The organism is Pseudomonas sp. G(2018), assembly GCF_005502415.1.
Classification (GTDB): Bacteria; Pseudomonadota; Gammaproteobacteria; order Pseudomonadales; family Pseudomonadaceae; genus Aquipseudomonas.
The window spans coordinates 57,672-113,588 of sequence record NZ_SCOO01000015.1 but is presented as its reverse complement, the minus strand read 5'-3'; the positions used below and the strand labels follow the sequence as shown (position 1 = coordinate 113,588).

Annotated in this window: 57 protein-coding genes and 1 pseudogene (2 of these 58 running past the window's edge); 28 read left to right on the top strand and 30 right to left on the bottom strand. The window is 59.3% G+C overall.

What is annotated here, in order from left to right; genetic code table 11:
- Positions 1–15, bottom strand: partial view of a fumarylacetoacetase gene (gene fahA, locus FFS64_RS16490; protein ID WP_137806257.1) — the start only. The gene continues 1,290 nt to the left of window position 1, outside the view; the window shows 15 of its 1,305 coding nt (coding positions 1–15); the start codon lies at positions 13–15; its stop codon lies off the left edge, out of view.
- 3 nt (positions 16–18) lie between these two features.
- Entirely contained in the window at positions 19–1,323 is a 1,305-nt protein-coding gene (gene hmgA, locus FFS64_RS16485) for a homogentisate 1,2-dioxygenase (protein WP_137806256.1), read from the bottom strand.
- Between the two features lie 179 nt (positions 1,324–1,502).
- On the opposite strand from hmgA, the gene FFS64_RS16480 reads away from it, so the two are divergent.
- Positions 1,503–2,324 (top strand): IclR family transcriptional regulator, encoded by an 822-nt coding sequence (locus FFS64_RS16480; RefSeq protein WP_137806255.1) that lies wholly within the window; start codon positions 1,503–1,505, stop codon positions 2,322–2,324.
- 10 nt (positions 2,325–2,334) lie between these two features.
- Here the strand turns inward: FFS64_RS16480 and FFS64_RS16475 are convergent, their stop codons facing one another.
- The 3 genes from FFS64_RS16475 to FFS64_RS16465 form a co-directional block, all read right to left on the bottom strand.
- Positions 2,335–4,884: a LuxR C-terminal-related transcriptional regulator gene (locus FFS64_RS16475; RefSeq protein WP_137806254.1), complete on the bottom strand. Its 2,550-nt coding sequence runs from the start codon at positions 4,882–4,884 to the stop codon at positions 2,335–2,337.
- A gap of 140 nt (positions 4,885–5,024) precedes the next feature.
- A complete protein-coding gene (locus FFS64_RS16470) occupies positions 5,025–6,395 on the bottom strand; it encodes a DUF1329 domain-containing protein (protein ID WP_137806253.1) in 1,371 nt (456 codons plus the stop codon).
- A 23-nt stretch (positions 6,396–6,418) separates the two neighbouring features.
- Positions 6,419–8,212, bottom strand: a complete 1,794-nt coding sequence (locus tag FFS64_RS16465) for a DUF1302 domain-containing protein (RefSeq protein ID WP_137806252.1) — start codon at positions 8,210–8,212, stop codon at positions 6,419–6,421.
- A 711-nt stretch (positions 8,213–8,923) separates the two neighbouring features.
- Between FFS64_RS16465 and FFS64_RS16460 the strand changes: the two genes are divergently transcribed.
- Entirely contained in the window at positions 8,924–11,032 is a 2,109-nt protein-coding gene (locus FFS64_RS16460; RefSeq protein ID WP_137806251.1) for an S-type pyocin domain-containing protein, read from the top strand.
- The gene (locus tag FFS64_RS16455; RefSeq protein ID WP_137806250.1) at positions 11,029–11,286 is read left to right on the top strand and encodes an immunity protein; all 258 of its coding nucleotides are present in this window, start codon (positions 11,029–11,031) and stop codon (positions 11,284–11,286) included. Before FFS64_RS16460 ends, FFS64_RS16455 begins: the two co-directional genes overlap by 4 nt.
- A gap of 49 nt (positions 11,287–11,335) precedes the next feature.
- Here the strand turns inward: FFS64_RS16455 and FFS64_RS16450 are convergent, their stop codons facing one another.
- From FFS64_RS16450 to FFS64_RS16435, 4 genes are all read right to left on the bottom strand, one after another.
- Positions 11,336–12,247: an SDR family oxidoreductase gene (locus tag FFS64_RS16450; RefSeq protein WP_137806249.1), complete on the bottom strand. Its 912-nt coding sequence runs from the start codon at positions 12,245–12,247 to the stop codon at positions 11,336–11,338.
- A gap of 210 nt (positions 12,248–12,457) precedes the next feature.
- Entirely contained in the window at positions 12,458–13,357 is a 900-nt protein-coding gene (locus FFS64_RS16445) for an alpha/beta fold hydrolase (RefSeq protein WP_137806248.1), read from the bottom strand.
- A complete protein-coding gene (locus tag FFS64_RS16440; RefSeq protein WP_137806247.1) occupies positions 13,357–14,139 on the bottom strand; it encodes a class II aldolase/adducin family protein in 783 nt (260 codons plus the stop codon). Before FFS64_RS16440 ends, FFS64_RS16445 begins: the two co-directional genes overlap by 1 nt.
- Positions 14,140–14,372: 233 nt before the next feature.
- Entirely contained in the window at positions 14,373–14,828 is a 456-nt protein-coding gene (locus FFS64_RS16435; protein WP_137806246.1) for a flavodoxin, read from the bottom strand.
- 130 nt (positions 14,829–14,958) lie between these two features.
- On the opposite strand from FFS64_RS16435, the gene FFS64_RS16430 reads away from it, so the two are divergent.
- The gene (locus tag FFS64_RS16430) at positions 14,959–15,435 is read left to right on the top strand and encodes a PAS domain-containing protein (RefSeq protein WP_137806245.1); all 477 of its coding nucleotides are present in this window, start codon (positions 14,959–14,961) and stop codon (positions 15,433–15,435) included.
- A gap of 54 nt (positions 15,436–15,489) precedes the next feature.
- Positions 15,490–16,095: a hypothetical protein gene (locus FFS64_RS16425; RefSeq protein ID WP_137806244.1), complete on the top strand. Its 606-nt coding sequence runs from the start codon at positions 15,490–15,492 to the stop codon at positions 16,093–16,095.
- 2 nt (positions 16,096–16,097) lie between these two features.
- Here the strand turns inward: FFS64_RS16425 and FFS64_RS16420 are convergent, their stop codons facing one another.
- Positions 16,098–17,057, bottom strand: coding sequence for a MerR family transcriptional regulator (locus FFS64_RS16420; RefSeq protein WP_137806243.1), 960 nt, complete (start codon positions 17,055–17,057; stop codon positions 16,098–16,100).
- A 219-nt stretch (positions 17,058–17,276) separates the two neighbouring features.
- Here FFS64_RS16420 and FFS64_RS16415 point away from each other — a divergent pair, with 219 nt between their 5' ends.
- The 5 genes from FFS64_RS16415 (at position 17,277) to FFS64_RS16390 (ending at position 20,909) form a co-directional block, all read left to right on the top strand.
- Positions 17,277–17,846, top strand: a complete 570-nt coding sequence (locus FFS64_RS16415; RefSeq protein WP_137806242.1) for an antibiotic biosynthesis monooxygenase — start codon at positions 17,277–17,279, stop codon at positions 17,844–17,846.
- Positions 17,847–17,953: 107 nt separating this feature from the next.
- Entirely contained in the window at positions 17,954–18,652 is a 699-nt protein-coding gene (gene folM / locus FFS64_RS16410) for a dihydromonapterin reductase (protein ID WP_137806241.1), read from the top strand.
- Between the two features lie 109 nt (positions 18,653–18,761).
- A complete protein-coding gene (locus FFS64_RS16405) occupies positions 18,762–19,058 on the top strand; it encodes a DUF1244 domain-containing protein (protein ID WP_095193875.1) in 297 nt (98 codons plus the stop codon).
- Positions 19,051–19,389, top strand: a complete 339-nt coding sequence (locus FFS64_RS16400) for a HopJ type III effector protein (RefSeq protein WP_137806240.1) — start codon at positions 19,051–19,053, stop codon at positions 19,387–19,389. The genes FFS64_RS16405 and FFS64_RS16400 overlap by 8 nt, the downstream gene beginning before the upstream one ends.
- Positions 19,390–19,652: 263 nt before the next feature.
- Entirely contained in the window at positions 19,653–20,909 is a 1,257-nt protein-coding gene (locus FFS64_RS16390; protein WP_137806238.1) for an aspartate aminotransferase family protein, read from the top strand.
- Positions 20,910–20,985: 76 nt separating this feature from the next.
- Here FFS64_RS16390 and trxB read toward each other — a convergent pair whose 3' ends face one another.
- A complete protein-coding gene (trxB, locus tag FFS64_RS16385; RefSeq protein ID WP_137806237.1) occupies positions 20,986–21,942 on the bottom strand; it encodes a thioredoxin-disulfide reductase in 957 nt (318 codons plus the stop codon).
- A 314-nt stretch (positions 21,943–22,256) separates the two neighbouring features.
- Here trxB and cysZ point away from each other — a divergent pair, with 314 nt between their 5' ends.
- Together cysZ and FFS64_RS16370 are read left to right on the top strand one after the other, a co-directional pair.
- Positions 22,257–23,009, top strand: coding sequence for a sulfate transporter CysZ (gene cysZ / locus FFS64_RS16375; protein WP_095193881.1), 753 nt, complete (start codon positions 22,257–22,259; stop codon positions 23,007–23,009).
- A gap of 40 nt (positions 23,010–23,049) precedes the next feature.
- Positions 23,050–24,249, top strand: a complete 1,200-nt coding sequence (locus FFS64_RS16370; RefSeq protein ID WP_137806236.1) for a glycosyltransferase family 1 protein — start codon at positions 23,050–23,052, stop codon at positions 24,247–24,249.
- A gap of 113 nt (positions 24,250–24,362) precedes the next feature.
- Here the strand turns inward: FFS64_RS16370 and FFS64_RS16365 are convergent, their stop codons facing one another.
- The 3 genes from FFS64_RS16365 to FFS64_RS16355 all read right to left on the bottom strand — a co-directional run bounded on the left by FFS64_RS16365 (position 24,363) and on the right by FFS64_RS16355 (position 26,774).
- Entirely contained in the window at positions 24,363–25,466 is a 1,104-nt protein-coding gene (locus FFS64_RS16365) for an NADH:flavin oxidoreductase (RefSeq protein WP_137806235.1), read from the bottom strand.
- Between the two features lie 216 nt (positions 25,467–25,682).
- Positions 25,683–26,165, bottom strand: coding sequence for a glutathione peroxidase (locus FFS64_RS16360; RefSeq protein WP_095193884.1), 483 nt, complete (start codon positions 26,163–26,165; stop codon positions 25,683–25,685).
- Between the two features lie 123 nt (positions 26,166–26,288).
- On the bottom strand, positions 26,289–26,774 hold the full coding sequence (locus FFS64_RS16355; protein ID WP_095193885.1) for a peptidylprolyl isomerase: 486 nt from the start codon (positions 26,772–26,774) through the stop codon (positions 26,289–26,291).
- Here FFS64_RS16355 and FFS64_RS16350 point away from each other — a divergent pair.
- The 3 genes from FFS64_RS16350 to FFS64_RS16340 are packed head-to-tail and all read left to right on the top strand — an operon-like array spanning position 26,743 to position 30,132.
- Positions 26,743–27,069, top strand: a complete 327-nt coding sequence (locus tag FFS64_RS16350) for a DUF3565 domain-containing protein (RefSeq protein ID WP_137806234.1) — start codon at positions 26,743–26,745, stop codon at positions 27,067–27,069. The two genes, FFS64_RS16355 and FFS64_RS16350, sit on opposite strands and share 32 nt — an antisense overlap.
- 60 nt (positions 27,070–27,129) lie before the next feature.
- Complete coding sequence (pta, locus tag FFS64_RS16345) at positions 27,130–29,229, top strand: phosphate acetyltransferase (RefSeq protein ID WP_137806233.1); 2,100 nt, start codon at positions 27,130–27,132, stop codon at positions 29,227–29,229.
- On the top strand, positions 29,230–30,132 hold the full coding sequence (locus FFS64_RS16340; RefSeq protein ID WP_137806232.1) for an acyltransferase: 903 nt from the start codon (positions 29,230–29,232) through the stop codon (positions 30,130–30,132). It begins immediately after the preceding gene.
- 208 nt (positions 30,133–30,340) lie between these two features.
- Here the strand turns inward: FFS64_RS16340 and cysN are convergent, their stop codons facing one another.
- The 4 genes from cysN to FFS64_RS16315 form a co-directional block, all read right to left on the bottom strand.
- Positions 30,341–32,239 carry a sulfate adenylyltransferase subunit CysN gene (cysN, locus tag FFS64_RS16335; RefSeq protein ID WP_095193888.1) on the bottom strand — a complete coding sequence of 633 codons (1,899 nt, stop codon included), beginning with the start codon at positions 32,237–32,239 and terminating at the stop codon, positions 30,341–30,343.
- Between the two features lie 53 nt (positions 32,240–32,292).
- The gene (locus tag FFS64_RS16330) at positions 32,293–32,634 is read right to left on the bottom strand and encodes a four helix bundle protein (protein ID WP_137806266.1); all 342 of its coding nucleotides are present in this window, start codon (positions 32,632–32,634) and stop codon (positions 32,293–32,295) included.
- Between the two features lie 58 nt (positions 32,635–32,692).
- On the bottom strand, positions 32,693–33,610 hold the full coding sequence (gene cysD / locus FFS64_RS16325) for a sulfate adenylyltransferase subunit CysD (protein ID WP_095193889.1): 918 nt from the start codon (positions 33,608–33,610) through the stop codon (positions 32,693–32,695).
- 253 nt (positions 33,611–33,863) lie between these two features.
- The gene (locus FFS64_RS16315) at positions 33,864–34,622 is read right to left on the bottom strand and encodes a Nif3-like dinuclear metal center hexameric protein (protein WP_137806231.1); all 759 of its coding nucleotides are present in this window, start codon (positions 34,620–34,622) and stop codon (positions 33,864–33,866) included.
- A gap of 102 nt (positions 34,623–34,724) precedes the next feature.
- Here FFS64_RS16315 and algW point away from each other — a divergent pair, with 102 nt between their 5' ends.
- From algW to FFS64_RS16300, 3 genes are all read left to right on the top strand, one after another.
- Positions 34,725–35,885, top strand: a complete 1,161-nt coding sequence (gene algW, locus FFS64_RS16310) for a Do family serine endopeptidase AlgW (protein ID WP_137806230.1) — start codon at positions 34,725–34,727, stop codon at positions 35,883–35,885.
- 87 nt (positions 35,886–35,972) lie between these two features.
- Complete coding sequence (locus FFS64_RS16305; RefSeq protein WP_137806229.1) at positions 35,973–38,078, top strand: TonB-dependent siderophore receptor; 2,106 nt, start codon at positions 35,973–35,975, stop codon at positions 38,076–38,078.
- A 12-nt stretch (positions 38,079–38,090) separates the two neighbouring features.
- Positions 38,091–38,810 carry a DUF4198 domain-containing protein gene (locus FFS64_RS16300; protein WP_137806228.1) on the top strand — a complete coding sequence of 240 codons (720 nt, stop codon included), beginning with the start codon at positions 38,091–38,093 and terminating at the stop codon, positions 38,808–38,810.
- A gap of 55 nt (positions 38,811–38,865) precedes the next feature.
- Here FFS64_RS16300 and hisC read toward each other — a convergent pair whose 3' ends face one another.
- The 10 genes from hisC to FFS64_RS16250 all read right to left on the bottom strand — a co-directional run bounded on the left by hisC (position 38,866) and on the right by FFS64_RS16250 (position 46,821).
- Positions 38,866–39,918 (bottom strand): histidinol-phosphate transaminase, encoded by a 1,053-nt coding sequence (hisC, locus tag FFS64_RS16295; RefSeq protein ID WP_137806227.1) that lies wholly within the window; start codon positions 39,916–39,918, stop codon positions 38,866–38,868.
- A 2-nt stretch (positions 39,919–39,920) separates the two neighbouring features.
- A complete protein-coding gene (gene hisD, locus FFS64_RS16290) occupies positions 39,921–41,246 on the bottom strand; it encodes a histidinol dehydrogenase (protein ID WP_137806226.1) in 1,326 nt (441 codons plus the stop codon).
- Between the two features lie 125 nt (positions 41,247–41,371).
- The gene (gene hisG / locus FFS64_RS16285; protein ID WP_095193897.1) at positions 41,372–42,007 is read right to left on the bottom strand and encodes an ATP phosphoribosyltransferase; all 636 of its coding nucleotides are present in this window, start codon (positions 42,005–42,007) and stop codon (positions 41,372–41,374) included.
- Positions 42,008–42,135: 128 nt separating this feature from the next.
- Entirely contained in the window at positions 42,136–43,401 is a 1,266-nt protein-coding gene (gene murA / locus FFS64_RS16280; RefSeq protein WP_137806225.1) for a UDP-N-acetylglucosamine 1-carboxyvinyltransferase, read from the bottom strand.
- A gap of 22 nt (positions 43,402–43,423) precedes the next feature.
- On the bottom strand, positions 43,424–43,663 hold the full coding sequence (locus tag FFS64_RS16275; protein ID WP_095193899.1) for a BolA family protein: 240 nt from the start codon (positions 43,661–43,663) through the stop codon (positions 43,424–43,426).
- 114 nt (positions 43,664–43,777) lie between these two features.
- Complete coding sequence (locus FFS64_RS16270; protein WP_137806224.1) at positions 43,778–44,083, bottom strand: lipid asymmetry maintenance protein MlaB; 306 nt, start codon at positions 44,081–44,083, stop codon at positions 43,778–43,780.
- On the bottom strand, positions 44,080–44,733 hold the full coding sequence (locus FFS64_RS16265) for a phospholipid-binding protein MlaC (RefSeq protein WP_137806223.1): 654 nt from the start codon (positions 44,731–44,733) through the stop codon (positions 44,080–44,082). The genes FFS64_RS16270 and FFS64_RS16265 overlap by 4 nt, the downstream gene beginning before the upstream one ends.
- Before the next feature lie 11 nt (positions 44,734–44,744).
- On the bottom strand, positions 44,745–45,212 hold the full coding sequence (mlaD, locus tag FFS64_RS16260; protein WP_008054374.1) for an outer membrane lipid asymmetry maintenance protein MlaD: 468 nt from the start codon (positions 45,210–45,212) through the stop codon (positions 44,745–44,747).
- Positions 45,212–46,009: a lipid asymmetry maintenance ABC transporter permease subunit MlaE gene (mlaE, locus tag FFS64_RS16255; RefSeq protein WP_137806222.1), complete on the bottom strand. Its 798-nt coding sequence runs from the start codon at positions 46,007–46,009 to the stop codon at positions 45,212–45,214. The genes mlaD and mlaE overlap by 1 nt, the downstream gene beginning before the upstream one ends.
- Entirely contained in the window at positions 46,009–46,821 is an 813-nt protein-coding gene (locus tag FFS64_RS16250; protein ID WP_137806221.1) for an ATP-binding cassette domain-containing protein, read from the bottom strand. The genes mlaE and FFS64_RS16250 overlap by 1 nt, the downstream gene beginning before the upstream one ends.
- Positions 46,822–47,095: 274 nt before the next feature.
- On the opposite strand from FFS64_RS16250, the gene FFS64_RS16245 reads away from it, so the two are divergent.
- The 10 genes from FFS64_RS16245 (at position 47,096) to FFS64_RS16200 (ending at position 54,123) form a co-directional block, all read left to right on the top strand.
- A complete protein-coding gene (locus FFS64_RS16245; RefSeq protein ID WP_137806220.1) occupies positions 47,096–48,070 on the top strand; it encodes a KpsF/GutQ family sugar-phosphate isomerase in 975 nt (324 codons plus the stop codon).
- Positions 48,070–48,594: an HAD family hydrolase gene (locus FFS64_RS16240; protein WP_137806219.1), complete on the top strand. Its 525-nt coding sequence runs from the start codon at positions 48,070–48,072 to the stop codon at positions 48,592–48,594. The genes FFS64_RS16245 and FFS64_RS16240 overlap by 1 nt, the downstream gene beginning before the upstream one ends.
- Before the next feature lie 7 nt (positions 48,595–48,601).
- On the top strand, positions 48,602–49,174 hold the full coding sequence (gene lptC / locus FFS64_RS16235; RefSeq protein ID WP_137806218.1) for an LPS export ABC transporter periplasmic protein LptC: 573 nt from the start codon (positions 48,602–48,604) through the stop codon (positions 49,172–49,174).
- Positions 49,161–49,709 (top strand): lipopolysaccharide transport periplasmic protein LptA, encoded by a 549-nt coding sequence (lptA, locus tag FFS64_RS16230; RefSeq protein ID WP_137806217.1) that lies wholly within the window; start codon positions 49,161–49,163, stop codon positions 49,707–49,709. The genes lptC and lptA overlap by 14 nt, the downstream gene beginning before the upstream one ends.
- On the top strand, positions 49,709–50,434 hold the full coding sequence (lptB, locus tag FFS64_RS16225; RefSeq protein ID WP_095193908.1) for an LPS export ABC transporter ATP-binding protein: 726 nt from the start codon (positions 49,709–49,711) through the stop codon (positions 50,432–50,434). Before lptA ends, lptB begins: the two co-directional genes overlap by 1 nt.
- 184 nt (positions 50,435–50,618) lie before the next feature.
- Positions 50,619–52,112, top strand: coding sequence for an RNA polymerase factor sigma-54 (locus tag FFS64_RS16220; protein ID WP_032829337.1), 1,494 nt, complete (start codon positions 50,619–50,621; stop codon positions 52,110–52,112).
- 74 nt (positions 52,113–52,186) lie between these two features.
- Positions 52,187–52,495, top strand: coding sequence for a ribosome hibernation-promoting factor, HPF/YfiA family (hpf, locus tag FFS64_RS16215; protein ID WP_007941242.1), 309 nt, complete (start codon positions 52,187–52,189; stop codon positions 52,493–52,495).
- A 12-nt stretch (positions 52,496–52,507) separates the two neighbouring features.
- Entirely contained in the window at positions 52,508–52,972 is a 465-nt protein-coding gene (gene ptsN / locus FFS64_RS16210; protein ID WP_095193909.1) for a PTS IIA-like nitrogen regulatory protein PtsN, read from the top strand.
- Positions 52,973–52,974: 2 nt separating this feature from the next.
- Entirely contained in the window at positions 52,975–53,832 is an 858-nt protein-coding gene (rapZ, locus tag FFS64_RS16205) for an RNase adapter RapZ (RefSeq protein WP_137806216.1), read from the top strand.
- Between the two features lie 15 nt (positions 53,833–53,847).
- Positions 53,848–54,123, top strand: a complete 276-nt coding sequence (locus FFS64_RS16200; RefSeq protein ID WP_137806215.1) for an HPr family phosphocarrier protein — start codon at positions 53,848–53,850, stop codon at positions 54,121–54,123.
- A gap of 71 nt (positions 54,124–54,194) precedes the next feature.
- Here FFS64_RS16200 and FFS64_RS16195 read toward each other — a convergent pair.
- Both FFS64_RS16195 and pmbA read right to left on the bottom strand, forming a co-directional pair.
- Positions 54,195–54,536 (bottom strand): annotated as a pseudogene (locus FFS64_RS16195) (ZIP family metal transporter); the annotation flags it as partial.
- 46 nt (positions 54,537–54,582) lie between these two features.
- Positions 54,583–55,917, bottom strand: the 3' portion of a protein-coding gene (pmbA, locus tag FFS64_RS16190) for a metalloprotease PmbA (RefSeq protein ID WP_137806214.1). Its footprint extends 12 nt past the window's final position; the window shows 1,335 of its 1,347 coding nt (coding positions 13–1,347); its start codon lies off the right edge, out of view; the stop codon is at positions 54,583–54,585.

Here is a 55,917-nt window from a genome sequence, read left to right as displayed (position 1 = left end):
GGAAGTCTGCGTCATGGGTTATCTCCGGGTTGGGTCGAAAGTGGCGGGCAACGTGGCCCAGCAAGCGTCGTAGTTGGTTTGCAGTTGCGGGCAATCGAGGGCGAATCGGCTCGGGCGCAGCACCTGGCTGGTCTCGAACATGAAGGCCATGGTGTTGTCGATTTTCGCCGGTTTGAGGTCCGCGTTGATCGCCTTGGTGCAGGTTTCGCCGTCAGGCCCGTGCGCACTCATGCAGCTGTGCAGCGACGCGCCGCCGGGGACGAAGCCTTCGGCCTTGGCGTCGTACTCGCCCTGGATCAGGCCCATGAATTCGTTCATCAGGTTGCGGTGGAACCACGGCGGACGGAAGGTGTTCTCGGCAACCATCCAGCGTGGCGGGAAGATCACGAAATCGAGGTTGGCCAGACCGTGGACGCTGGTCGGCGAAGTCAACACGGTGAAGATCGACGGGTCCGGGTGATCGAAACTGACGGTGCCGATGGTGTTGAAACGGCGCAGGTCGTATTTGTATGGCACGTTGTTGCCATGCCAGGCGACCACGTTCAGCGGCGAATGATCGAGCTCGGTGCCCCACAACTGGCCGAGGAACTTCTGCACCAGGGTGGTTGGTTGCGTGAGGTGTTCGTAATGGGCAACCGGGGTGAGGAAGTCCCGTGGGTTGGCCAGGCCGTTGCTGCCGATCGGCCCAAGATCTGGCAGGCGCAAGGGCGCACCATGGTTCTCGGCGATGTAGCCGCGGGCTTGCGGGTCAAGCAACTCGACGCGGAATTTCAAACCCCGTGGCAGTACGGCGATTTCCAGCGGCTCCAGTTCCAGCACGCCGAGTTCGGTGGCAATCCGCAGTCGCCCCAGTTGCGGCACCAGCAGCATTTCGCCGTCGGCGTTGAAGAACACTCGCTCCATGGACCGATTGGCGCGGTACTGCAAGATGCTGATCCCGGCCGGTTTATCCGCGCCGGAGTTGGCGGCCATGCTCACCAGGCCATCAATGAAATCGGTCGGCTCGGCGGGAATATCCAGGGCATTCCAGCGTAGGCGATTGGGGGTTACTTCACCCAGTGGCCCGCCAGCCAGTTGCCGATCGAGTTTGACGAATGCCGGATGATTGGCCGACGGCTGGATACGGTACATCCAGGTCCGTCGCGCTTCGCTGCGGGCCATGGTGAACGCGGTGCCGGAAAACAGTTCGGTGTAGAGGCCGTAAGGGGCTTTCTGTGGCGAGTTCTGGCCGACCGGCAACGCACCGGGCAACGCTTCGCTGCTGAATTCGTTGCCGAAGCCTGACTGATAAGCCAGTGCTGGCGTCGATGAATCGAGGTTCATGGAGCCTCCTGAACAGGGAGTGGGTCGTGGCCTGACGCTCTGCGGAAGAGGTCTGGGCACGCCAAAGTTGTTTTTATCGTAATCCAATTACGAATAACGTAATTTGATTGGTATTGACCGTCAAGCTATAAAGACGCCCATTCATCCCCGGAACTCATCCCTTGAAAGACGGCGCCACCATGCAAAAGCCCGCCAGCGACAGCAACGGCAAACAGAAAGTCCGCTCCGCCGAGGTGGGTACCGACATTCTCAAGGCATTGGCCGAGTTGTCGCCCTCGACATCACTCTCGCGCCTGGCCGAACACGTGCAAATGCCAGCAAGCAAGGTCCACCGCTATTTGCAGGCACTGATCGCCAGCGGCTTCGCCGAACAGAATCCAGCGACCAACCATTACGGGCTGGGTCGTGAAGCCTTGCGTGTCGGGTTGGCGGCACTCAACAGTATGGACGTGCTGAAAGTGGCCGCCCTGCCCTTGGCCGAACTGCGCGACGACTTGAACGAAACCTGTTTTCTGGCGGTGTGGGGCAATCAGGGCGCGACCGTGGTGCACATCGAGCCGGCGGTGCGAGCGGTGACGGTAGTGACCCAATTGGGCTCGGTGTTGCCTTTGCTCAGTTCTTCCACAGGTCTGGTGTTTGGCGCCTATCTGCCCAAAAGGGAAACCATCGAGCTGCGTGAGCAGGAACTGCAAGCCCAGACCGCCCACGCCTTGGCAGACGATCAGGCCTATGCCGCCATGTGCGAGCAGATCCGCGCACGCGGCCTGCACCATGTGCATGGTTTGCTGATGCCCGGTGTCGATGCCTTGTCGGCGCCGGTGTTCAACGCGATGGGCAATGTGGTGGCGGTATTGACGGTGGTTGGCCCGACATCCCTGTTTCAGGCCGACGAAGATGGTCCGGCAGCGCAACGTTTGCTGGCAGCGGCGCGCGCGGTGAGTTGGCGCATGGGGCATGAGCCGACCACCGGCAATTCTCAGGTTCCACGCAATCTCCTGTAGGGGGAATGCGTCAACCTTGCGCAATCAAGCCCAGCTTCTTCGCCGTGGCCACGGCTTGAGTCCGGCGCTCCACGCCCAGCTTGCTGTGAATGCGCCGTGCATGGGTTTTCACCGTGTGCAATGAGATAAACAACTGCTCGGCGATCTGTTGATTGGAGTTGCCTTGGGCGATCAGGCTGAGCACCTCCAGCTCTCGCCCGCTCAACGGATTGGCATCCAGGGTCGCCACCGGCTCGTCGTCCGCGCCCAGGCGACTGAGCAATGCCGGCTGACGCAACCGCAGTTCGCTCAAGGCCTGCTGCAAATGGCAGCGCCTGACCAATTCCAGCCCCGCCTGCAACGCCGACTTCGCCTTATCAGGCTCGCCGATCAGGTCCGCCACTTCGCAGATTGCAAACTGCAATTCCGTTTCCAGCGCCAGCATCCCATGCTGTTGCGCGTGGTCGAGCAAAGCCTTGAGCTGCTCCAGTGGTTGTGTAGCCTGGTGCAGATGGGTTTCGGCGAGTACCAGCAAGTACTCGACCCGCGCAATCAGCCCCACCGTGGCCGGGGGCGCCTGTCGTGCATCGGCCCCACGGTAGTGGCGCGCCACGCGGGTCAAGGTTTCATGGGCCAATTGCGGTCGACCTTGCTGCAACCAGAAGTGACTGCTGATTTGCAATAGAACACCGCGATACACCGTGTCGGGAATCTGCCGCTGCTGCATCAAGCGCTCGGCCTCGCGCAAGCGGTCAAAGGCGTGGGCGTAATTCCGCTGATTGGCCGCCACCTGGGCCTGCCCGAGAAAACCATACAACGCGCGTTTGTCCTGGCTGTGCAGGCAGTCCTGAAGACCGCTGTTGAAGAACTCGGCGGCCATTTCGTCCTGCCCCTGGCAGAGCGCCAGACGCCCGCGACGCAAGGCGATTCGCCCCAGCAGCGGCGTTGGACGGTCAGCCTGTCGACACAACATTTCATGTACATCGGCCAGCAGGCTCTCGGCGCGTCGGGGAGCGCCGCGCAGTTCCAGCAACTGCGCGTGATCGAGTTCGAGCAACCCTTCGAACAGCAACGAACCTTGCGCCCGCGCCAGGCACAGCGCCTCCCGGTTCAGGGCCTGCGCGGCATCGAGTTCACCATTGAGCAGCGCCTGTTGAGTCAACCCGGACAGGCACAACAAGCGGGCCGGCCAGGCGTCCGTTGCCAACTCGGCCAGCGCATCGGCAAAGTGCCCGCGAGCCGCCGTCATGCGCCCCTGCAAATGCAGCAACCAGCCTTGTTGTGCCTGCCAGCGTGCCAACAGTTGCCGCTGCAGGGCGGCCGTCGGTTGCGGTGCGAAGCGCCCCATTTGTTCGATGCACAGCGCCGCCTGGTCGAAACGTCCGGCAAACAACAGTGCCGCCGTGATCAGACCGACCAATTGCGGCGACCCGAGGGTCAACTCCTGCCCCTGGTGCTCATGCAGATTCAGCAGCAGGCGCACATTCTCGCAACGGAACAAATGCTCGAAGCTGAAATGCTGCAACAAACTGACCGCGGCTTCGAACTCCTCGGCCAACAACGCCTGCTCGAATGCCCCCTGCCAATCCTCCTCGGCGCAGAACCACTGGCACGCACGCCGATGCCAGGAGCGACCGGCCGAACCCTGCTCGTCACGCATGGCCCGGGCCAGTGGCACGAAGACGCGCAACCAGTCGGCGGAGTCTTCCCAGGGCTCAATGAAACACCCCATGTCCTGCAAGGTCTGCAACCCCTTTGCGCCTTCACCCGCACCGAACAGATGCTCGCAAAGTCCGGCATTGAATCGCGGCAAATGGGCCAGCACCTGCCAGGCTTCAACCAGCTCCGGGGGCAGCGTGTTGAACAGTTCGTGTTGCAAGTAATCAAGCAGCGTCGCCGAGCGTTCCTGCTTGTCCTGCCCGGCGGCCCACTGACAGCCATCGAGGAGGGCAATGCGCACGCCGGCACACCAACCGCCACTGCGCTGGATGATTCTTCTGGCGACGCCGCTCGCCCGTGAAGGTTCTACATGGCCGAGCAATTGTTCGACGTCTTGCTCGGTAAACGCCAGCGCCTGCCCGTCGTACTCGTACAACTCATCATCGAGCAACAAGCGTGGCCAGTTGCAGGATGGCCGTCGACGCGAGCCCAGCCACCAACTCAATGACGGGCTTCTGACAGCCAGTAAACGGTCAAGCAGGCGATCGAGCTCAGGATTGGGGGCGCGGCAATAATCATCGATAAACAGCCAGGTCGGCGTTTGCAACCGGGCCAGGTGCTCCAGTAATGCAATCTCATCCGACGCAGCCAGTCCCAGCGCATGCGCCAGCCGCTGCCGGAAATCGGCAACACTCAACGACTCGCCCGCCAACGGCAACCAATACACCCGACAATGTCCCGACGCCCGCAACAGGCACTCTGTGAGCAGCGCACTCTTGCCGCTGCCCGCCGGTGCACAGAGCAATTTCACCCGTGCCGTGGAGGCCAGCAATGGCTCGACCAAGCGTTCGCGGGACAGGTGATGGGAACACAAGCGAGGCAGAAGTCCAGGACGGTCCAGACACGTCGTCATGGCAGTCATAGTGGTGCGCCTTTTTATAGTTGTGGCGCCACCCTAGCCCCCTCCCGAGCGCTTGTTGAAGAAGTATTCAGCAGGTTGATTTGCAGCCATAAAAAAGGTGACCACGAGGTCACCTTTTTGTGTAGGAGCCTGTAGGACGATTACCTCACCCCCGTGCTCCGCAGGGCTGCCGGCGTGTAGTCCCCGGCTTTGGCCGCGATGTTGAATTCGAAGCTGCGCTTCTCTTCGTTTTTCATCCCCAGCGCGATGTAGCGACCGGCAATCAGGTCATACAGTGCCTCGACCGTATAGGCCGGCACCTGATGATCGTAGTAGAACTGCGCATGCCCTTCGGCCACACGCCAGAGCTGGCCGCGACCGTCATAGTGATCGGCCAGCGCCACCTGCCAGGTGTCTTCGTCGAGGTACATGTGACGCTTGGCGTACACATGCCGCTCGTTGGGCTTGACCGTCGCGACGACCTCCCAGACCCGGTGCAATTCATAGCGGGTCAGGTCCTGGTTGATATGGCCGGCCTTGATCACATCGGTGTATTTCAGGTTCGGCGAATCGAGCTTGTAGCTGTTGTACGGGATGTACATTTCTTTCTTGCCGATCAGCTTCCAGTCGTAGCGGTCCGGCGCACCGGAGAACATGTCGAAGTTGTCGGTGGTGCGCAGGCCGTCGGACGAAGTGCCCACGCCGTCATAGGCCACTTGCGGTGCACGCCGCACTCGGCGCTGGCCGGCGTTGTAGATCCAGGCCTTGCGCGGTTCCGTGACCTGGTCGAGGGTCTCGTGAACCAGCAGCACGTTGCCCGCCAGCCGCGCCGGTGCCGTCACCTCCTGTTTGAAATAGTTGAGTACGTTGTCATCACTGCCCGGTTTCAGATCCCCCAGCAACGACGGCACGGCCACCTCGTCCTTGAAGCGGATGACGGTAAAATCGCCATTGGACTGCGGCGTTGCCTGGGTAATGGTGCGACGCAGATTGCCGCCGTGATAGCGGGTGACGTGGTTCCAGATCACTTCAACGCCGTTCTTCGGGATCGGAAAGGCGTAGTAGCGATTGCCGGTGAAATTGGCCAGACCGTTACCGTCGTTGGTGGGAATGACGTTCAACGCGCTACGCTTGGCCGATTCGTAGATTTCCGGCGGCAGCGCCGCGGTGCGGTGGCTCGGATACACCGGAATCTTGTAAGTCTCGGGGTAGCGCTTGAACATCGCGATCTGCCCGTCCGAGAGCTTGTCCTTGTACTTGTCCACCGTTGCCGCCGTGATGATGAACAGCGGTTTTTCATTGGCGAACGGATCAGCCAGGAAGCCCTTGCTGTCCACCGCGCCGGCGTTTTTCGGAATGCCGCCGGTCCACGGCGGGATCGAGCCGTCGGCGTTGCCGGCCTTCTCGGCACCCAGCGGTGTGAGGCTGGTGCCCAGTTTGTTCGCTTCTTCCGGTGACACCGCTGCCATCACGTTGACGGCCAGCAGACTCAGGGCCAGGACGGTGCCGAATTGCAGAATCATCTTGCGCATGGAAATCATCCTTCTCAGTCAGATCAGAAGTTCACGCCAAAGCTCAATGCCACGAAGTCGCGGTCTTCGAGCACGTTGTAGTCACCACCGAAGAAGTCGGTGTAACTGAGGCTTGCGGTGTAGGTGTTGCGGTAGTCCGCATCGACGCCGAGGCTGACGGCCTTGGCACCTTCGTTGAACAGCCCGTTGGGGCCGTACCCGGCGACATCGTGGGACCACGACAAGTTGGGCCGGAAGTTGATCCCGGCGATCACGTTGTTGTAATCGAGGATCGCCCGGGCGCGATAACCCCACGAAGTCGAGGTCACGAAACCATCGGTATCGCCGCCGAAACCATACTGGCCGTACACCGAGTCGCGGCCATAACGCAGCTTGCTCCGGGCCTCCAGGCCACCGACATGCATCACCGCCGCTTCGCCTACCAGTGTCAGGCGATCCGCGCCCGCGATCTGATCGACAAAGTGCGTCAGGGTGCTCTGGATCTGCGTCACTTCCTTGCGCCGATAGCCTTTGTTGTCGGCGCCAGGGGTGGTTGCGATCGGTGAAGCGGCGCCGCCGGCAATCGGGTTGAGCATCGCCAGGGTCAGGTCGTTGGTGTTGACCTGCACCGGTGCGTTGGGGCGATAGCTGATCTCGCCGGTCCACGCCGTGCCGGTGGGCAAGGTGGTGGAGAAACTCGCACCGTAGAGGCGAATGTCTTCCGGGTATTCGAGGTAGTACTGACCGCGCCCGAGCATCACGCTTTGCGCCAGGCCCGAGCCGCTGCCGGGCGCGATACGGTTGGCGGTCGCAACGATCCCCGGAATGCTCGCGAGCGTGGAGAGGCCTGCCGTCGTCGTTCCGACATTGGGTGTGCGGCTGTGATAATTCATGAAGTACAGACCGTACTCGGTGTCATCCCCCAACCAGCGCAGCGCCGTACCCCATTGCCCCGAATCCCGGGCATCGCGGTCCTGACCGCGAGGAACGACCACCCCTTCCCGGGTGACCTCGAAACCCTGGCCAAAGGCCGCGGCAATCGGTTGCAACGGCGCAATGGCCGGGCTGGCGACGGTGTAGCCCTTGTCGCATCCGTCCGCCACCACATCGACGCCGAAGAAGGTGCCGCAGTTGTCGACGACAGTCTGGTCCCACTCCAGTTGATAGAAGCCTTCGACCGTCAGCTTGTCCGTCAGACCCTGTGACGCGAACAGCATGTTGACCGGAATCAGACCTTCCTTGATCTCGGCACCGGGACGGCGAAACGCTGAAACGTCGACCGGGTTGATGCTGTTGATCGAGTTGCCGATGAAGGTACTTTCGCCCCAGCTGACCACCTGCTTGCCCGCACGCACCGTGCCCGGCAATTCGCCGATCGAGTAATTGTGATAGACAAACGCATCGAGAATCTGCCCGCCGGAGGACTTGGCGCCTTCCTTGCGATTGTGATCACTGATCGGCTTGAACGGCCGGTCTTCGTCCTTCAGCTCAAAGTCGTACCAGTACTTGCCACGGACAAATACACCGGTGTCGCCATACTTCAGTTCGAGGTCGTGAATGCCCTTGAAAATCTTCGAGAAGGTTTCGCCCTTTCCAAAGTTCTGACGCCCGTCGTCACCGGTCGAAGCCTGCCCGCTGCCACCGTTGACGGTGCCCACCAACGCATCGTCGGCATCACGCATGCCCCAACTTGCACCGACCGACAACGAAGAGTCGAACGTCCCCTCGATTTCCCCGATGTTGAAAGAAACAGCCTGCGCCTGGGCACAGCAACCCAAGGCAACCGCAGCGGCCAGCGCCTGCGGTGTGAAGATGGCGCGCATTGTTGTTTTTGTCATGCGTCTTCCCCGGTGAGTGACAGAAGGCCTCACCCTACTGCCGCCTGCCGGGGTCGATAAGCGCACCAAGGAGGTATTCGTGGTGTACCTCCAAAGGATGACTGGCTGCATGGGACGCGGTATTGCGCGGAGCATGGATCGGCTGGATGGGACGCCATCAGCCACACGCATACGCCAGGGGATGTCGATGCCGGGTAGAACATTCAACTGTTGCGCGCCCCGTAACAGTGCATGTCCGGAATCGCTATTTTTCCTTTGTCGGCAAAGACTTATTCTGATCAGGCTTTCACGGTAAACAGCCTGAAAGCGCGAAGCAAAAGCGTGTAATTCGTCTACGCTATTGCGACAGATCTCAGATGATTTGAAGGTTTCGAGTCATCGCCCCGCGTACACCGACGTTGATTTGTAGCTCCTGGATCCAACGTCTTGCTTTGGCCGCTGCGTTTGCAGCGGCCTTTTTTTATGGGCGGGGGTTTTGTGGCGCCAGTCTGTTTCACCTGATGTTTAAAAAAGGTCCTACAAGACATTTCATGTAACTGTATAAGAAATATCTTTTAATTCGCAGGGCAATCCCGTTCATATACCTGATCTCATGAAATTTCCGTCAACTTCTATAAATAACTACTCACAACAGCATCAGACCCAGCCTAAAGCTTCCTGAAGTAACCTTATTCGGCAGCACCGATTAATTACATTCACGGAAGAGAATCCATGTCAGAAAAACAAGGTCCCCCGCATCACATACCAGCAACTGATATCCGCGGAGAGCGCGGATACATTGAACTAGATACAACTTATGTCGGGAAACAACCAAAACCTGGACAGAATCCGAAAGGTGGTGGTTTTAGCATTCCGCCGACACGACCTGGCGGAATGGGCTCAGGCATAACAAACACAGAGGGGCTCAGACGCGAAACCCGGGACAACATCAAAGCGGCTGAGGCATTCGTAAAAAATGAATATGCGGCAAAATCACAGGATTTACCAAGATCAACCGAGGTTGATCTTGCCAATGTAAGAGCACAACACCCAGCACCCGTCGCTACAGCATCACAGGCTTATCAACATGAACTAAATGTCAGAAACGTATTAATTCAGCAAAAGACAGTTCAACTGCACAGCGAAACAGTACTTGCCAACAACTTCTATGGACATAGTCCACTCAATTCAACCATCGGTGATTATCTGGCCAGAGCTCAATCTCTGGATGGGACTGTCACTCCTCGAAGCCCCGCTTATTCAAAGTGGGTTGCCTCCTATAAGGCCGCGTACTCTGCGAAGCTGCTGACAGAGCAAATCCAGCTCTTGAATAATCAACAAGCAAACGTACAGAACCTGCTTGCCAATGCCCTAGCGCAAGAGCAGTGGGCAGCAGCCGAACAGGCGAGATTGGCAGCGGAACAGGAAGCACAACGCATTGCCGCCGAACAGACACGCATCAGGGCAAAAGCTGAAGCACGAGCAAATGCTCAAGAGCAGGCTCGGTTAGCAGCATTGGCAGAAGCAGAACGATTGGCCGCCGAACAGGCTCGACTTGAAGCCGAGGCTGAGGCTCAAAGACAATCCGAGCAAATTCGCCTGGAAAAGGAACGGCAAGCGGAGGAGCGAGCACTCCGTGAGGCGAAGGAGTCGCTGAACGCCGCCAAAGGCATTCGCCCGTTTCCCGTATCGGGCGCGGCGGCGGCAAGCGGCCCGGTTTTCACCGTTGCAGCTGGAACGCTGGCAGTCGATGCAGCGACAACCCTTGCAATCAGGACTGCCCTGCAATCGGCAGCCGTCGCGGCAACTACAGCGTTGGCAACAGCCGCCGGGACTGCGTCAGGCGTGGTGATCGTTGTTGGAGTTGCAGCGCTGGTTTACTACGCGTTACGGGAGAACAAAGAGCCGTACGCCTTGAGCGTTCCGCTCTCGGACCTCGCGTCATATGACGCCAACGAACTGCATGCTATCGCCCAGGCCAACGGGGAAATCGAACTGCCGGTCGCGATCGGCTCGCGGACTGTGGATAACACCACAGAGTTTGCCGTAGCTGCCACGAACGGCACCAAGCTACCGCGCAAAGTATCGGTGCGTCTGGCCACCTACGATCCCGTTCTGAATGCCTACAGAACCGAGAGTCCGCACGCCCAATCCCCTGGCATGACATGGACGCCAATTGTCAGACCGGGTAGTGCGTCAACAGCTCTTCCGGTGACCGAAGCGGACATTGTCCCCTACACCGGCGCTACCGCAACCGCTCTCGAAGGGAGGATCGATCCAAATCCGGAGCTGGATCTTTATAGCTTTGGTGGTTTCATTTATGTATTCCCGATCGAGTCGGGGATTCCACCTCAGTATGTAGTACTCAATAGTCCGTACGAAGGAGCAACCGTCGAAGGGGAACACAGCGGCCGCGATTTCACCCCTGAGCAAGCAGGTGGGCCAATTTTGGATATGAAATGGGAGCCTGCCATCGCTTCACAAGAAGGAGTCAATATCGTGAAACTGCACACATCGAAATTCCCCCAATCCGACGCCAATAAAGTGATGATTGATCGGCTGGACCGAATTCTCCGCGGAGAGTTAGAGATGACCGACACCGATAAACGCTTCTACACTCATGAGATCAGAGAGTTTGAAAGATTCAATGCTCTGGGTTATGGAGATACTGAAATGCCGGACCCAGACTCTCCTGTGTGGAATAACGTTCATACTGCAACATTGGAAGACTTCAAATTGAAAGATGATCCTTCCCTGCTTTACACGCCGGAGGCATTAGCAGCTGCAGCGGAACAAGATGAGCGCGACTATCAACAATTTCTGAAGGAGATGTGGAAATGAGCATTATTGAGCAGCTTGTAATCCATGAATCCCTGGACGATATCGTTACAGTCTTCGCATTGATCAAGGCACCGCCTCATTTAGACATGATGATAGGTCGCTACAAACCCGAAGCCATCCGGCACGGAGAACTTCAACTCGCCTATTCACGCCTGTTCGAAAAGGGTGTACTAGCAAAAGGAGAAAAAGGACTGTCAACTAAAGGTCCTAATTGGAAAGCTCCGAAATTCGTAACAGAAAACAAATACAGCTAAAAAAATAAAGCCCCCAGTCGCATCCGGCGACTTGGGGGCCTCATAGCCTTTACAACGAATACTTCTGCAAATTCCCCATCATTTCCTTCAGCGCCTCAATGTTGTCCTTCGGATGCGCCGCGCCCTCGAAATCACAGATCTGCTGCCAGTGCGCCGCCACGTCTTCCGGGGAGAAACCGACCCGTGGGTCGAAGCCCGCACCGAGGCTGCGTTCCCAGCGGACCTTGCCCATCCAGCCGCCACCAACTTCGAACAGGCCGGAAGTCTCCTGGCAGTTTTCGCTGGCCAGGTACACCACGAGTGGGCTGACCAGTTCCGGTTTGAGTTGTTCGAACACTTGCGGCGGGATCAGGCCTTCGGTCATGCGGGTGCCGCCGGTGGGGGCGATGGCGTTGACCAGGATGTTGTTCTTGCGGCCTTCGATGGCCAGGGTACGGGTCAGGCCGTAAAGGCCGAGTTTGGCCATGCCGTAGTTGGACTGGCCGAAGTTGCCGTAGATGCCCGACGTGGACGCGGTGAAGATCACCCGGCCGTAGCTTTGCTCGCGCATGTGTGGCCAGGCGGCGCGGGTCACTTTGTAGGCGCCTTCGACGTGAACACGGTAAACCAGGTCCCAGTCGGCATCGTCCATTTTGTGGAAGGTCTTGTCGCGCAGGATCCCGGCGTTGTTGACCACGACATCGACGCGACCGAATGCGTCGAGGGCATGCTGGACAAGCTTGCCGCCGTCGGTGACCGAGTCGTGGTTGGCCACGGCGGTGCCGCCGGCCTCGCGGATTTCCGCGACCACGCGATCTGCCGCCGAAGCGTTGGCGCCTTCGCCTTGCGTTGAGCCGCCGAGGTCGTTGACCAGCACTTTGGCGCCCTGTTTGGCGAACAACAGTGCATGCGCCCGTCCCAGGCCGCCACCTGCACCGGTGATGATCACGACTTTATCTTCGAAGCGCACAGACTCATTCATGGGGGACTCCAGCAGGCCAGGGACATTGCCTGGCAGTTTCAGGCACGGCGCTGCGGGTCACAATGAATAGGGTGGAGGCTGAATGGTGCGCGATAAGGCTGGGGGATGATGACTTCGGAAATTCAGTGTTTGTTAAAAGATCGCAGTCTTCGGTGGCACCTACAGTTCACCGCATCCTTCATGTAGGAGCTGCCTTAGGCTGCGATCTTTTCAGGAACAGGCCACCTTGAGCGGCGATATCAGTTGGTCGCGAAACGCCAGGTAGTGTTTAAGCACTTGGCACGGCGCTTCAATCTGCGGGTAATGCCCGATGTCGCTCAACAACACCGCGTCCGCGTCGGGGATCAGCTCCCGGTAACGCGCGACCATGTGCGCGCCGGAGATCGGGTCGACCTCGCCATCAATCACCCGCAGCGGCACTTCGCCGCGCTGCATCGCGCCGACCCAGCGCTCGCGCTGTACGCGTCGCTCGGGAATGTAGGCGATCAATTTATGCATGATGCGCGGGCCGTGATTGTTTTCGATCAGGCTCCAGAAATCATCCATCTCGCTTTCACTGGGGCGTGTGTGTGGACCGAAGATCTTGCGGAAACTCTTCACCAGACCATCACGACTGAACGCGCGGCCGATCATCCAGCCCAGGGGACTGAGCAGCAATTTTTGCATCAAGACCGGACGATGGGTTTCCGGAAACAACCCGCCATTGAGGAACACACAGCTTGCGATATTGATCAGCGACTCGTAATGCCGGGCGAGCAGCTCCTGGGCCACACTGTCGCCGTAGTCATGGGCCAGCAAGTGCACCGGTTGCCCGATATTCAGATGATCCAGCAGCGCCTGTTGCAGATCGGCCTGTTCCAGCAGGCTGTATTCGTGGTTCACCGGTTTGGCCGAGTCGCCGAAACCGAGCATGTCGCAGGCAATCACACGATAGCGCTGGGTCAGAGGCTGCCACAGGTAGTGCCAGTCCCAACTGGCGCTCGGGAAGCCATGAATGAGCAACAGCGGTTCACCCTGCCCGGCCGTCCAGTAACGGATGGTCTGGCCACGGAACACAAATGACTGGCCGCGCTTGCGCCAGATACACAGCGGGATCTCGGCGAGGGCCATTAGAGTTTATAACCCGGATCTTGTTTATCGAGTTTGCGCAGCAGCGCTGGCCAGGCCAGCGCGCCACCCATGCCTTGAGCACTTTTGGTAACGCCGGCGATCATCGCCTTGGCGCCCGCCAGAATCTGCGGGTCGATGGCGATCAGGTCCGCGCCGCCGGTCTGCGCCATGACCTGGATATCGCAGGCGCGCTGGAAGGTGAACATCATCAGGAAGGTGTCGGCGATGCTGCTACCGCAGGTCAGTAGGCCATGGTTGTGCAGCATCAGGAAATTGTTTTCGCCAAGGTCGGCTTGCAAGCGAGCCTTTTCCTCGTGGTTAAGCGCAACACCTTCGTAAGCGTGATACGCCAGGCTCGAAAGGACGAACAGCGACTGCTGGCTGATCGGCAACACGCCCTGTTTCTGTGCTGACACCGCAACACCGGACGCCGTGTGGGTGTGCAGTACGCAGACGACATCGTGACGGACTTCATGCACCGCACTGTGGATGGTGTACCCGGCCGGGTTGATCTCGTAGGGGCTGTCCATCAGTTTGTTGCCGGCCTGATCAACCTTGACCAGGCTCGACGCGGTGATTTCATGAAACATCAGCCCGAACGGGTTGATGAGAAAATCTTCAGTGCCCGGAACCTTGGCGGAAATGTGGGTAAAAATCAGATCGTCCCAGCCATGCTGGGCCACCAGGCGATAACAGGCCGCGAGGTCGACACGGGTCTGCCATTCGGCCGGGCTGACCAGGTCTTTGACACTCTGGGGTGATTGGAGGGGGGTTACGCTCACGGTCAGGAACCTCGGTTTTTATTATGGAGTGTTTCCAATGACTACCGAGTCTAGTCAGCGCTTCGGGTTCGTGTAGTTGCGTTGGCAGCCAGCTTGATGGCCGTAGGAGTCAGCGGGTCAGGAAGTTTGGATCCATGTCAAATGGCCGCCGCCAGAGAAGGTGCGGGGCGTGCATTGCGCAGCCCCGTCAGAACCATGACGAACCCCATGGAAGCGAGGTCTGGCGGGGTCGATCAGCCGCGCAAAGCGACCACCAATTCCGCCAGCCAGGGCTCGGCGTCCGCTTCCGGGGTCACGCTTTCACTGGCGTCCAGGCGCAGCATCGGCAGAACTTCACGGATGCCCAGTTCACCGAACAACTCCCGCATCAACTCGCCACCTCCGCAGAACGTATCGCCATAACTCGCATCGCCCAGACCGATCACTGCCCCCGGCAAACCACGCCATGCGGCAGGCAGCTGGTCACGAATGGCGAAATACAGTGGCTGCAGGTTATCCGGTAACTCACCCATGCCGGTGGTCGAGGTCACGGCCAGAAAGGCTTCGGGGCCAAAGGCCTGGACATCGGCCAGGCTTGCACGCGGGTTGTGCCAGGTTTCGAAACCGGCGGCTTTCAAAATGCCGGCGGCATGCCGGGCGACTTCTTCAGCCGTGCCGTACACCGAGCCGGAAATGATGGCGACTTTCATCAATCTGATCCTGAAGCTGAGTAAAAAACCGGGATATTAACAGCACGGCCTGGATTGTTCTTTTAGAATACCTAAGAGGTGTTCTCAATTGAGAACGCCCCCTGAAAACCAACAAGGAAGGGTTTCACCGATGATCAACGCAAAACTGCTGCAACTGGCGATCAACGCGTCCAACGACGGCATCGTGATTGCCGAAAAGGAAGGTGATCAGGACAAGATCCTGATTTACGTCAACCCGGCGTTCGAACGCCTGACCGGTTATACCAGCGAAGAAATCCTCTACCAGGATTGCCGTTTCCTGCAATCCGGCGACCGTGATCAGGATGCGCTACCGAAGATTCGTGGCGCGTTGAACAGCGAGGGATCGTGTCGGGAAATCTTGCGCAACTATCGCAAGGACGGCACACCGTTCTGGAATGAGCTGTCCCTTTCGACGGTGAAAAACCCGAACGACGGACAGGTTTATTTTATCGGTGTACAGAAAGACGTGACCGTACAGGTCAAGGCACAGCAGCGGGTAGCGCAGCTTGAAGCGCAATTGGCTGAAGTCCAGGCCGAGCTTGCCGCACTCAAAGCGACGAACGGTACAAACAAATCAGCGAATTAGTTGTCACTTACTACAATCACCAATGACTTTGTAAATATTTCTTTCGAGCTAGCCATGCAACGTGACGCGCTCCTGACCCAGGACGAGCTGGATTTCATCCAGACAATGCAACATAACCCGCAACTCAATGTGCGGGACGCGACGTCGAGCCTGCTCGTCAACGGTGGTTCGCAAATCCGTGACTTGCTCACGCGCCTTGCCGCCCATGAGCAAGTCACTATTCACGCCAATTTCGAAAACCAGCAAATGACCTTTCCACTGCATCTGGTGGAAGACGAATTTCATGCGCTGCATCTGCGTCTGGGTGTGCCGAGTATCTACGAGGACGGTCCACTGGTCCGGCCATGGCGATTGGTACTGGAAGAACCGGTGGCGCTGGAAAACGCCAAGGGTCAGCCAGGCACGATGTGGGTGCACGAAGTGTCGTTCAAAGGGGTTTTGCTGGAGGTTCGCAACAAGACCAAGGCACCGAAGCATTTCGCCTTGTGGTTCAGCCCATCAGGTTACGAGCGGATCGCCTTGCGCGGCACGCTTGAGAAGGAAACCGAGAACGGCTTCTATGCCTACCAGTTGAGCCAGGATGACACGGATGAAACCGAACGCCTGCGCCAATACATCCTGCAACAGCATCGCTTGACCCATCCCGCCCTGCATCTCTGACTTCAAGTATCCAGGTTACCCGCCAGAAACTGTTTCAGTCGCTGGCGCATCACCAGGCCTTCGCTCCCCAGGCAACCGATCGACGACCCGGCCAGGCTTTCCTGAGCCAGATCGGACGCATCACCGGCCAGCAACACCGGACAATCCAGACTCATCGCCAGGCGGTTCAAGCGTCGGGGCAAATCGGGGGTCGGTACGTGATTGGAAAACAGCACCAGTGCCTGGGGTTTGATCCTTTCGCAGACCAGCGTTAACTCGTCGAATGGCTGGCCGATGGTCAACACGCGCACACCGGTTTGCCCACTGCTCAGGAACAGCGCGGCAATCAGTAACTCCAGTTCCCGGCACTGGCCGGCCAGGGCGCTGACGATGACTCGCCGGGGTTGCTTGTCACGGATCAACAGCAAGCGCTGCAAAACCCGTGACCGCAAAAAACCGTCCAGGAACAGCCACTCGCTGGTCCGACCGAACGAGTCCTGGCGCTGCAACAATTGCTTCCAGAGCGGGACCAGGATGTCCTGAAACACCACCGGCTGGGAGTAAGTGGAAAAAATCTGCCCGTAGACCTGCTCCAGCTGAACATCGTCGAAAGCACTCACCGCTGCCTGAACCTGCTGCTGCCATTGCGCGTAATCGGCTTGTACAAGGTCGTTGGGGATGATGTGCGACAACGCCTCGAGCGGCGCCGCCTTGGCCAGGATCTTGCCGATCTTGCTGACCGCCACGCCGCGCTCGATCCAGTCGAGAATACTGCGCACGCGCTCTATATCGGCCATGGAGTAGAGGCGATGCCCGCTTTCGGTGCGAGTGGGCACGATCAGACCATAACGTCGCTCCCATGCACGTAGCGTGACCGGATTGATGCCCGTCAGCCGCGCCACCTCGCGAATGGGAAAAAGCTCTTCCCGTTCAAGAGAGAGCGTAAGGGGCACATCAGTGGCAGCATCGGTGAGTATGGGCATCTGGCTTCAACATCCATGTAATTTGGGATCCATTCTAACGCCCCTGCCCCGTAAAGATTCCGTAAAGATTCAATGCCGGAAAAATCGATAAACGCCGCAGGCGCAAGAGGGCAGATTCAGGAATAATCCTTGCTTATCCCAAGTCGCAGCCCACCACCCCGGCGCTGCGCCTGGCGAAACTCCTACCCGGAGCGACGCATTCGTTTACGGAGATACATGATGTCTACCTCCCCCGTCACGCTGATGGTTGCGCGCCGCGTCGCAAATGGCCGTTATCAGGACCTGATCGCCTGGTTGCGCGAAGGTGAACAATTGGCCACCGACTTCCCCGGTTATCTCGGCTCCGGCGTACTCGCCCCGCCACCCGACGATGACGAATTTCAGATCATCTTCCGCTTTGCCGACGAGCAGACCCTGCACACTTGGGAGCATTCCGCCTCGCGCACCGCGTGGCTGGCACGCGGCAGTGACTTGTTCGCCCACCCGACGGAACATCGGGTCAGTGGCATCGAAGGCTGGTTCGGCGCTGCAGGCCAACGCCCGCCCCGCTGGAAACAAGCGGTGTCGATCTGGCTGGCGTTCTTTCCGGTATCACTGCTGTTCAACTTTGTGCTGGGGCCGTTGCTCAGTGAAATGGGCCTGCTGAGCCGGGTATTAATCAGCACCCTGTGCCTGACGCCGTTGATGGTCTACTTCTTTATTCCGCTATCGACCCGTGTGCTGGCAGGCTGGCTGCACAAAAATGCGCCAACACCCTCATTGACTACCGAAGCGGTCAGCGATCACTGACCGAACCGCCGTTCTCGCCTGATAGCAAAGGATCGCTACGGGAAAACTTCAGTTATGCTGCACGAACTTAGCACGTGCATAGACCTACTGAAGCTGATCGCAGAGTTATGAATAGTCCAATCCTTGTCACCGGTACCAGCAAGCGCGTCGGCCTCAAACTTGCCACTACTCTGGCCGAGGCTGGCCACACTGTCATCTGCGTCAGTCGCTCCATCAGCCTGGCGACACCCCATCCAAACATGTTGCCGTTCCAGGCAAACCTTCAACTGCAGAGCGATCGCGAGGCGCTGATCGCCTATATCAAGACCAACTTCGACAGTTTACGTGCAGTGATCCACAACGCCTCACTGTGGCTTGACGATGGCCTGGAGAACCTGAACACCATGTTCAAACTCCATGTCGAAGCGCCCTACCATTTGAACCTTGAACTGGGAGAGCATCTGCAGCGACTGGAACGATCCGACATCATCCATATCTGCGACGAGACTTCTTCGAGGGGCAGCAAGAACCATATTGGCTATGCCGCCACCAAATCCGCACTGCAGAACATGGTGCTGTCCTTTGCTGAAAAATACGCCCCCGGCATCAGAGTGAACGCCATCCTTCCCGGCTTGCTCATGCTCAAGGACGACAGCACGCCGGAATACTCCCAGCGAACCCTGAAGAAAGCCCTTCTCGAATTCGAGCCCGGCGCACAACCCTTGATCGACGCAGTCATGTTCTTGCTCAACACCGACTACAGCACCGGAAGCAGCATCGTCATCAATGGCGGACGCCACATCAAGAAAGGGATCGTCAATGATTGACTCGAAAAAACCATTCGGACCGCCGAACGCAACTCGGTGAACATCTTCACCGACGCCACTCCCGCGTCCTTTACAACGACTTTGCCTCATAGCGTGCAAGAGACCTCACATGAACGATCAACAACGCCTGGAACTTGAAGCCGCCGCCTTTCGCCGGCTGGTAGCCCACCTGGACAGCCGCAAGGATGTGCAGAACATCGACCTGATGAACCTTTCGGGTTTCTGCCGCAACTGCCTGTCCAAGTGGTACAAGGCCGCCGCCGACGAACGCCAGATCGAGGTCAGCCTCGACGAAGCCCGCGAAGTGGTTTACGGCATGCCGTACGCCGAGTGGAAAGCCCAATATCAGCAAGAAGCCAGCGCCGACCAGCAAGCGGCGTTCGCCAAAGGAAAAACCCATGAATGATTTGAACACCCTGCGCGCCAGCCTCAACAGCGGCGAACACGCCTTCTCCGATACCCTGGCATTCATTGCCGCCGGTTACGACTACCAGCCCCAGGCGTTCAACAATGGTGGCGTGGAAAACGCTGCAGGGCAGAACGAAGGTTCGTGCAAGACCCTGGGTCTGGCGCTGCTCGAAGGCCTGAGCGATGACGAAGCCCTGCTGGCGTTCGGCGAGCATTACCGCTCGGTACTCGCGACGCCTGAAGGCAGCGATCACGGTAATATCCGTGCTCTGATGGCCCACGGTCTGGCCGGTGTGAAATTCTCGCAGCAACCCCTGACTCGCCGCTGAATCAAACCCGGCTTTGAACCTGAACTGGCCCCTGTGGGAGCGAGCCTGCTCGCGATGGACGCAAGAACACCGCGGGGGTTCAGGTAGCCAGCGTTATCGTTGACGACCATCGCGAGCAGGCTCGCTCCCACAGGGTAGAGATGCAGGTTTTAACCACATATCCCGACTTTTAAGATTGACCCGGCGACTTTATTTCGTTTGCCCGGTACCTGCGCTCACGGCTTAGATAAAAAGAAGTCCTCCCACTTCCGAGCCGGTCATCCATGAGCAGCGAAACCATCAGTCAGTCGATCAACATCGTTCACCCCGTCACGCTCAGCCACGGCAAAAACGCCGAGGTCTGGGACACTGACGGCAAACGCTACATCGACTTCGTCGGCGGCATCGGGGTGCTGAACCTGGGCCATTGTCATCCGCGCATCGTCGAGGCGATTCGCGAGCAAGCGACCCGGCTGACTCATTACGCGTTCAATGCCGCGCCCCATACGCCCTACCTCGAACTCATGGAGCGCCTGGCAGCGTTCATACCGGTGACCTACCCGGTCAGCGGCATGCTCACCAACAGCGGTGCCGAAGCAGCCGAGAATGCGTTGAAGATCGTCCGAGGCGCCACCGGCCGCACGGCGGTCATTGCCTTCGATGGCGCCTTCCACGGCCGCACCCTGGCCACCCTCAATCTCAACGGCAAAGTCGCGCCCTACAAACAGAAAGTCGGTGTGTTGCCAGGACCGGTGTATCACCTGCCCTTTCCCAGCCAGGACAATGGCGTGACCTGTGCCGAAGCGCTCAAGGCAATGGAGCGCCTGTTCAGCGTCGAAATCGATATCGATGACGTGGCCTGCTTTATTGTCGAACCGGTGCAAGGTGAGGCGGGTTTCCTGGCCATGGACGTAGCGTTCGCCCAGGCGCTTCGGCGCTTGTGCGACGAGAAAGGCATTGTGCTGATCGCCGATGAAATCCAGTCCGGTTTCGGCCGTACCGGCCAGCGCTTCGCGTTCTCGCGACTGGGCATCGAACCGGACCTGATCCTGCTTGGCAAAAGCATTGCAGGCGGGGTGCCGCTGGGGGCTGTGGTCGGGCGCAAGTCGCTGCTCGACAATTTGCCCAAGGGTGGGCTGGGCGGCACCTATTCCGGCAACCCCATCGCCTGTGCCGCCGCGCTGGCGACCCTGGACGAAATGACCGATGCCCACTTGCAAGCCTGGGGTACGCAGCAGGAAGAAGCGATTGTCAGCCGCTACCAATCCTGGCGTGATCGCAACCTGTCACCCTACCTCGGGCGCCTGACCGGCGTTGGCGCGATGCGCGGGATTGAGCTGGCAAAGGCCGATGGAACACCGGCTTCGACGCAGTTGACGCAACTGCTGGCTCTGGCGCGAGAAGCCGGGTTACTGCTGATGCCCAGCGGCAAATCGCGGCACATCATTCGGTTGCTGGCACCGCTGACGACCGAGGCAGCGGTGCTGGAGGAAGGCCTCGACATCCTTGAGGCGTGCCTGGCGAAATTGACCTGGAACTAAAAGTCCGCACAGGGTTGATTGCATTACTTGTGGGCACAAAAAAACCGGCCGAAGCCGGTTTTTTGTTTCTACAGAATCAAGCGTTCTGCAGATTGTCGAGATAACGCTCGGCATCCAGTGCCGCCATGCAACCGGCGCCGGCCGAGGTGATGGCTTGACGGTAGACGTGGTCAGCCACGTCACCCGCCGCGAAGATACCTTCGAGGTTGGTGGCCGTCGCGTTGCCGTCACGGCCGCCGTGGACAACCAGGTAACCGTCTTTCAAGGTCAACTGGCCTTCGAACAACGAAGTGTTCGGGGTATGGCCGATGGCGATGAACACGCCGTCGACTTTCACTTCGTCGAAGCTGCCGTCGTTGTTCTTCAGACGGGCACCGGTCACGCCCATGTTGTCGCCCAGGACTTCGTCCAGGGTGGCGTTCAGCTTCAGGATGATCTTGCCTTCGGCAACCCGTGCATTGAGCTTGTCGATCAAGATCTTCTCGGCGCGGAAGGTTTCACGACGGTGAATCAGGGTCACGGTGCTGGCGATGTTGGCCAGGTACAGGGCTTCTTCAACAGCGGTGTTGCCGCCGCCGACCACAGCCACTGGCTTGTTGCGATAGAAGAAACCGTCGCAGGTGGCGCAGGCAGAAACGCCTTTGCCCATGAACGCTTCTTCCGACGGCAGGCCCAGGTAACGAGCGCTGGCGCCGGTGGCGATGATCAGGGCGTCGCAGGTGTAGGTCGCGCTGTCGCCGACCAGGGTGTACGGCTTGGCAGCGAAGTCCACGGCATTGATGTGATCGAAGACGATCTCGGTTTCAAAGCGCTCGGCGTGCTCTTTCATGCGCTCCATCAACGCCGGGCCGGTCAGGCCGTGGACGTCGCCCGGCCAGTTGTCGACTTCGGTGGTGGTGGTCAGTTGACCGCCGGCTTGCATGCCGGTGATCAGCAGTGGCTTGAGGTTGGCACGGGCGGCATAGACCGCGGCGCTGTAACCGGCAGGGCCGGAACCGAGAATAATCACTCGCGAATGACGGACTTCAGACATGACCTGCTCCTGTTGACCGGCCCGGAACACCTGGCGCGGAACGCCGGGTTGCCGGCGGGAATAAAAAAGGACCATTGAAAGCACTTGGGGAAGGCTTGAACTCGACAGTCCTGTAAAAGATTGGGTGCAGCGTATCGAGGGGGCGAAGATTAAGGAAATACGGTTTAACAATCCAGCTCATAGGTGGTCTCTATCCCGTCGGCGTGACGAACAGGACGCCTTTGTTACAGTTAATGTCGATGCCGCTGCCGCGCTTTCGCCCGTCAGGTAAAGCCGGTAAGGTCGGCGCGTTTTCCCTCTGCTCGGAGCACGTTATGCCCGCCCCCGTTCTGTCCGGCCCGCAATACCTGCGTGAGGGCCTGAAACTGGTTCTCAGCCCCAGCCTGCGCCTTTTTGTATTGCTTCCACTGATGATCAACCTGGTGCTGTTCGTCGGATTGATCTATCTGGCCGGCCATCAGTTCAGCCTGTGGGTCGATACGCTGATGCCGTCGCTGCCCGACTGGCTGAGTTTCCTCAGTTATGTGCTGTGGCCGCTGTTTGTGGTGCTGGTGGTGTTGATGGTGTTTTTCACCTTCACCATGCTCGCCAACATCATCGCCGCGCCGTTCAACGGCTTTCTGGCGGAAAAGGTCGAGGTGGTGGTGCGTGGCACCGACGACTTCCCGGCCTTCAGCTGGGGCGAACTGGTCGCCATGATTCCGCGAACCCTGGCCCGGGAAATGCGCAAGCTCGGTTATTTCCTGCCCCGTGCGATCGGTCTGTTCATCCTCTCCTTCATCCCGGTGCTTAACATCATCGCCGCACCACTCTGGCTGCTGTTCGGGGTATGGATGATGGCAATCCAGTACATCGACTACCCGGCGGACAACCACAAGCTGGGCTGGAACGAGATGCTCGCCTGGCTGCGGCAAAAGCGCTGGCAGAGCATGAGCTTTGGCGGGATGGTGTACCTGATGTTGATGATCCCGGTGGTCAACATCCTGATGATGCCCGCGGCGGTGGCCGGGGCGACCTTGTTCTGGGTGCGTGAGCGTGGGGCCGAGAACCTGGTGAGCCAGCGCTGATCCGTTCATAAATCCATCATCCGACCGTCATAACGACGACATGGCCCCAGCTGACACTGGGGCCATGACGACAGCTCTGCATATCACCCTGATCACCGAAACCTTCCCTCCCGAAATCAACGGCGTGGCCAACACCCTTGGTCGATTGTGCGACGGTTTGCGCGCGCGCGGGCATCAGGTGGAATTGGTGCGACCGCGCCAGGGCTGCGATCAGTCGGCGAGCAGCGACGATGAATTGTTGCTGTGCCGTGGCTGGCCGCTGCCGGGTTATCCCGGTTTGCAATGGGGGCAGTCATCTATGCACAAGCTGCTCAGGCGCTGGAAGCGTCACCGCCCGGATGTCCTGTACATTGCCACCGAGGGGCCGCTCGGGTTGTCGGCATTACGCGCGGCACGTCGGCTGGGGATTTCGGTGGTCAGTGGCTTTCACACCAACTTCCAGCAGTATTCCAGCCAGTACGGGCTCGGTTTGCTGACGCGTCTGCTCACCCACTATCTACGTTGGTTCCACAATCGCTCGACCTTGACCCTGGTACCCAGCGTCAGCCAGCGGATGGAGCTGGAGCGGCGGCAATTCGAGCGTCTGGCGCTGCTGTCCCGTGGCGTCGACAGCCAGTTGTTTCATCCGGCTAAACGCTTGAATGCGCTGCGCGAACAATGGGGGCTGGGCGAAAACGACATTGCCGTCATCCATGTAGGACGTTTGGCACAGGAGAAAAACCTGGGCTTGCTCAAGCGTTGTTTCGACACGCTGAAGGCGACTTATCCACAGCGCACTCTGAAGCTGATCGTGGTGGGCGACGGTCCGCAACGCCTGCTCATGGAAAGCGAAATGCCCGACGCGATTTTCTGTGGCACCCAACGGGGTGAAGCATTGGCCAGTCACTATGCGTCGGGAGATGTGTTTCTGTTTCCGAGCCTGACTGAAACCTTTGGCAATGTGGTACTCGAGGCTCTGGCTTCCGGGCTGGGGGTGGTGGCTTACGATCAGGCTGCGGCGGCGCAGCATATTCGCCATGGCTACAACGGTGTGTTGGCGATGCCGGGGGACGAAGAAGCCTTCTGCGATGCGGCGGCGTGGATGCTGGAAAAGCGCGAGACCTTGCGCTGCATGAGGCTTAATGCGCGTCAGCATGCCAGTCGCCAGGGTTGGGCAGCGATCATTGAGCAGTTCGAGGGGCAGTTGCGCGGGGCTTGTGTTGGGGAGCAGGTGGTGCCGAATGCGCCGACTATTCCCTGAGATTTCTGGTGATTTTGAGTCAGCCATCGCCAGCAGACTGGCTCCCACATGGGACCTGCGGTGTACACAGAACCTGTGGGAGCCAGCCTGCTGGCGATGGGGCTTGATCAGGCTTAAACCAGCGTCATCAACGCCTCACGGCTGAACGGCAGGATGTCGTCCTCACGGCCGTCGCGCACTTTCTGCGCCCAGTCCGGATCCACCAGCAGTGCGCGGCCTACCGCCACCAGGTCGAACTCATCGTTGTTCAAACGCTCCAGCAGTTTTTCCAGGCTGGCCGGTTGGGCGACCTTATCGGTATTGACCATGAACTGCAGGAACTCGCCGTCCAGGCCGACACTGCCGACGGTGATGGTTGGCTTGCCGGTGAGTTTGCGGGTCCAGCCGGCCAGGTTCAGTTCGGAACCGTCGAATTCCGGCTCCCAGAAGCGGCGTGTCGAGCAGTGGAAGATATCCACGCCGGCGTCGGACAGCGGCTGGAGAAACTCGCCCAACGCTTGCGGTGTTTGCACCAGGCGCGCGGTGTAATCCTGCTGTTTCCACTGGGAGAAACGGAAGATGATCGGGAAGCCTTCGCCGACGGCCGCGCGCACGGCTTGAATCAACTCGATGGCGAAACGCGAACGGTTGGCCAGGCTGCCGCCGTATTCATCGGTGCGCTGATTGCTGCCTTCCCAGAAAAACTGGTCGATCAGATAGCCGTGGGCGCCGTGGATTTCCACGCCGTCCATGCCGATGCTCCGGGCATCCTTGGCTGCCTGGGCGAACGCTGCGATCACGTCTTGAATATCCTGTTTGGTCATGCCGTGAACCACGACCTGACCGTCCTTAACTTTTTCCGACGGTCCGTAGCCCGGTATGCTGGCGTCCGGCTCGGTGCCGATACGGCGCACACTGCCCACATGCCACAGTTGCGGAACGATCTTGCCGCCTTCAGCGTGTACCGCGTCGACGACTTTTTTCCAGCCAGCCAGCGCCGCGTCACCGTAGAACTGTGGAACGTTCGGGTAGCCGTTGGAAGCCTTGTGACCGACGGTGGTGCCTTCGGTGATGATCAGACCAACGCCGGCTGCGGCGCGACGACGGTAGTACTCGATCACTTTGGAATTGGGTACGCCACCCGGCGAAAACGAGCGGGTCATCGGTGCCATGACGACACGGGTCGGCAGTTCGAGGGTGCCGAGGTGGAACGGTTTGAACAGGGCTTTGACGGGCATGGGGACGCTCCACGGGAATAGGCTTTATGACGGCGATAATATGGAGGCTCACACGCGCTGAACAGCACTATTGATTTGGGTGATTAAGGTTTAAAAGGCGGGTGACTGTAGGAGCGAGCTTGCTCGCGATGGTCGTCAACGATAACGCTGGAGGTCAGATGCCCCGTAGCGTTCTTGCGTTCATCGCGAGCGAGCTCGCTCCTACACAGGGGGATGTCAGCTCAGGGCTTTTTCAATCGCCTGAACGACGCTTGGATCGTCCGGCGCGGTACGTGGCGAGAAGCGCGCCAGCACACGGCCGTCCTTGCCCAGCAGGAATTTTTCGAAGTTCCAGGTAATGTCACCGGGGAATTCGGCACCCTCGCCCGCCAGCAGCTTGTACAGCTGATGACGATCGTGACCATTGACGTCCAGCTTGCTGGACAGCGGGAAGGTCACGCCATAGTTGAGGCTGCAAAACGCCTGGATCTCTTGTTCGGAACCCGGTTCCTGCCCGGCAAACTGATTGCACGGCAGGCCCAATACGCTGAAACCCTTGCCCTTGTATTGCTGGTAGAGGTTTTCCAGCGCCGCGTACTGCGGGGTCAAGCCGCATTTGGAGGCAACGTTGACCACCAGCACGACGTGCCCCTTGAAAGGTGCCAGAGGTAGCACCTGACCATCCAGGGCTGTCAAATTAAGGTCGTGAAAAGCACTCATAACGTACTCCAGATTCCCGTGTTCTTCTCGAAACAGCCACTTGGCGGTGTCGCCTGAGACAGCCGCAGACTAAAAAGGCGCCCTAGGGGCGCCTCTCCAGTCATCTGAGCTTAGCGCAGAAAATCAGTGATGATGGCCACCTTCGCCATGGACGTGACCATGGGCGATTTCTTCCTGGCTGGCGTCACGGATGGCGACGATCTTGACCTGGAAGTTCAGGCGCTGACCGGCCAACGGGTGGTTGCCGTCAACGGTGACGTCGTCGCCGTCCAGATCGCGGATGGTGACGATCTGCATCTGGCCGTCCGGAGCGGAAGCGTGGAACTGCATGCCCACTTCCAGCTCGTCGACGCCTTCGAACATGCTGCGGCTCAGGGTGCTGACCAGTTCGGCAGCGTATTCGCCGTAGGCATCTTCAGGTTCAACGGCTACGGTCAGCTCTTCGCCGACAGCCTTGCCTTCCAGAGCCTTTTCCAGGCCCGGGATGATATTGCCTGCGCCTTGCAGGTAGACCAGCGGCGCGCCGCCGGCGGAGCTGTCGATGACCTCACCAGCGTCGTTGGTCAGGGTATAGTCGATGGAGACAGCCTTATTGGCGGCGATCAGCATGGGGCGAGACCTTTTGCAAAAGAATAATGAAAGACCCAGTTTAGCGAAGCAATCGCCCGAAAGCGAACACAACCCGGACAGACGGGACGTGACGATCACAGGCTTCCATCAGGACGAGGACGGCCATTGGGTGGCCGAGCTTTCCTGCGGCCATACCCAACACCTGCGCCACCAGCCACCCTGGCAATCCCGGGCCTGGGTCATGGATCCTGCACAGCGCCTTGAAAAAATAGGTCAGCCCTTTGATTGCGGTTGGTGCGCACAAGGCATGGTTAGCGATAACCTTGGCGACTGAATTTCGGTAGATCGCCAGCCATAGGCGCTCACCATTGCCATGCTCCCTTAGAGAATCCGCATGCAAACTTTTTTTATCGCACCCACCGATTTTGGCGTGGGCCTGACCTCCATCAGCCTCGGGCTGGTGCGTACCCTTGAGCGCGCCGGCCTCAAGGTCGGCTTCTTCAAACCGATTGCCCAACCGCATCCGGGTGACACGGGGCCCGAGCGCTCCACCGAACTGGTGGCCCGCACCCACGGACTGAAACCACCGCAGCCGCTGGGCCTGGCCCATGTCGAGCGCATGCTCGGTGACGGTCAGCTCGATGAGTTGCTCGAAGAAATCATTACCCTCTACCAGCAAGCCGCCATCGGCAAGGACGTGCTGGTCGTGGAGGGCATGGTGCCGACCCGCAGTGCCAGCTATGCCGCGCGGGTCAATCTGCATTTGGCCAAGAGTCTCGATGCCGAGGTGATACTGGTGTCGGCGCCGGAAAACGAAGTGCTGACCGAATTGTCCGGTCGCGTGGAATTGCAGGCGCAGTTGTTTGGCGGCCCGAAAGACCCGAAAGTCCTCGGCGTGATCCTTAACAAGGTCAAGACAGACGAAAGCATGGAGGCCTTTGCCGCGCGCCTTAAGGAACATTCACCGCTATTGCGCAGTGGCGATTTCCGCCTGCTGGGCTGCATTCCGTTCCGGCCGGAACTGAACGCCCCGCGCACTCGCGACGTGGCCGACCTGATGGGCGCGCAGGTACTCAACGCCGGCGACTATGAAACCCGGCGCATGACCAACATCATCATTTGCGCGCGCACCATGCGCAACACCGTGGAGCTGCTCAAGCCCGGCGTGCTGGTGGTGACCCCCGGCGATCGCGACGACATCATCCTCGCCGTCAGTCTCGCGGCCATCAACGGCGTGCCGCTGGCCGGCCTGTTGCTGACCAGCGACACCCTGCCCGACCCGCGCATCATGGACCTCTGCCGTGGCGCCTTGCAGGCCGGTTTGCCGGTACTGTCGGTGAGTACCGGTTCCTACGATACCGCCAACCAGTTGAACGGCCTGAACAAGGAAATCCCGATCGACGACCGCGAGCGTGCGGAGATCATCACCGATTTCGTCGCCAGCCATCTGGACGCCAACTGGCTGCACCAGCGCTGTGGTACGCCACGGGAAATACGCCTGTCACCGGCAGTGTTCCGCTACCAGTTGATCCAACGCGCGCAGAACGCCAACAAGCGCATCGTCCTGCCAGAAGGCAGTGAGCCGTTGACCGTACAAGCCGCGGCAATTTGCCAGGCCCGTGGCATTGCCCGCTGCGTATTGCTCGCCAAGCCAGCCGACGTCGAAGCGGTCGCTCGCGCCCAAGGCATCGAACTGCCACCAGGGCTGGAAATCCTCGATCCGGACCTGATCCGCGAGCGCTACGTCGAGCCGATGGTTGCACTGCGTAAAAGCAAAAGCCTCAACGCGCCGATGGCCGAGCAGCAACTGGAAGACACCGTGGTGATCGGCACCATGATGCTGGCGCTGGATGAAGTCGACGGCCTGGTGTCGGGCGTCATTCACTCCACCGCCAATACCATTCGCCCTGCCCTGCAGCTGATCAAGACGGCGCCCGGCTGCACCCTGGTGTCGTCGGTGTTCTTCATGCTGTTTCCCGAAGAAGTGCTGGTCTATGGCGACTGCGTGATGAACCCGCACCCGAGTGCCACTGAACTGGCGGAAATCGCCTTGCAAAGCGCCGACTCGGCGGCGGCATTCGGCATCACCCCACGGGTGGCGATGATCAGCTATTCCAGCGGTGAGTCGGCTAGCGGCGAAGAAGTCGAGAAGGTCCGTGAAGCGACATTGCTCGCCCATGAACAGCAACACTCGCTGCTGATCGACGGGCCGTTGCAGTACGACGCCGCCGCCAACGAAACCGTGGCCCGGCAGTTGGCGCCGAACAGCCAGGTGGCCGGTCGCGCGACGGTGTTCGTGTTCCCGGACCTCAACACCGGCAACACCACCCACAAAGCCGTGCAGCGCAGTGCTGATTGCGTCAGCCTCGGGCCGATGCTGCAAGGCTTGCGCAAACCGGTGAACGACTTGCCGCGCGGCGCGCAGGTCGATGACATCGTCTACACCATCGCGTTGACCGCGATCCAGGCTGCCAACCGACCAATGGATGTTTAAATGCTGGATTTTCTACCTGCACCCGTGCGCGGTGTGATCGCCGCGCTGCTGTTGGCGCTGAACACGATTTTGCTCTGCTCGTTTCTGTTTTGTGTGGCGCTGGTCAAAGTGTTGCCGTTTGCCCCCACCCAGCGCTTGGCGCGCTGGCTGATGAGTCATACCCATGAAGCCTGGATCAGTATCAACAAAGGCTGGATGAATCTGGTTTGCCGCACCCGCTGGCACCTCAGCGGCCTGCAAGGCCTCGACTACCAGCACTCCTACCTGATCACCAGCAACCACCAGAGCTGGGTCGACATTCTGGTGCTGCAGTACGTACTCAATCGGCGTATCCAGCCGCTGAAGTTCTTCCTCAAGCAAGAGCTGATCTGGGTGCCGGTGATTGGACTGGCGTGGTGGGCGCTGGGTTTTCCGTTCATGAAACGCTACTCCAAGGCGTATCTGGAAAAGCACCCGGAAAAGAAAGGCAAGGACCTGGAAACCACTCGCAAGACCTGCGCGAAATTCCGTGATAACCCGGTCGGCATTTTCAATTTCGTTGAAGGCACGCGCTTCACCGAAGGCAAGCATGCCCAGCAGCAGTCATCGTTCAAGTATCTGCTCAAACCCAAGGCCGGTGGCATTGCGTTTGTGCTGGATGCGATGGGCGAGCAGCTTGAATCGATCGTCAACGTGACCATCCACTACCCGGCCGGGCGCCCGGGCTTCTGGGGCTTGCTGTGCGGGAACGTGAAGGATGTGGTGGTGCATTTCGAAGAACTGAGGATTCCGCCGCAGTTCATCGGCAAGAACTACGACCAGGACTGTGAGTACCGCTTGCAGTTCCAGGGCTGGATCAACCAGTTGTGGCAGGACAAGGACGCGTTGTTGGGGCAGATGCATCGCGAGTATCCAGCCAAGTAGGTCAGTGAATGTTCCGGCCCTTTCGCGAGCAGGCTCGCTCCCACAATGGATCTTCAGTGCACATAAAATTTGTATTCCATGAAGATCAACTGTGGGAGCGAGCCTGCTCGCGAAGACAATTTCAAAGACACAAAAAAACCCGCCGATGATCACTCATCGGCGGGTTTTTCTTGCAGCTTGAAGCTTATAGCTTGTCGCTGCTTCTATCTTAGATCGCGCCGCGTTTACGCAACAGTTCCAGCACCTGCTTGACGCCCTCTTCCAGCGACACGGACTGGGTGTCGATCACCAGATCGGCATCCAGCGGCACGTCGTACGGGAAGGACTCGCCCGGGATGTTGTCCCCGGCTGCCGCGTACAAACCTTGCGGGTCACGCTCGGCACAGACCGTTGGCGAAGCCTGGACGTAGACCGTCAGCAGACGCTCCTTGCCGATCAGCTCCCGAGCCTGTTCACGCCCTTCGGCACTCGGGGCTACGAACGCCGCCAGGGTCAGCAGACCGGCTTCGTTGAACTGACGCGCCACGTGCGCGGCACGACGCCAGTTCTCGGTACGCCCGGCGCGATCCTGTGGCAGACCTTTGTTCAGGTCGTGACGCAGGTTCTGGCCATCAAGCACGAACACCGCACGGCCCAAGTCGAACAGCTTGCGTTCAACGGCGTAGGCCAGGGTGCTTTTGCCCGCGCCCGACAAGCCGCTGAACAACACGGTGGCCGGTTGCTGGCCGAAGCGCTGAGCGCGTTCTTCGGTGGCTACGTGAGCCAGTTTGCCGTGGTGCGTGCTGGTGCCATGCGCCACCGGTTGCGCGACGATCATGCCGGCGCCGACGGTGCCGTTGGTCAGGCGATCGATGATGATGAACGCGCCGGTGGTGCGGTTGCTGTCGTAACCGTCGAGGGCAATCGGCGCGTCGAGCGCGATCTTGACCTTGCCGATTTCGTTCAACTGCAACGCGCTGGCCGGGCCCTCTTCCAGGGTGTTCACGTCGACCTTGTTGACGATGCTGGCGATGGAGCCCGGCACGTAACTGGTGGCGCGTTTGATGTCGTATTTCTTGCCCGGCAGCATCGGCTCTTCAGCCATCCACACCAGCATCGCTTCGAAGCTGTCGGTCACCGGCGGCACGTTGTCGGCGTGTACCAACAGGTCGCCACGGGAGATGTCGATTTCGTCTTCCATGGTCAGCGTTACTGCCTGACCCGGACCGGCATGTTCCAGTTCACCTTCGAAGGTAACGATGGATTTCACGCGGCTGCTCTTGCCCGACGGCAGCACCACGACTTCGTCGCCCTTCTTGACGATGCCGCTGGCCAGGGTGCCGGCGAAACCGCGGAAGTTCAGGTTCGGACGGTTGACGTACTGCACCGGGAAACGCAGGTCGGTGAAGTTGCGGTCGCCCGCCACTTCCACGGTCTCGAGAATTTCCATCAGCGACTGGCCGGTATACCACGGCGAGCGCTCAGACTTGTTCACCACGTTGTCGCCCTTGAGGGCTGACATCGGCACGAAGTGCATGCTGGTCGGCTTCATCTTCAAGCCTTCGGCGAACTTCAGGTAGTCGGCCTTGATCGACTCGAACACGCCTTGGTCGAAGTCCTTGAGGTCCATCTTGTTGATGGCGACGACGATGTGCTTGATGCCCAGCAACGAGGCGATGAAGCTGTGGCGACGGGTCTGGGTCTGCACGCCGTAGCGGGCGTCGACCAGGATGATCGCCAGGTCACAGGTGGAGGCACCGGTGGCCATGTTGCGGGTGTACTGCTCATGGCCGGGGGTGTCGGCGATGATGAATTTGCGCTTGGCGGTGGAGAAATAGCGGTAAGCGACATCGATGGTGATGCCTTGCTCACGCTCGGCCTGCAAGCCGTCGACCAGCAGTGCCAGGTCGATGTCTTCGCCGGTCGTGCCGACTTTTTTCGAGTCGCGGGTAATGGCTTCCAGGTGATCTTCGTAGATCATCTTGGAGTCGTGCAGCAAGCGCCCGATCAGGGTGCTCTTGCCGTCGTCGACGTTACCGCAGGTCAAAAAGCGCAGCAGCTCTTTACGTTCGTGCTGGCCCAGGTAGGCGAGGATGTCCTCGCTGATCAAATCAGATTGGTGGCTCATTGCATTCAAGCTCCAAGCTGTAAGCTTCAAGCGGCAAGCTTGTCGGCGTACAACTAGTCAGAAATTTTATTGATCAACCCGCTAAGCATTCTTGAAAGCTCGCGAGATTCTGAAATCCAAAGTGCCGCCAACGGTTCTCTGTTGTAACCAATTTCACTGCCAATGATTATCTGTGTGCGCAGCTCCCCGCAGGAAGCTTTGGCTATCGACAGAAATCGACATTTTTCTTTTGCAGTGAAACGTTCCATTCCCTCGACAATGTTGCTGGGAATCGAAAGCCCCGAACGAGTGATCTGACTCTTAAACGCCAGATCGCTGCATTCGGCCATTTCCTTGTAGAGGTTAACCGCTAACGATTTGGCTCTTTGCCAAACCACCAGTTTCTCGAAATCCATTTCGATAACCCGCTTTTGATTCGCTTGCAGCTTGCCGCTTGAAGCTTGCAACTGCTTCTTAGAAATAACCTTGACGTTTTTTGTCTTCCATCGAGCCTGCGCCATCGTGGTCGATGACGCGGCCCTGGCGCTCGGAAGTTCGCGTCAGGAGCATTTCCTGAATGATGTCCGTGAGGCTTTCAGCCTCGGACTCCACCGCGCCCGTCAACGGGTAGCAGCCAAGGGTACGGAAACGCACTTTCTTTTTGACGATGCGGGCTTTGTCTTCATCGCTCAGGTGTTCGAGGATGCGCTCGTCGTCGATCATGATCAGCGTGCCGTTCTTCTCGATGACATCGCGTTCGGCGGCAAAATACAGCGGCACGATCGGGATGCCTTCAAGGTAGATGTATTGCCAGATGTCCAGCTCGGTCCAGTTCGACAGCGGGAAGACGCGGATCGACTCGCCTTTGTTGACCTTGCCGTTGTAGACGTTCCACAGCTCGGGACGCTGGTTTTTCGGGTCCCAGCGGTGCTTGCTGTCGCGGAACGAGTACACGCGCTCCTTGGCGCGGGATTTCTCTTCATCGCGACGGGCACCACCGAAGGCCGCGTCGAAACCATGCTTGTCCAATGCCTGTTTCAGGCCTTCGGTCTTCATGATGTCGGTGTGCTTGGCACTGCCGTGGGTGAACGGGTTGATGCCCTGCGCAACGCCTTCCGGGTTGACGTGGGTGATCAGGTCCAGGCCCAGCTCGGCGACCATCTTGTCGCGGAAGCTGTACATCTCCTGGAACTTCCACTGGGTGTCGACGTGCATCACCGGAAACGGTAGCTTGCCGGGGAAGAATGCCTTGCGTGCCAGGTGCAGCATCACGGCGGAGTCTTTACCGATGGAGTACAGCATCACCGGGTTGTCGAACTCGGCGGCCACCTCGCGGATGATGTGGATGCTTTCCGCCTCCAGCTGTTTCAGATGCGTCAGTTTGTCGACCATGGCTACTCACGAAATCTTTCTTATGAACGGCCAGCGGGCCGTGTTCGAGCGGGGAATCCTAGCACAGCGACCGCTTCTAATCAGGGCACCGACTAGATCGAAAGGGTATATGAATATGCCTGCCCGTTTGGCCAGCGCTTGCCATCGTGGGAGCGGGCTTGCTCGCGAATGCGGTGTGTCAGTCAACACATCCGTTGAATGTTAATCCGCGTTCGCGAGCAAGCCCGCTCCCACATTTGATCTATGGTGTTCTTCAGATCGGATTCGGGCAATCGATAAAGATGTGCTCAAGGGCAAACCGCCGCGCCAGGTAATCGCCCAGCGCCTGCACGCCATAGCGCTCGGTGGCATGGTGGCCGGCGGCGATGAAGCTGATGTCGTTTTCCCGGGCGCTGTGGAAGGTTTGTTCGGAGGCTTCGCCGCTGAGGTACAAATCGACACCCGCCAGGATCGCCTGATCGATGTAGCCCTGGCCGCCACCGGTGCACCAGCCGACGCGGCGAATCATCGCGCTGCCTTCGACCAGCAATGGCTCGCGGCCCATGACCTCTTGCACGCGACGGGCGAAGTCCCGGGGCGTCATTGGGTCGTTCAACGAGCCGACCAGGCCGACGACTTTCAGATTGTCAGGATCGAGCGGGCCTTCGACAGTGATGTCGAGCTGACGCGCCAGTTGCACGTTGTTGCCGACATCCGGGTGCAGATCCAGCGGCAAGTGATAGGACAACAGGCTGATGTCGTGCTTGAGCAAGGTCTTCAGGCGACGTTGCTTCATGCCGGTGATACACGGATTTTCGCCCTTCCAGAAATAGCCGTGATGCACCAGCACCAGATCGGCGCTGGCTTCAACCGCGGCATCGAGCAAGGCCTGGCTGGCCGTGACGCCACTGACAATGCGCATCACTTGCGGCCGGCCCTCGACCTGCAGGCCGTTGGGGCAATAATCGGCAATCCTGGCGCAGTTGAGGTAACGGTCGGCTTCTTCGACGAGTGTGCTCAGGGCGACGGCCATAAAAGACTCCTAAATATCCCGTTCAGAGGCGCGCGTGGCCTCGTATAATGCGCGACATTATGGGCGGTCTCTAACCGCCTGCAACCTTTCAGGACGTGCTTAATGCTCAAGGCGCTGCGTTTTTCCGGCTGGCCGTTGTTGGCCGGCGTGCTTGTCGCTCTGTTAATCATCCAGCGTTACCCGCAGTGGGTCGGGCTTCCGAGCCTTGACGTCAACCTGCAACAAGCCCCGCAAACCACCAGCATGCAGCAAGGCCCGGTGTCCTATTCCGAAGCAGTGACCACCGCCGCGCCTTCGGTGGTGAACCTGTACACCACCAAAGTCATCAACAAACCCAACCATCCACTGTTTGAAGATCCGCAGTTCCGCCGCTTCTTCGGTGACAACTCGCCCAAGCAGAAACGCATGGAATCGAGCCTGGGCTCCGGCGTGATCATGAGCCCGGAAGGCTACATCCTGACCAACAACCACGTGACCAGCGGTGCCGACCAGATCGTGGTGGCACTCAAGGACGGCCGTGAAACCCTCGCCCGGGTGATCGGCAGCGACCCGGAAACCGACCTCGCGGTGTTGAAGATCGACTTGAAGAATCTTCCTGCGATCACTGTCGGCCGTTCTGACAATATCCGCATCGGCGACGTGACGCTGGCCATCGGCAACCCCTTCGGCGTCGGCCAGACCGTGACCATGGGCATCATCAGCGCCACCGGGCGCAATCAGCTGGGCCTGAACAACTACGAAGACTTCATTCAGACCGACGCTGCCATCAATCCCGGCAACTCCGGTGGCGCGCTGGTGGACGCCAACGGCAACCTGACCGGCATCAACACCGCGATTTTCTCCAAGTCCGGCGGCTCCCAGGGCATCGGTTTCGCGATTCCGGTCAAACTGGCGATGGAGGTGATGAAGTCGATCATCGAACACGGCCAGGTGATTCGCGGCTGGTTGGGTATTGAAGTGCAGCCATTGTCCCAGGAACTGGCCGAATCCTTTGGTCTGTCGGGGCGTCCGGGCATCGTCGTCGCCGGGATTTTCCGCGATGGCCCGGCTCAGAAGGCCGGACTGCAATTGGGCGATGTGATCCTCTCCATCGATGGCGAACCGGCCGGCGATGGTCGCCGTTCGATGAACCAGGTGGCGCGGATCAAGCCGACCGATAAGGTCACGGTGCTGGTGATGCGCAACGGCAAGGAACTCAAGCTCACGGCGGAAATCGGCCTGCGTCCACCACCCGCCCCGGTCAAGGAAAAAGAAGAGAACTAAACCTGGCCCGAGAATCTCGGGCTATTGGCAGACATTCTCATTGGACATGTTATATTGTTTCAATTACTGTAATTGGAACAACATAACATGTCGTCTCGAACAAAGGCTTCCCTCGTCGGATTCGCCTTCGGCCTGCTGGGAAATCCGCTCTTCGCCGAAGAATCCAGAACCCTCGAACTGGACGCCATCAGCGTCACTTCCGATTACGAATCCCCCACCGGCCCGGTCAATGGCTATCGCGCCACCCGCTCTTCCAGCGCGACAAAGACCGACACGGCCATCCGCGACATCCCGCAATCGATCAGCGTGATTCCTGCTAGCGTACTCAAAGACCTGGGCAGCACCAGCGTCGAACGCGCACTGGATTTTGCGGGTGGCGTTTCAAAGCAGAACAACTTTGGCGGCCTGACGCTTTACGAATACAGCGTGCGCGGCTTCACCACGTCGGAGTTCTACAAGGACGGCTTCAGCGCCAACCGCGGCTATCCGAGTACGCCGGACGTGGCCAATATCGAACGCATCGAGGTCCTCAAAGGCCCGGCGGCCAGCCTCTATGGCCGGGGCGATCCAGGTGGCACGGTGAACATCGTGACCAAGAAACCACAGCCTGGAGCCTTCACCACACTGCAAACCAGTGCCGGCAGCTGGGATCGCTATCGCACCGCGCTGGACGTCAACACGCCGCTGGATGAAAACGGCAATGTGTTGTCACGGGTCAATCTGGCGGTCGAGGACAACCACAGCTTCCGCGATCACGTCGACAGCCAGCGAGTGTTCGTCGCCCCCTCCTTCAGTTGGCAACTGAATCCCGATACCAGCCTGCTGGTGGAGAGCGAATTCGTCCGGCACAGCTCTACCTTCGACCGCGGCATCGTCGCACCGAACAATACGTGGAGCGGCGTTTCCCGTTCGACCTTCCTCGGCGAACCCAACGACGGTGACATCGACAACCACAACAATCTGCTGCAGGCCGCGCTCGAACATCAGCTCAACGACACCTGGAAGCTGCGTCTGGCCAGTCACTACAAGGAAGGCAAGCTCTGGGGTTTCGCCTCCGAGTCGCGCCCGCTGAATGCTGACGGCCATACCGTCAACCGTCGCTACCGCGAGCGTGACAACGATTGGCACGACAGCATCACCCAGCTCGAACTGCGCGGTCTGTTCGACCTCGGTGACTGGCAGCACGAACTGTTGATCGGCAGTGAGTACGAGAACTATCGCAAGGACGAGCGGGTCACGACCTTCGCTGGCGGCCCCTATGCCATCGACATCTACAACCCGATCTACGGCCAGCCGAAACCCAACGGCGCGCGCTCCGGCACGGACTTCTTCGAACACGTCGAAAGCCGAGCGCTGAACCTGCAGGATCAGATCATCTTCACCGACAAGCTGCGGGGTATGCTTGGCGCGCGCTTCGAACAGTTCGAGCAGCGCATCGACGACCACTCCCGCAGCGCCACCAGCCGCCAGCGTCACGATGCCCTGACCCAGCGGGCCGGTCTGCTCTATCAGCTGACACCTGAAGTGGGCCTGTTCGCCAATGCTTCCACTTCTTTCAAACCCAATAACGGCCTGGACGCCGCCGGCAAATCCTTCGACCCGGAAGAAGGCGTCGGCTATGAAGTCGGCATCAAGAGCGAGCTGTTCGACCAACGTTTGAGCAGCACCCTCGCCGCTTTCCATATCGAGAAGGAAAACGTCCTTGCCCTTGATCCAGGCACCGACACCAACCGCGCCATGGGCAAGGCGCGCAGCCGCGGTTTCGATTGGCAAGTCGCCGGGCAAGTCACCGATGCGGTACGGGTGATCGGCGCCTTCGCCTACATCGACGCTGAAGTCACCCAGGGCGACAAGGTCATTCCCACGGGCAGCCGAATTCTCGGCGTGGCCAAACGCAGCGGCAGCCTGTTGGGGGTTTACGAATTTCAGGACGGCCACTTGCGCGGTTCGGACGTCGGCGCAGCCTTCACTTATGTCGGCGACCGCTCGGGTGAAGCCGGTAGCGACTTCGAGTTACCCGCCTACCACACCGTCGACCTGCTCGCCCATTACAAGGCCAGTGACAACCTCGCGCTGGGCCTGAACCTGAACAATATTTTCGACGAGAAATACTTCGAGCGCTCGTACAGCAACTACTGGGTCACCCCCGGTGAGCCGCGCAATTTCACCGTCAGCCTGACACTCACTCTGTAAAAGGACGTCCCCATGCACCCTCTCAAACCCCTGGCGCTGCTCGGCTTGCTGTTCGCCACTCAGGTCTCGGCCCATGGTCTTTGGACCGAACAACGCCGCGGCAACATCGAAGTGATCTACGGCCATGGCGCTGAAGACAATGCGTTCAAGGCCCAGAAAATCAGCGGCGCCTGGGCCTACGACGGCAATGGAAAAATGACTCCGGTCACGGTGCAGCGCCTGGCCGATCACGCACGCCTGCAACCGCTGAAACCACCCGCCGTCATCGCGGTGGCACTGAACAACGGCATGTGGTCGCAAACCGCTGACAAAAAATGGATCAACGAGGGACGCAGCAAAGTGCCCGGCGCCATCGAATCCACGGAAACATTCAAGTACAGCCTGGCGATTTATCAGCCGGGGGCGAAGCTGCCGAAACTTGATCAGATCAAGTTGCTGATCCAGCCGGAGGTCGATCCGCTGACCGTCGGACCGGGTAACTCGCTGCCGGTCCGGGTGCTACTGGATGGCAAACCGGCGGCAGGCGTGAAGCTGGTTGGCGACTATCGGAACGCGCCGAACACCCTGACCACCGAATCCGACAAGGACGGTCGGGCGCAGGTGCTGGTGCGTAATGAAGGGTTGAATGTGATTTCGGCGCAGGTCGAAGTGCCGGTGAAGGACAGCGTGGATGTGAATAGCCGAGGGTTGTTCAGCTCGCTGACATTCCTGGGCGAGCCGCATCACGAGTAGTACACAAAACCTTGTGGGAGCGTGGCTTGCCCGCTCCCACAGGGTCGGGGGTGGATTAGAGGTCGCCCAGGCCGTCGATCAGTGCCTGATTCTGCTCCGGCGTACCAATCGAGATCCGCAGGAACTGCGCAATCCGCTGCTGCTTGAAGTGCCGCACGATCACGCCCTGCTCGCGCAGCTTCGCCGCCAGCCCCGCTGCATCATGCTGCGGGTGACGGGCAAAAATGAAGTTCGCCGCCGACGGCAGCACTTCAAAGCCCTTGGCCTGTAATTGCGCGATCACCCATTCACGGTGTTCGATCACCAGACGACAGGTCTTGTCGAAATACTCACGGTCCTCGAAAGCCGCCGCCGCGCCGACATTCGCCATGCGATCCAATGGATAGGAGTTGAAGCTGTTTTTGATCCGCTCCAGCGCCTCGATCAGGTCCGGATGCCCCACCGCCAGGCCGACACGCAGACCGGCCAGCGAACGGGACTTGGACAAGGTTTGTGTCACCAGCAGGTTTGGATAACGGTCGACCAGACTGATCGCCGTTTCCCCGCCGAAGTCGATGTAAGCCTCGTCCACCACGACCACCGAGTCCGGGCTGGCCTTGAGGATCTGCTCGACAGCGTCCAGCGCCAAGAGGCATCCGGTAGGTGCGTTCGGGTTGGGGAAGATGATCCCGCCGTTCGGCTTGGCGTAGTCCGCCGGGTTGATCTGGAATTGCTCATCCAGCGGCACCGCGTCGAACTGGATGCCGTACAACCCGCAGTAAACCGGATAGAAGCTGTAGCTGATGTCCGGGAACAGCAGCGGCTGATCGTGTTGCAGCAAGCCGTGGAAGATGTGCGCCAGGACTTCGTCGGAACCGTTGCCGAGGAACACCTGATTGGTCTGCACGCCGTAGTACTTGGCAACTGCGTTTTTCAGCACGTCACTGTTCGGGTCCGGGTACAGACGCAGGTTGTCATTCAGTTCGGTCTGCATCGCCGCCAACGCTTTCGGTGATGGACCGTACGGGTTTTCGTTGGTGTTGAGCTTCACCAGTTTTGCCAGTTTCGGCTGCTCGCCCGGTACGTAAGGCACCAGATTCTTGACGAACGGGCTCCAGAATTTACTCATGCTCAATTCCCCTGCTTGTCGTCAATGATGCGGTACTCGGCGCTACGCGCATGAGCGCTCAGCGATTCGCCACGGGCCAGCACCGAGGCGGTCTTGCCCAGCTCGGAAGCGCCGGCTTCGGAGCAGAAGATGATCGACGAACGCTTTTGGAAATCGTACACACCCAGCGGCGACGAGAACCGCGCCGTACCGGAAGTCGGCAATACGTGGTTGGGACCTGCGCAGTAGTCGCCCAGGGCTTCGGAGGTGTGGCGGCCCATGAAGATCGCGCCGGCGTGGCGGATCTGCGGCAACCAGGCCTGCGGATCGGCAACCGACAACTCAAGGTGCTCTGGCGCGATGCGGTTGGCCACTTCCATGGCCTGTTCCATATCACGCACCTGAATCAGCGCACCACGGCCATTGATCGAGGTTTCGATGATCGCGGCGCGCTCCATGGTCGGCAGCAGTTTGGCAATGCTAGCGGCGACCTGGTCGAGGAATGCGGCATCCGGGCTGACCAGAATCGCCTGGGCGTCCTCGTCGTGCTCGGCCTGGGAGAACAGGTCCATGGCGATCCAGTCCGGATCGGTCTTGCCATCGCACACCACGAGGATCTCCGACGGGCCGGCGATCATGTCGATACCGACCTGGCCAAACACGTGGCGCTTGGCTGTGGCGACATAGATATTGCCCGGACCCACCACCTTGTCGACCTTCGGCACGCTTTCGGTACCGTAGGCCAATGCGGCGACCGCTTGCGCGCCACCGATGGTGAACACGCGGTCGACACCGGCGATGCAAGCCGCGGCCAGCACCAGTTCGTTGATTTCACCGCGCGGGGTCGGCACAACCATGACCACTTCGGTCACACCAGCGACCTTGGCCGGAATCGCGTTCATCAGTACCGACGAGGGGTATGACGCCTTGCCGCCCGGAACGTACAAGCCGGCGCGGTCCAGCGGCGTGACCTTCTGGCCCAGCACGGTGCCGTCGGCTTCGGTGTAGCTCCAGGAGTCCTGTTTCTGCTTTTCGTGATAGCTGCGCACGCGGGCCGCTGCTTTCTCCAGGGCCTCGCGCTGCTCCACGGTAATGCGCGTCAGCGCCAGTTCCAGGCGTTCGCGCGGCAGAATCAGGTCGGTCATGGATTTCACGTCCAGGCCATCGAACTGACGGGTGAAATCCACCAGCGCCGCATCGCCACGCTCGCGCACGGCTTTGATGATGTCCAGCACGCGCTGATTGACCGAGTCGTCAGACACACTTTCCCAGCTCAGCAGGTGATCCAGATGATGCGCGAAATCCGGGTCAGCAGCGTTGAGTCGGCGAATTGCAGTCGGTGCGGTCATAGCGAGAGCCTCATAGGATTGGCAAAAAACTCAGGCGCCCGAAGCTAACATTCGATCCGCTTGGGCACCTGAGAATTCTGGCTATGAGGCGGATAGACGGCGCGCCTTGCGGGCGCGCAGGTGAATCAGCCGCGGTGTCGAGACTCCACTGCCTTGCGCAGGGTGTCGATCAACGCCTGGATACGGGCGTGCTGCATTTTCATCGAAGCTTTATTGACGATCAGCCGGGAGCTGATGGCGGCAATGAAATCCTGTGGCTCCAGGCCGTTGGCCCGCAGCGTGTTGCCGGTGTCGACCACGTCGATGATCTTGTCGGCCAGACCGATCAGCGGTGCCAGCTCCATCGAGCCGTACAGCTTGATGATGTCGACCTGGCGGCCCTGTTCGGCATAGTAACGCTTGGCAACGTTGACGAACTTGGTGGCGATACGCAGGCGGCCCTTGGGCTCGATTGCGCCGACCTTGCCGGCGGTCATCAGTTTGCACTGGGCAATCTGCAGGTCCAGCGGCTCGTACAGGCCCTGGCCACCGTATTCCATCAGCACGTCTTTACCGGCGACGCCCAGGTCGGCGGCACCATGCTCGACATACGTCGGCACGTCGGTGGCACGCACGATCAGCAGGCGTACATCTTCCTGGGTCGTGGGGATGATCAGCTTGCGGCTCTTGTCCGGATTCTCGGTCGGCACGATGCCCGCTTCAGCCAGAAGCGGCAGGGTGTCGTCAAGGATGCGGCCCTTGGACAGTGCGATGGTCAACATGGGAAACGTCAGTCCTTATCAAGGTACTCATGCCCGGTCGCAAACGGCGCCGGACACAGATCGAGGCCGTTTCCAGCCCCGATTTGAACAAAATCCTCGGGCACGTCCCTGTGCCCATACCACAGAAACTAGCCCGGAACGCGACGGATCTTGGCGCCCAGCATCTGCAGTTTCTCTTCGATGCACTCATAACCACGGTCAATGTGGTAGATGCGGTCGATCAGGGTGTCGCCTTCGGCGATGAGCGCCGAGATCACCAGGCTGGCCGAGGCACGCAGGTCGGTGGCCATGACTGGCGCGCCCTTGAGTTTTTCGGTGCCGGTGACGATGGCGGTGTTGCCTTCGACCTGGATCTTGGCGCCCATGCGGTGCAGTTCGTAAACGTGCATGAAGCGGTTTTCGAAGATCGTCTCGATCACAGCGCCGGTGCCTTCGGCAATGGCGTTGAGGGAGATGAACTGCGCCTGCATGTCGGTCGGGAACGCCGGGTACGGAGCGGTCCGCACGTTGACGGCTTTAGGCCGCTTGCCGTGCATGTTCAGCTCGATCCAGTCCTCACCGCAGGTGATTTCTGCGCCCGATTCACGAAGTTTTTCCAGAACGGCTTCAAGGATGGTCGGATCGGTGTCCTTGACCTTCACACGACCGCCGGTCACGGCAGCGGCAACCAGGTAGGTGCCGGTTTCGATACGGTCAGGCATCACTTTGTAAGTGGTGGTGTGCAGACGCTCGACGCCATCAATGGTGATGGTGTCGGTGCCCGCGCCGGAAACCTTGGCGCCCATGGCGTTCAAGAAGTTCGCCAGGTCGACCACTTCAGGTTCGCGCGCGGCGTTTGCCAGTACGCTGCGACCCTTGGCCAGCGCAGCAGCCATCATGATGTTTTCGGTACCGGTCACACTGACGGTGTCGAAGAAGAAGTGCGCACCGCGCAGGCCGCCTTCAGGGGCCTTGGCCTTGATGTAGCCGCCTTCGACGTCGATGATCGCGCCCATGGCTTCCAGGCCGCGGATGTGCAGGTCAACCGGACGCGAACCGATGGCGCAACCGCCAGGCAACGCCACTTCGGCTTCACCGAAACGGGCAACCATCGGACCCAGTACCAGGATCGACGCACGCATGGTTTTAACCAGTTCGTACGGAGCGATCAGGGTCTTGATGGTGCGCGGGTCGATTTCGACGGCCAGTTTCTCGTCGATCACCGGCTCGATCCCCATGCGACCGAACAGTTCGATCATGGTGGTGATGTCGTGCAGGTGCGGCAGGTTGGCAACGGTCACCGGACCATCGCACAGCAGGGTGGCAGCCAGGATCGGCAGGGCAGAGTTCTTTGCCCCGGAGATGCGGATTTCGCCGTCAAGACGAGCACCGCCAGTAATAATCAATTTATCCATAAGAATCTCGACGCCCTTGGGCTCAGGTGCGCTCGGCCCAGGCCGCGCTGCTGAAAAATTTCATAGTGACCGCATGGATGCTGCCATCGGTGATCCATGGGTTCAAATGGGCATAGATCTGCTGCTGACGCTTGACCGGGCTCAACGCCGCCAGTTCATCGCTAATCACGTTCAGCTGGAAATTGCAGCCTTCGCCTTCAACTTCCACCTTTGTATTAGGCAGCTTTCCTTCAAGGAAGCTCTTCACTTCTACGGCCTGCATGCTCAACCTCAATCGGCGCCCTGTGCGCGCGGGTCGGACATCATACAAAAAAGCCCCTCGCCTGCGAACCCCGCGAAGCAGGACTCTGACGGGGGGCTTCTTTATCGATGCGGGTTAGGAATGCGCCAACAGCTCGGTCAGCTCACTGACCTGAGCGATTTCGCGCATGTCTTCTGGCATATCGCGGATGCTCAGCGACTTGCCGGCCGCCTGAGCATCGCGCATGAAACACAGCAACAACGACAAACCGACGCTGCTGGACTTGGTCACCGCTGAACAATCGACCACCAGTGCCGCGGCCTTGCTTGCTTTGATCAACGCCTGCCCCTGCTCTCGCAAGCCTGGGCCGGTACGGTAATCCAGCACGCCGCTGAGCCGCAGCTCGCCGGCTTCGTCCACCAGGACTGCCGACTCACTCATTGGGTTTGTTTCTCGGTGGATTGTTCAGCGGTTTCCTTGGCCTTGGCGACTTCCCCAGCCCATCCGTTGATGGTCTTGTCCAGGTCATTGCCATTGCGCTGCATCGCATCGGCGAACTGATCGCGGAACAGCTTGCCGATGTTGATGCCGTTGATGATGACGTTACGCAGTTTCCACTCGCCACCGATCTTTTCCAGGGTGTAAGACACCGGATAAACCGCGCCATTGCTGCCTTTGACGGTCATGCCGACGCTGGTGCGCTCGCCCGACTCGTCCTTGGCAGGATCAACGGTGATGCCCTGGTTGTTGTATTCGAGCAAGGCATTGCCATAGAACTGAAACAGGCCCTTTTTGAAGTTTTCTTCAAAGGTCTTCATTTGCTCAGGCGTGGCCTTGCGCGAGTACTTGACGGTCATGATGCTCTTGGAAATACCCTCGGCATCCACGACAGGCCCGACAATGCTGTTGAGCGCCGCATAAAAATCCTGCGGATCCTGCTTGTACTTTTCCTTGTTGGCTGCCAGGTCGGCCAGCAAACGGTTGGTGGTGTCCTGTACCAGTTCGTGCGCGGAAGGCGCCGCCACGGCGTTAGCCATCAACGGCAAGGCCGCGAGTAATACCAACAGGCCACGTCGCAAGGTAGAGATCATTTAAACATTCCTCATTTGGCGTCTTTGCTAACGGTATTGAGAAGGAACTTGCCGATCAGGTCCTCGAGTACCAGCGACGACTGGGTATCGTGGATGGTCCCGCCATCCTTGAGCAGGGCTTCTTCCCCGCCCACGCTGATACCGATGTACTTCTCGCCCAGCAGGCCAGCGGTCAGGATAGATGCAGTGGAGTCGGCAGGCAGGTTATCTACGCGCTTTTCCAGTTGCATGGTCACTCGACCGGTGAAGCTGTCGCGGTCCAGATCGATTGCCGTGACCTTGCCGATGGTCACACCGGCCATGGTCACTTTAGCTCTGACAGTCAAACCGGCGATATTGTCGAAATACGCATAAAGTTTATAAGTTTCGGTGCTCGGGCTCGGGGACAGGCCGCTGACCCGCAGCGCCAGCAACAGCAAAGCCAGGATGCCAGCCAGCAAGAAAAGGCCGACACCGATTTCCAGGGTGCGGTTTTGCATCAGAAATCTCCAAACATCAAGGCGGTCAAAATAAAGTCCAGGCCGAGGATTGCCAGAGAGGCATACACCACGGTCTTGGTAGTGGCACGACTGATCCCCTCGGAAGTGGGCTCGCAGTCATAGCCTTGGAATACGGCGATCCAGGTCACGACGAAGGCAAACACCAAGCTTTTGATGATGCCGTTGAGTACATCGTCAGCAAAGGTCACGCTGTTTTGCATGTTCGACCAGTAGGAGCCTTCATAAACGCCCAGCCAGTCGACGGCTACCCACGAACCACCCCAGATGCCCACCACGCTGAAAATCATCGTCAGAACCGGCAGGGAAATGAAGCCGGCCCACAGGCGTGGGGCAATGATGTACTTGAGCGGGTCGACACCGATCATTTCCAGGCTGGACAATTGTTCGGTGGACTTCATGTTGCCAATCTCGGCGGTCAACGCCGAGCCGGCACGCCCGGCAAACAGCAAGGCCGTTACTACCGGACCCAATTCGCGCAACAGGGTCAGCGCAACCATCTGCCCTACCGCCTGCTCCGAACCGTAGCTGGACAGGATATTGAAGCCCTGCAGCGCCAGTACCATGCCGATGAAGATGCCGGAGACCACGATGATCACCAGTGACATCACGCCGACGGAATGAAGCTGTTTGACCAGAAGGCCGAAACCACCGCCGATGCCGTCACGACCGAGCAATGCGTGAAACAGGAACAGGGTCGAACGACCGAACACCGCAACGGTGTCGATTCCGGCCTGACCGAACCGACGTACGCGCTCTATTAATGAAATTCTGCGCATCAGCGGCGCTTCCCCAGGAGATCTGCGCGGTAATCCGGCGCTGGAAAGTGGTACGGAACCGGGCCATCGGGTTCGCCAGTCATGAACTGACGGATACGCGGCTCATCCGAATTCATCAGTTCATCAGGTGTGCCCTGCCCCAACACCTGCCCGTCGCCCACCACATAGATGTAATCGGCAATGCTCGCGGTCTCGGCCAGATCGTGGGAAACCACGATACTGGTGATTCCCAGTGCATCGTTGAGCAGGCGGATCAGTCGCACCAGCACACCCATGGCGATAGGGTCCTGGCCGACGAAGGGCTCGTCATACATGAGAATCTGCGGATCAAGCGCAATCGCCCGCGCCAGCGCGACACGACGCTTCATGCCGCCAGACAGCTCGTCGGGCATCAGCTCGATGGCGCCGCGCAAGCCAACGGCCTGCAATTTGAGCAGGACGATATCGCGGATCATCTCTTCCGGCAGCTGGGTGTGAACGCGCAATGGAAAGGCCACGTTCTCGAACACATCGAGATCGGTAAACAGTGCGCCACTCTGAAACAGCACGCCCATGTGCTTGCGGGCATCGAACAGATCGCTGCGCGAGAGCTTCGGCAGGTTCTGACCGTTGACCCAGACTTCGCCCTTGGTAGGTCGCAACTGCGCGCCCATCAACCGCAACAGCGTAGTCTTGCCACACCCTGAAGGTCCCATGATGCCGGTGACCTTGCCGCGGGGAATACGGATATCGACGTTATTGAAAATGCTGCGCGCACCGCGCTTGAAGGTCAGTCCCTTCAGCTCGACCGCGTAGGCGTTATCGGCACTCATCTAAACTCCTTGCGATGCAGCCTCTCACTCGGACGCCTGACTTCCTGACGAAAGCACATACTCCCGGGCGGGCCGAACTGGCGGCGAACTATATCACTGCAAACGCCACGCGCCCAAGGTCATTGCCGGACCAAGTTCAGCAATATGACCAGCAAAAAGCTTCGTTTAGAGGGATTAAGTAACAAGGAATGACAATGCGCGACGAACTTGCGTGAGGGTTTTGATCATAACCGCTATAATCGCCGCCTTTTCATCAGGCTAAACGATTTCTGACATGAGCCAATCCAGCGACCTGATTCAATCCGCCCAACGCACCATCCGCCTCGAAGTGGAAGCCGTACAAGGCTTGCTACCGCACATCGACGCAGATTTCGTACGCGCTTGCGAGATGATTCTGGCCAGCACAGGCCGCGTAGTCGTGGTCGGCATGGGCAAGTCCGGGCATATCGGCAGCAAGATCGCTGCAACCCTGGCCAGCACCGGCACCACGGCATTTTTCGTCCACCCGGCGGAAGCCAGTCACGGTGACATGGGCATGATCACACGCGACGACATCATCCTCGCGCTGTCGAACTCCGGCTCCACCAATGAAATCATCACCCTGCTGCCACTGATAAAGCGCCTGGGCATCCAGCTGATCAGCGTGACAGGCAATCCCGATTCGCCGCTGGCCAAGGCCGCCGAGGTCAACCTCAATGTGCATGTCGAGCATGAAGCCTGCCCACTGAACCTGGCGCCCACCTCTTCGACTACCGCCGCGCTGGTCATGGGCGATGCCCTGGCCGTGGCCCTACTGGAAGCCCGTGGGTTTACTGCCGAAGACTTCGCCTTTTCCCATCCCGGCGGTGCATTGGGCCGACGCCTGCTGCTGAAAGTGGAAAACGTCATGCACGCCGGGCAAGAGCTGCCACAGGTTCAGCGCGGTACCCTGCTCAAGGATGCGTTGATGGAAATGACCCGCAAGGGACTGGGCATGACCGTAATCCTTGAAGCCGACGGCAAATTGGCCGGGATCTTCACCGACGGTGATTTGCGCCGCACCCTGGATCGCACAATCGATATCCACAGCGTCACCATCGATCAGGTCATGACCGCCCACGGCAAGACCGCCCGCGCCGAAATGCTCGCCGCCGAGGCCCTGAAAATCATGGAAGACCATAAAATCAACGCGCTGGTGGTGGTCGATGGCGAGGACCGCCCAGTCGGCGCCTTGAACATGCACGACTTGCTGCGCGCGGGAGTAATGTAATGAACACGGACCTGCTGAAGCGCGGCCAACAGATTAAACTGGCGGTGTTCGATGTCGACGGCGTCCTCACCGACGGACGCCTGTACTTCCTCGAAGACGGCAGCGAATTCAAGACGTTCAACACCCTCGACGGCCAAGGCATCAAGATGCTGATGGCCGCCGGCGTACAGACAGCCATCATCAGCGGCCGCAAGACCCCGGTGGTCGAGCGGCGAGCGAAGAACCTCGGCATTCCACACCTGTACCAGGGACGCGAAGACAAACTGGTGGTGCTTGACGAGCTTCTTGGCCAACTCAACCTAAGCTATGAACAGGTCGCTTACCTTGGTGACGACCTGCCTGATCTGCCGGTGATTCGCCGCGTAGGCTTGGGAATGGCAGTCGCCAATGCCGCCAGTTTCGTGCGCGAACACGCCCATGGCATCACCCAGGCCCGCGGCGGCGAAGGTGCCGCCCGCGAATTCTGCGAATTGATCCTGCGCGCCCAGGGCCGCCTCGATGCGGCCAATGCCGCGTACCTGTGAGCCAGACATGCTGAGCAAAAAGATCCGCAACATCCTGGTATTCGGTTGCATCGCGGCGATTTTCGCCGCGGTCGGCTACTGGAACATCAGCCCGGAACGCTTCCTCGACAAGCCTGTTGCGCAAGTCGACAACAGCGCAATCGACTATTACGCCATCAACGCCCACAGCGTGCAGTTCCTGCCGGACGGCAAACTGCAATACGAAATGACGTCGGACAAGGTCGAACACCTCAAAGTCACCGAAGTGACCTTGCTGACCAATCCCGACTTGAACATGTTCCGCGGCACCGAGTTCCCGTGGCACGTCCAGAGCGAAAAGGGCGAAGTCAATCCCGACGGCACACAGGTCGAGCTGATCGATTCGGTACGTATCACGCGTTTCGACGAGAAAAACCGCAGGACCCTGATCACCACCACTCGCATGACAGTGTTCCCGCAGAAGCAATATGCGCAGACCGAGCAACCCGTTAGAATCGACGGCGCTGGCGGCGTATCGACAGGCAACGGAATGAAAGCGTACTTGAAAGAAAGCAGGATACACCTGCTCTCGAACGTAAGAGGACAGTATGAGGCTCGTTAAAACCCTCCCTATTTTGCTCAGTCTGGGCGCAGCACTGGGAAGCGTGAGCGCCTGGGCCCTGCCGGATGACCAACAGCAGCCTATCCGCATTCAGGCCGACGACGCCCAGCTGGACGACAAGAACGGTATCGCCACCTACACGGGCGACGTGATCATCACCCAAGGCTCGATGAAGGTCACCGGCAACAAAGTGACCATGACCCGCGCACCTAACGGCGATATCGATGTGGTGACGTCCGTGGGCAACCTCGCCTACTTCGAACAAGTGCAAACCGCGGGCGATGCCAAGCCGGTTCAAGGCTGGGGCGTGACCATCCAGTATCACGCAACGCAAAACCGCGTCGTGCTGATCGATCGCGCCAAAGTCGTCGACAAGGACAACAACGTCACCCAGGGCGAAAAAATCGTCTACGACACCGTTAAAAAGCTGGCCAGCGCCGGTCGCGCCACAGGCAGCAAAGTCACCGAAGCGCGCCCACGCATCGACATGGTGATCCAGCCGAAAAAGAAAACCGACGAGCAAAAGGCCCAGTAATGGCAACTCTGAAAGCTCAGCATCTGGCCAAGAGCTACAAGAGCCGCCAGGTCGTGCGTGACGTCAGCCTGTCCATCGACAGCGGTCAGATCGTCGGCCTGCTTGGCCCCAACGGCGCCGGCAAGACCACCTGCTTCTACATGATCGTTGGCCTGGTACGGGCCGATCAAGGCCGCGTCCTGATCGACGACCTGGACGTCAGCCACCAGCCTATGCACGGTCGTGCGAAGGCCGGTATCGGCTATCTGCCGCAAGAAGCGTCGATCTTCCGCAAACTGTCGGTGGCCGACAACATCATGGCCATCCTCGAGACCCGCAAGGAACTCGACAAGGCCGATCGTCGTCAGGAGCTGGAAAGCCTGCTGCAGGAGTTCCACATCAGCCACATCCGCGACAACCTCGGTATGAGCCTGTCCGGTGGCGAACGCCGCCGCGTGGAAATCGCCCGCGCACTGGCCACCAACCCGAAATTCATCCTGCTCGACGAACCCTTCGCCGGCGTGGACCCGATTTCGGTGGGCGACATCAAACAGATCATCCACCACCTCAAGGCCAAGGGCATTGGCGTGCTGATCACTGACCACAACGTCCGTGAAACCCTGGATATCTGCGAAACAGCCTACATCGTCAACGATGGCCAACTGATCGCCGAAGGCGACTCCGACACCATCCTGGCCAACGACCTGGTCAAGGAAGTGTACCTGGGCCATGAGTTCCGCCTGTAAGCACTGAAGTGCTGGCTAGTCGACCGAGCGCTTGTCTCGATAAAAAATCAATACTTTTTTATTGTTACAGCGCTCTAGGCAAACACCGCAACTTCGGGCATATAATTTGCTTATGTTTGGCGCTCCGGCGCCCCTGTAGTGGATGGCGCATGTGCGCCGGCGAATAAGGTGTTAAGCCCCTGCCATGAAACCATCGCTAGTCTTGAGAATGGGCCAGCAGCTGACGATGACACCGCAGCTGCAACAGGCCATCCGCCTGCTCCAATTGTCGACCCTGGACCTGCAGCAGGAAATCCAGGAGGCCCTGGAGTCCAATCCGATGCTCGAGCGCCAGGAAGAAGGCGACGACTTCGACAACACGGACCCCTTGGCCGACAACGCCGAACAGAAGCCCAACACCGACATCCAGGAACCCTCCTACCAGGAAAGCGCGCCGACGGTTGATAACCTCGACGAAGGCGACTGGAACGAACGCATCCCCAACGAACTTCCCGTCGATACGGCATGGGAAGACGTCTACCAGACCAGCGCCAGCAGCCTTCCCAGCAACGATGACGACGAGTGGGACTTCACCACCCGCACATCAGCCGGCGAAAGCCTGCAAAGCCACCTGCTCTGGCAATTGAACCTGGCCCCGATGTCCGACACCGACCGGCTGATTGCCGTGACCCTGATCGACTGCATCAACAATCAGGGTTATCTGGACGAAACGCTCGAGGAAATCCTCGAAGCCTTCGATCCGGAACTGGACATCGAACTGGACGAAATCGAAGCCGTCCTGCACCGCATCCAGCAATTCGAACCCGCCGGCATCGGCGCCCGTAACCTGGGTGAATGCCTGCTGCTGCAATTGCGCCAACTGCCAGCCAAAACACCCTGGCTGGCCGAAGCCAAACGCCTGGTCACCGATTACATCGACTTGCTCGGCAGCCGTGACTACAGCCAGCTGATGCGCCGCATGAAGCTCAAGGAAGACGAACTGCGCCAGGTGATCGAACTGGTCCAGAGCCTCAATCCGCGCCCAGGCTCGCAGATCGAGTCTACCGAAGCCGAATATGTGGTCCCCGACGTGATCGTGCGCAAGGACAACGAGCGCTGGCTGGTTGAACTCAATCAGGAGTCGGTGCCACGGCTGCGAGTCAATGCCCAATACGCCGGCTTCGTGCGCCGCGCCGATACCAGTGCCGACAACACCTTCATGCGCAATCAGCTGCAGGAGGCCCGCTGGTTCATCAAGAGCCTGCAAAGCCGCAACGAAACCCTGATGAAAGTAGCCACCCAGATTGTCGAGCATCAGCGCGGTTTCCTGGAGTATGGCGACGAGGCGATGAAGCCGCTGGTCCTGCATGACATCGCTGAAGCGGTCGGCATGCACGAGTCGACGATCTCACGGGTGACCACGCAGAAATTCATGCATACCCCCCGGGGTATCTATGAACTGAAATACTTTTTCTCCAGTCACGTCAGCACCTCCGAAGGCGGCGAATGCTCGTCCACGGCGATCCGCGCGATCATCAAAAAACTGGTTGCTGCGGAAAATCAGAAAAAGCCGTTGAGTGACAGCAAGATCGCTGGTTTACTGGAGGCACAAGGCATTCAGGTGGCTCGCCGCACCGTCGCCAAGTACCGCGAATCCCTCGGGATCGCGCCTTCGAGCGAACGCAAGCGGTTGATGTAGAGCCACGCCACAGCGTTCCAGTGGCAGATCATCGGATCTGCCGCTTTATGCACTGGCAACGAAGGAGAAGCTGTATGCAAGTCAACATCAGTGGACACCAACTGGAAGTGACCGAACCTCTTCGCACCTACATCGGCGAAAAACTCGAACGATTGGAGCGACATTTCGACAAGATCACCAACGTGCAGGTCACGATGACGGTCGAAAAGCTGAAGCAGAAAATCGAAGCCACGCTGCATATTCCCGGCAATGAAGTGGTCGCGAACGCGGAACATACCGATATGTACGCGGCGATCGACGCCTTGACCGACAAGCTGGATAAACAACTCAAAAAGCATAAGGAAAAGACCCAGAGCCTCCTCCAGGGCGCTACCGGTCGTTAACACTCCCAACCCATGATCCGACTTGAAAGCATCCTGACCCCCGGCCGTTCCCTGGTGAACGTGCCGGGCGGCAGCAAAAAGAAAGCCCTCGAGCAAATTGCCAACCTTATCCATCGCGAAGTGCCGGATCTGGAGATGCAAGATGTCTTCGAGGCTTTGATCGCCCGCGAAAAACTCGGCTCGACTGGTTTTGGCAACGGCATAGCCATTCCTCATTGCCGCCTCAAGGGTTGCAACGCGCCCATCAGTGCCTTGATGCACCTGGACGCCCCTATAGATTTCGACGCCATCGACGGCGCCCCGGTTGACCTACTGTTTGTACTACTGGTCCCGGAAGCTGCCACCGATGCGCACCTTGAGTTGTTGCGTCAGATTGCCAGCATGCTCGACCGCAAGGACGTGCGCGACAAACTGCGCAGCGCCCCGAGCAATCAAGCCTTGTATCAGGTTGTCCTGGACGAGCAAAACGGGCAGTAATCATGCGCTTGATCATCGTCAGCGGCCGCTCCGGCTCAGGTAAAAGTACCGCCCTCGATGTACTCGAGGACAACGGCTACTACTGCATCGACAACCTGCCTGCCGGGTTGCTGCCGGAACTGGCCGAACGCGCGTTGATTCATACCGAGCTGTCACAGCCGCTGGTTGCCGTATCCATCGATGCGCGCAACCTGCCAAGCCACCTATCGCGGTTTCCCGAGCTGCTGGAAGAAGTACGCAGCCGTCACATCCAGTGCGATGTGCTGTATCTGGATGCCGACGAAGAAACCCTGCTCAAACGCTTCTCGGAAACCCGCCGTCGCCACCCGCTGAGCAGCGCCAATCGCTCGCTGGCCGAAGCCATCGCGGACGAAACGAACCTGCTCGGCCCCATTGCCGACCTGGCCGATCTCAAGGTCAATACCACCAACCTGAACCTGTATCAGCTGCGCGATACCATCAAGCTGCGCCTGCTGAACCAGCCGGAGCCCGGAACAGCGTTCCTGGTGGAGTCTTTCGGCTTCAAGCGTGGCATGCCGGTCGACGCCGACCTGGTGTTCGATGTGCGCTGCTTGCCCAATCCTTACTGGAAACCGGAGTTACGCGCGCAGTCCGGACTCGATCAGCCGGTTGCCGAGTACCTGGCGGCACAGCCGGATGTCGAAGAGATGTTCCAGGACATCTCCACCTATCTGCTCAAATGGTTACCCCGCTTTGCTGCCAGCAACCGCGCGTATGTCACCATCGCCATCGGTTGCACCGGCGGGCATCACCGCTCTGTCTACCTGACCGAACGTCTGGGCAAGACCCTGCAGCAATCCCTGAAGAACGTCCAGGTCCGCCACCGCGACCTCAGTTAAAGGATTCACATCGCGATGCCTGCTCTGGAAATCGAAATCATCAATAAGCTGGGCTTGCATGCCCGGGCGTCTGCAAAGTTCGTTGGGGTTGCCGGCCAATTCAAGGAATGCACGATCAGGGTTGGACGCACACCAGAATCCACCGTCGACGGCAAAAGCATCATGGCCATGATGATGCTCGCCGCCGGCAAGGGCACCAGAATCCATCTGAGTACGGAAGGCGAACAGGAGCAGGAAGCGATGGATGCGCTGGTGGCCTTGATCAATAACTACTTCGACGAAGGCGAATAACGTCAAAAGATCGCAGCCTGCGGCAGCTCCTGCACCTGATTCGCAGGAGTTGCCGCAGGCTGCGATCTTTTTTACGCTAACGCGGTATCCATCACCATCATCAAACAGAACCCGACCAGCAACCCAAGGCTGGCCAGCCTGTCGTGACCGTGCCGCCGCGACTCGGGAATGACTTCATGGGTGACCACCAGCAACATGGCCCCGGCGGCCAATGCCAGGCCCAAAGGCAACAGCAGCTCGGCCAGGCTCACCAGCCATGCGCACAACAGAGCAAACACCGGCTCGACCAGACCTGACGCGGCACCGATCAGGAATGCCTTGAACCGCGACATCCCTGCCCCGGCCAGAACCAGGGCAATCACCAATCCCTCCGGCACATCCTGCAAGGCAATGCCCATCGATGGCCCAAAGGCGCGCCACCCGATGGGTAGCGCGCCTTTTTTATGCTGCGGCTGGAGGTCAGCTACCGGCGACCGTCATCCGCTCGATCAGCACCGACCCCGTACGAATGTTGCTGCGCAGTTCCAGGTCGTTACCCACGGCAAGGATTTGCTTGAACATATCGCGCATGTTGCCGGCGATGGTCACTTCCTGGACCGCGAACTGGATTTCACCGTTCTCGACCCAGTAACCCGCCGCGCCACGGGAATAATCGCCGGTGACCATGTTCAAACCCTGCCCCATCAGCTCGGTCACCAGCAGTCCACGGCCCATGCGTCGCAGCAAGGCGGCCTGGTCTTCATCACCGTGGGTGACAAACAGGTTATGCACGCCGCCGGCATTAGCGGTACTCGGCATGCCGAGTTTGCGACCGGAGTAGGTGCCGAGGATGTAGGACACCAACTCGCCTTTTTCGACGAATGGCTTGGCGTAGGTTGCCAGGCCATCACCATCGAACGCCGCACTGCCCAGGGCACGCATCAGGTGCGGGCGTTCATCGATGGTCAGCCACTCCGGAAACAGCTTCTGCCCCAGCGTGCCTTCGAGGAACGAGGATTTGCGGTACAGGCTGCCACCGGAAATCGCCGACAGGAAACTGCCGAACAGACCGCCGGCCAGCTCGGCGGAAAACAGCACCGGCACTTCGCAGGTGGGTACCGGACGCGCCCCCAGGCGACTCGCCGCCCGTTGCGCGGCACGCTGGCCGATGCTCACCGGATCCGCCAGCAAATTGCCCTGACGGTTCACGTCGTACCAGTAATCACGCTGCATCTGGCCATCGGCCTCGGCGATCATCACGCAGCTCAGGCTGTGCCGGGTCGATGCATAACCGCCGATAAACCCGTGGCTGTTGCCGTACACACGGCAGCCTTGATGCGTACTCAGGGTAGTGCCATCGGCGTTCTTGATCCGTGCGTCGGCATCGAATGCCGCCGCTTCGCAGAGCAAGGCTTTTTCGATGGCTTGCTCCGGGGTGATGTCCCATTCGTGGAAAAGATCGAAATCCTGCAGGTCCCTGGCCATCAGTGCCGCATCGGCCAGGCCCGAGGCTTCATCTTCAGAGGTGTGTTTGGCGATGGCCAATGCCGCCGCAACGGTTTCACGAATCGCCTCCGGACCACTGGCCGAAGTGCTGGCCGAGCCCTTGCGCTGGCCGACGTACAAGGTGATGCCGAAGCCCTGATCGCGGTTGAATTCAACGGTTTCGACTTCACGCTGGCGCACCGAGGTCGACAGGCCCTGCTCCAGGGATACCGCCACCTCACAGGCACTCGCGCCCTGGCGCTTGGCTTCAGCGATGATCTGCTCGACTTGTTCTTGCAGTGCCGGCAATGCTTGTGGGCCGACGCTTTC

Excerpts from the sequence above, each read along its gene's own strand:
- FFS64_RS16425 (WP_137806244.1), top strand. The coding sequence starts at position 15,490 with ATGCAACGTGACGCGCTCCTGACCCAGGACGAGCTGGATTTCATCCAG.
- FFS64_RS16270 (WP_137806224.1), bottom strand. The coding sequence starts at position 44,083 with ATGAGTGAGTCGGCAGTCCTGGTGGACGAAGCCGGCGAGCTGCGGCTC.
- FFS64_RS16455 (WP_137806250.1), top strand. The coding sequence starts at position 11,029 with ATGAGCATTATTGAGCAGCTTGTAATCCATGAATCCCTGGACGATATC.
- FFS64_RS16330 (WP_137806266.1), bottom strand. The coding sequence starts at position 32,634 with ATGGATTTCGAGAAACTGGTGGTTTGGCAAAGAGCCAAATCGTTAGCG.
- FFS64_RS16365 (WP_137806235.1), bottom strand. The coding sequence starts at position 25,466 with ATGCCCGTCAAAGCCCTGTTCAAACCGTTCCACCTCGGCACCCTCGAA.
- FFS64_RS16430 (WP_137806245.1), top strand. The coding sequence starts at position 14,959 with ATGATCAACGCAAAACTGCTGCAACTGGCGATCAACGCGTCCAACGAC.
- FFS64_RS16465 (WP_137806252.1), bottom strand. The coding sequence starts at position 8,212 with ATGACAAAAACAACAATGCGCGCCATCTTCACACCGCAGGCGCTGGCC.
- cysN (WP_095193888.1), bottom strand. The coding sequence starts at position 32,239 with ATGAGCCACCAATCTGATTTGATCAGCGAGGACATCCTCGCCTACCTG.
- mlaE (WP_137806222.1), bottom strand. The coding sequence starts at position 46,009 with ATGCGCAGAATTTCATTAATAGAGCGCGTACGTCGGTTCGGTCAGGCC.
- pta (WP_137806233.1), top strand. The coding sequence starts at position 27,130 with ATGCAAACTTTTTTTATCGCACCCACCGATTTTGGCGTGGGCCTGACC.
- FFS64_RS16445 (WP_137806248.1), bottom strand. The coding sequence starts at position 13,357 with ATGGCCCTCGCCGAGATCCCGCTGTGTATCTGGCGCAAGCGCGGCCAG.
- FFS64_RS16450 (WP_137806249.1), bottom strand. The coding sequence starts at position 12,247 with ATGAATGAGTCTGTGCGCTTCGAAGATAAAGTCGTGATCATCACCGGT.
- FFS64_RS16275 (WP_095193899.1), bottom strand. The coding sequence starts at position 43,663 with ATGCAGGCCGTAGAAGTGAAGAGCTTCCTTGAAGGAAAGCTGCCTAAT.
- FFS64_RS16355 (WP_095193885.1), bottom strand. The coding sequence starts at position 26,774 with ATGCTGATCGCCGCCAATAAGGCTGTCTCCATCGACTATACCCTGACC.
- cysD (WP_095193889.1), bottom strand. The coding sequence starts at position 33,610 with ATGGTCGACAAACTGACGCATCTGAAACAGCTGGAGGCGGAAAGCATC.
- FFS64_RS16250 (WP_137806221.1), bottom strand. The coding sequence starts at position 46,821 with ATGAGTGCCGATAACGCCTACGCGGTCGAGCTGAAGGGACTGACCTTC.
- lptC (WP_137806218.1), top strand. The coding sequence starts at position 48,602 with ATGCTGAGCAAAAAGATCCGCAACATCCTGGTATTCGGTTGCATCGCG.
- FFS64_RS16305 (WP_137806229.1), top strand. The coding sequence starts at position 35,973 with ATGTCGTCTCGAACAAAGGCTTCCCTCGTCGGATTCGCCTTCGGCCTG.
- folM (WP_137806241.1), top strand. The coding sequence starts at position 17,954 with ATGAATAGTCCAATCCTTGTCACCGGTACCAGCAAGCGCGTCGGCCTC.
- FFS64_RS16315 (WP_137806231.1), bottom strand. The coding sequence starts at position 34,622 with ATGGCCGTCGCCCTGAGCACACTCGTCGAAGAAGCCGACCGTTACCTC.
- ptsN (WP_095193909.1), top strand. The coding sequence starts at position 52,508 with ATGATCCGACTTGAAAGCATCCTGACCCCCGGCCGTTCCCTGGTGAAC.
- FFS64_RS16220 (WP_032829337.1), top strand. The coding sequence starts at position 50,619 with ATGAAACCATCGCTAGTCTTGAGAATGGGCCAGCAGCTGACGATGACA.
- trxB (WP_137806237.1), bottom strand. The coding sequence starts at position 21,942 with ATGTCTGAAGTCCGTCATTCGCGAGTGATTATTCTCGGTTCCGGCCCT.
- FFS64_RS16390 (WP_137806238.1), top strand. The coding sequence starts at position 19,653 with ATGAGCAGCGAAACCATCAGTCAGTCGATCAACATCGTTCACCCCGTC.
- hisG (WP_095193897.1), bottom strand. The coding sequence starts at position 42,007 with ATGTTGACCATCGCACTGTCCAAGGGCCGCATCCTTGACGACACCCTG.
- FFS64_RS16460 (WP_137806251.1), top strand. The coding sequence starts at position 8,924 with ATGTCAGAAAAACAAGGTCCCCCGCATCACATACCAGCAACTGATATC.
- FFS64_RS16415 (WP_137806242.1), top strand. The coding sequence starts at position 17,277 with ATGTCTACCTCCCCCGTCACGCTGATGGTTGCGCGCCGCGTCGCAAAT.
- FFS64_RS16435 (WP_137806246.1), bottom strand. The coding sequence starts at position 14,828 with ATGAAAGTCGCCATCATTTCCGGCTCGGTGTACGGCACGGCTGAAGAA.
- FFS64_RS16475 (WP_137806254.1), bottom strand. The coding sequence starts at position 4,884 with ATGACTGCCATGACGACGTGTCTGGACCGTCCTGGACTTCTGCCTCGC.
- FFS64_RS16480 (WP_137806255.1), top strand. The coding sequence starts at position 1,503 with ATGCAAAAGCCCGCCAGCGACAGCAACGGCAAACAGAAAGTCCGCTCC.
- FFS64_RS16240 (WP_137806219.1), top strand. The coding sequence starts at position 48,070 with ATGAACACGGACCTGCTGAAGCGCGGCCAACAGATTAAACTGGCGGTG.
- murA (WP_137806225.1), bottom strand. The coding sequence starts at position 43,401 with ATGGATAAATTGATTATTACTGGCGGTGCTCGTCTTGACGGCGAAATC.
- FFS64_RS16420 (WP_137806243.1), bottom strand. The coding sequence starts at position 17,057 with ATGCCCATACTCACCGATGCTGCCACTGATGTGCCCCTTACGCTCTCT.
- rapZ (WP_137806216.1), top strand. The coding sequence starts at position 52,975 with ATGCGCTTGATCATCGTCAGCGGCCGCTCCGGCTCAGGTAAAAGTACC.
- FFS64_RS16340 (WP_137806232.1), top strand. The coding sequence starts at position 29,230 with ATGCTGGATTTTCTACCTGCACCCGTGCGCGGTGTGATCGCCGCGCTG.
- cysZ (WP_095193881.1), top strand. The coding sequence starts at position 22,257 with ATGCCCGCCCCCGTTCTGTCCGGCCCGCAATACCTGCGTGAGGGCCTG.
- mlaD (WP_008054374.1), bottom strand. The coding sequence starts at position 45,212 with ATGCAAAACCGCACCCTGGAAATCGGTGTCGGCCTTTTCTTGCTGGCT.
- FFS64_RS16265 (WP_137806223.1), bottom strand. The coding sequence starts at position 44,733 with ATGATCTCTACCTTGCGACGTGGCCTGTTGGTATTACTCGCGGCCTTG.
- FFS64_RS16360 (WP_095193884.1), bottom strand. The coding sequence starts at position 26,165 with ATGAGTGCTTTTCACGACCTTAATTTGACAGCCCTGGATGGTCAGGTG.
- FFS64_RS16200 (WP_137806215.1), top strand. The coding sequence starts at position 53,848 with ATGCCTGCTCTGGAAATCGAAATCATCAATAAGCTGGGCTTGCATGCC.
- FFS64_RS16245 (WP_137806220.1), top strand. The coding sequence starts at position 47,096 with ATGAGCCAATCCAGCGACCTGATTCAATCCGCCCAACGCACCATCCGC.
- hisC (WP_137806227.1), bottom strand. The coding sequence starts at position 39,918 with ATGAGTAAATTCTGGAGCCCGTTCGTCAAGAATCTGGTGCCTTACGTA.
- FFS64_RS16470 (WP_137806253.1), bottom strand. The coding sequence starts at position 6,395 with ATGCGCAAGATGATTCTGCAATTCGGCACCGTCCTGGCCCTGAGTCTG.
- algW (WP_137806230.1), top strand. The coding sequence starts at position 34,725 with ATGCTCAAGGCGCTGCGTTTTTCCGGCTGGCCGTTGTTGGCCGGCGTG.
- hpf (WP_007941242.1), top strand. The coding sequence starts at position 52,187 with ATGCAAGTCAACATCAGTGGACACCAACTGGAAGTGACCGAACCTCTT.
- hmgA (WP_137806256.1), bottom strand. The coding sequence starts at position 1,323 with ATGAACCTCGATTCATCGACGCCAGCACTGGCTTATCAGTCAGGCTTC.
- FFS64_RS16370 (WP_137806236.1), top strand. The coding sequence starts at position 23,050 with ATGGCCCCAGCTGACACTGGGGCCATGACGACAGCTCTGCATATCACC.
- FFS64_RS16405 (WP_095193875.1), top strand. The coding sequence starts at position 18,762 with ATGAACGATCAACAACGCCTGGAACTTGAAGCCGCCGCCTTTCGCCGG.
- FFS64_RS16400 (WP_137806240.1), top strand. The coding sequence starts at position 19,051 with ATGAATGATTTGAACACCCTGCGCGCCAGCCTCAACAGCGGCGAACAC.
- lptB (WP_095193908.1), top strand. The coding sequence starts at position 49,709 with ATGGCAACTCTGAAAGCTCAGCATCTGGCCAAGAGCTACAAGAGCCGC.
- FFS64_RS16300 (WP_137806228.1), top strand. The coding sequence starts at position 38,091 with ATGCACCCTCTCAAACCCCTGGCGCTGCTCGGCTTGCTGTTCGCCACT.
- lptA (WP_137806217.1), top strand. The coding sequence starts at position 49,161 with ATGAGGCTCGTTAAAACCCTCCCTATTTTGCTCAGTCTGGGCGCAGCA.
- FFS64_RS16350 (WP_137806234.1), top strand. The coding sequence starts at position 26,743 with ATGGAGACAGCCTTATTGGCGGCGATCAGCATGGGGCGAGACCTTTTG.
- hisD (WP_137806226.1), bottom strand. The coding sequence starts at position 41,246 with ATGACCGCACCGACTGCAATTCGCCGACTCAACGCTGCTGACCCGGAT.